The organism is Sphingomonas sinipercae (genome assembly GCF_011302055.1).
In the GTDB taxonomy this organism is placed as follows: Bacteria; Pseudomonadota; Alphaproteobacteria; order Sphingomonadales; family Sphingomonadaceae; genus Sphingomicrobium; species Sphingomicrobium sinipercae.
On sequence record NZ_CP049871.1, the window covers coordinates 1,930,485 to 1,985,450 of the forward strand.

Here is a 54,966-nt window from a genome sequence, read left to right on the forward strand (position 1 = left end):
GCACCTTGTCGAACAGGCCGGGAATCTTAGCGCCGCGAGCGTCGGTGATCAGCATCACCCCATGACCGCGCGCGCCCAGCTCAGCCGCGAGCGCATGGGCCGGCACCATGTGCCCCCCGGTCCCTCCCGCAGCCAGGACGAAATTCATTGCGTCAGCGACTCCCCGCTCCATTTCACGACGTAGGGCGAGCGCGTCAGATACGGATTGCGGCGGGTGAAGGCGAGCAGCAATCCCATGCCGATCGACAGCGCCAGCATCGAACTTCCGCCGTAGCTGATGAACGGCAGGGTCATGCCCTTCGACGGGGCGATCTGCACGTTCACGGCCATATTGATCAGCGCCTGCAGGCCGAATTCAACCGCGAGCCCCGCCGCCGCGAGGATCGCGAACGACGATTCCTCTTCCAGCAGCTTGACCAGCACCCGCGCGACGATGGTCAGATAAAGGAAGGCGATGGCCAGGCAGGCGATCAGCCCGAACTCTTCCCCGATGACCGAAAAGATATAGTCGGTGTGCGGCTCCGGCAGGTGAAACTTGCGGGTGCCGGCGCCCGGCCCCATCCCGAAGAGCCCGCCGGCGGTCAGCGTCCGCATCGCATTCTGCACCTGGAAATTGTCGCCTTCGCCGAACAGGAAGCCGTCGATGCGGGTCGTCGCCACCGGGTACAGGAAGTAAGCGAGGATGACGCCGACGACGCCGGCGACGGCAAGCCCGCCGAGGATCCGGAACGACACGCCGGCCAGCGCCAGCATCGCCAGCCAGACGCAGGCGAAGATGATGGTCGATCCGAAGTCCGGCTGCTTCATCAGCAGGAAGGCGATGGCGCCGGTGACGAGGGCGGATATGGCGAAGACGGGCAGCGACTTGTCGGTCTCGCGAAGGCTCAGCAACCAGGCCATGGCGACGACGAAGAACGGCTTGAGGAACTCGGACGGCTGCACCTGGCCGACTCCGAAACTGATCCATCGCCGAGCGCCGTTCACTTCGGGGCCAAGCACCGGCACGAAGATCAGCAGCACCAGGAAGAAGGCCGCGCCGAACAGCGAGAGCCGCCGCGCCCGTTCCCGGGTCAGCATCGAAATGCCGATCATCACCGGCATGCTGAGCGCGATCCAGGCAATCTGCCGATAGAAATAGTTGAGCTCCGAAACGCGCACCGACCCGCCCGAGTAGCGGTCGGCGGCTGCCGGCGACGCGGCGGCGACGGCGATCAGCCCGATCCCGATCAGCACTGCGACCAGCAGCAGCAGGACTCGGTCGATTTCCCAGAACCAGCGGCCCACCGCCGATCGGTCGGACCGGCCGTAGCGGTTCGCGTCGACCTGGATCGTCGCCTTGAGCTTGTCCGAAATCAGGCTGGTCATAGCGCCCCCACGTATGCCCGGAACTGGTCTCCCCGGTCCTCGAAGTCCCTGAACTGGTCGAAGCTCGCGCAGGCCGGGGACAACAGCACCGTATCGCCCTCTTGCGCATCTTGCGCGGCCAGACGCACCGCTTCGTCCAGTTTTCCACAATTTTTCACTGGCATATGCGGTGACAGCAGCCGCTCGAACAGCTCCGCCGCGTCGCCGATCGTGTAGGCGGAACGGACGTTGCAGAAATGCGGCGCGCATTCGTCGAGATTGTCGGTCTTCGCCTGCCCGCCAAGGATCCAGCGAATGCTGGGGAAGGCAGCCAGCGCCGGCGCCGTCGCGGTCGCGTTGGTCGCCTTGCTGTCGTTGACGAAGAGGACGCCGTGGTGGTCGCGCACCGGCTCCATCCGATGGGACAACCCAGTGAAGCTCTTCAGGCCTTCACGAACGTCGATTTCGTCGACGCCGAGCGCGTGGCAAACGGAAATCGCGGCCGAGGCGTTCACCGCGTTGTGCCAGCCTGCCAGTGCGCGTGAGAGGACGTACGTGTCCGCTCCCGCGCCGTGAAAAGTTTCACGTCGCGCAGGCAACGACGGCAGCCGATGATTCAGTTCGTCGATTACGTCATCGGATCCGGCGTTACCCTCGTTGAATAGGCCGACCTGATTGGAGGTCTGCATTTCGAACAAACGGGCCTTCGACGCCGTGTACGCTCCGAAGCTCTCGTAGCGGTCGAGATGGTCCGGCGTGATGTTGAGCAATACGGCAACGTCGCAATCGAGGCTCTGCGTCAGGTCGATCTGGTAGCTCGATAGCTCCAGCACGTAGACCCCGCCTTCGGGCAGCGGGTCTTGGGCGAGGATCGGCAGCCCGATGTTGCCGCCCATCGTCGTCGGCACGCCGGCGGTCTTGAGGATGTGGTGGACGAGCGCGGTGGTTGTCGACTTGCCGTTGGTGCCGGTGATGCCGACGACCTTGTGCGGCGGCAGCTCGGGCCGGGCGCGGGCGAACAGTTCGATATCGCCGATGATCTCGACGCCGGCTTCGCGGGCGCGCTGCGCGATGGGATGGCGGTTGAGCGGCAGGCCGGGCGTGACGACCAAGCTGTCGAACTGGCCGAGATCAACTTCGTCCAAGTTCGCGATCTCGACCCCGGCAGGCGCGTTCGCCTGCGCCTCCTCCTTGCCGTCCCACGCAGTTACCTTCGCACCGCTGGCAAGCAGCGCCTCGACCGTCGCGAGCCCCGACCGCGCAAGCCCGTACACGGCGTAATGCTTGCCCGCGAAGGCGCGCGCCGTGATCACCGCAGCTTGAGGGTGCTGAGCCCGGCCAGCGCCAGCACGAAGGCGACGATCCAGAAGCGGATCACCACCGTCGGTTCCGACCACCCCTTATGCTCGAAATGATGATGGATTGGCGCCATAAGGAACACGCGCTTGCCGGTGCGCTTGTAGACCGCGACCTGGATCACGACCGACATCGCTTCGACCACGAACAGGCCACCGATGATCGCCAGTACGAACTCGTGATGGGTCGCGACGGCTACGGCACCGAGTGCCCCGCCAAGCGCGAGGCTGCCCGTGTCGCCCATGAAGACCGCTGCCGGCGGCGCGTTGAACCACAGGAAGGCAAGGCACGCCCCGACGATGGCCAGCAGCAGCACCGTCAGGTCGCCGACGCCGCGCAGGTGCGGGATTCCGAGATATTCGGCGAAGCGGAAATTGCCGACGAGGTAAGCGATCAGCAGGAAGGCGAGGCAGGCGATCACCACCGGCATCGTCGCCAGCCCGTCGAGCCCATCGGTGAGGTTCACCGCATTGCCGAACGCGACGATCACGAACGCACCGAACAGAATGTAGAAATAGCCGAGGTCCGCCACCGGGTCCTTGATGAACGGCAGGTGCAGCTGGCTGTGCCCGACACTGATCATGATCCAGGTCGCGACCCCGGCAATGACGAACTCCAGCGCCAGCCGCACCTTGCCGGACAGGCCGGCATGGTGCCGCTTTCGCACCTTGTCGTAGTCGTCGAGGAAACCGATGAGGCCAAAGCCGCCGGTGACCAGCAGGCACGCCCAGACGTACGGATTCTTCAGGTCCATCCACAACAGGGTGGAGACGGACACCGAAATCAGGATCAGCAGGCCCCCATCGTCGGCGTTCCGCGCTTGGCGAGGTGGGTTTGCGGCCCGTCGGCGCGGATCGGCTGGCCCCGGCCCTGCCGGCGACGCAGGTAGGCGATGAACCACGGCCCAAGCAAAAGCCCGATGGCGAGCGCGGTCGCGGTCGCCGCGCCGGCCCGGAAGCTGATGTAGCGGATGAGATTGAGGACCCCGGGGAAGCCGAGCTGCTCGGCCAGCCAAAACAGCATCAGTCGAGCCCTTTCGTCAGCCGATCGACCACGCGCGAAAGCCCGATCGAGTTGGAGGCCTTGACCAGCACCGCGTCGCGCGGGCGGAGCATCGCCCGGACGCGCTCGGCGGCATCGTCGGCGCTTGAAGCACGCGTTACGTGCGAAGCGGAATTCAAGGCCCGCTCGAGCGGCATGGTTTCTTCGCCCACCAGCACGACCTCGCCGACCCCCGCCTCGACCAGGATCGGGGCCAGGTCGGCATGGAGCTGGTCGCTGGTCGGGCCGAGCTCGCGCATCGGGCCGAGGACTGCGATCCGGCGATCCACTTCCCGCTCGGCGCCAAGGCTCTTGATCGTCGCCGCCATCGACGCCGGGTTGGCGTTATAGCTTTCGTCGATCACCAGGGCTTCGCCGCCATCGACCTTGACGATATGCCGCTCGCCGCGGCCCTTGAGGCCGCCGAGGTCGGCAAGGCCGAGCGCGCCGACCGCCGGATCGGCGCCCAGCGCTTCGATGCAGGCCAGTACCAGCAGCGCGTTCGACACCCAATGTTCGCCCCGCTGCGATATGGTGAACGTGATTTCGCTGTTTAGCAGCGCCGCGGTGACCAGGCTCCCGCCCTGCTCGGCCCGACCCGCATGGACGGCATGGACGTCAGCGTCGCCGGTGCCGAAACTGACGATCTGCGCCGCAAAGCGCCGGGCGGCGCGCACCAGCCGGTCGCGGTGCGGCGTGTCGTTGGGGATGATCGCAATGCCGTCGGGCTCCAGACCTTCGAAGATTTCCGCCTTGGCGTCGGCGATGCCTTCCATCGAGCCGAGGTTTTCGATGTGCGCTGGGGCAATCGCCGTAATCGCGGCGAGGTGCGGCCGGACCATCGCCGTCAGCGCGCGAATCTCGCCAGCGTTGTTCATCCCCATTTCGAGGACCGCGAACCGAGAGTCACGCGGCATCCGCGCGAGGCTGAGCGGGACGCCGGTGTGGTTGTTATAACTTTTGACGGAGCGGTGGACCTGCTCAGGAGCGTTGCGGTCGAGCGCCGCGAACAACGCTTCTTTGGTGCTGGTCTTGCCCACCGACCCGGTGACCCCGATGATCGTTGCCGAGGTGCGCGCCCGCGCCGCGCGGCCTAAATCTTCCAGCGCTCGCGCCGTATCCTCGACCAGCACGTGCGGCCGATCCACCGGCTGGGAGACGATCGCGCCCGACGCGCCCGCGTCAAAGGCACCGTCGACGAAGCGGTGGCCGTCATATGCCGTTCCTGGCATAGCGACGAACAGGTCGCCGGGTTCGACTTCGCGGCTGTCGAAAGTGACCCCGGTCACCTCGAAGCTCGCGCTTGCGGTTCCGCCGGTCGCTTCGGCGATTTCATCGCTGGTCCAAAGCACGGTCATGCCGCGCACTCGCGCGCGACGAGCGCGTCGTCAAACGGAAGTATGCGCTGGTCCTTGCCGGCGCCGATGATTTGGCCCGTCTCGTGCCCCTTGCCGGCAAGCAGGATGATGTCGCCATTCTGAGCCATGGCGATGGCCCGCGCGATGGCTTCGCGCCGTCCGGCAACCTCGATCCCGCCCGGCGCTCCGGCCAGTATCGCCTTGCGGATGGCGGCGGCATCTTCGCCGCGCGGGTTGTCGTCGGTGACGACGACGACGTCCGACAGCCGCGAGGCCGCTTCGCCCATCGGCGCGCGCTTGCCCTGGTCGCGGTCGCCGCCGGCCCCGAACACGGTGATCAGCTTGCCCTCAACATGCGGACGCAGCGCCGCAATCGCCGCCTCGATCGCGTCTGGGGTGTGGGCATAATCGACATAGACCGGCGCGCCGTCGCGGCTGATCACCGCTCGTTCCAGCCGGCCGCGCACCGGGGCCAGCCGCGCCATGGCGGAGAAGACGGAATCCCATTCGGCCCCGGTGGCCAGCGCGAGCCCCGCCGCGACCAGCACGTTCGACGCCTGGTAAGCGCCGATTAGCGGCAGCGCGAGCCGGTGAGCCTTCCCGCCATGTTCGATCGCCAGCGCCTGGCCGAGCGGTGTCGGCGTCTGGTCAAGCAGGCGGATCGCGTCCCCGCCGCGCCCGACCGTCATCACCTTGAGCCCGCGTTTCGCGGCCCGCCTCGCCACCTCTGAAGACTTTGGGTCGTCGGCCCAGATCACTGCGGGCGTACCGGGCTGCGCGACGTCTCCGAACAGCCGCATCTTGGCCTCGAAATAGGCTTCCATCGTCCCGTGATAGTCGAGGTGGTCGCGACTGAAGTTGGTGAAGGCGACGGCGCTGAGCGGCACGCCTTCGGCGCGATACTGGTCGAGCCCGTGCGAGGACGCTTCGTAAGCCACATGGCTGATGCCCATGCGCCGCAGTCCGGCAACGTTGGACAGGAAGGTGACGATGTCGGGGGTCGTCAGCCCGGTTTTCACCTGGTCGTCCGACGTGGTTACGCCCAATGTCCCGATCGACGCCGACCGATGCCCGGCCATGCGCCATAGCTGGCGCGTCATTTCGACTGTCGACGTCTTGCCGTTGGTGCCGGTCACGGCGACCACCGTTTCGGGATAGGGCCCGAAGAATTTAGCCGCCATCCGCGCGAACAGGCGCCGCGGCTCGGGATCGGGGAGCAGCGCGGCTCCGGAAACTGTTGCGCCGGGGCTGGCGACTACCGCGACCGCGCCGTGCCGGACCGCCTCATCGATGAAGTCCTCGCCGTTGAACAGCGCGCCCTTGAAAGCGCCGAACACGTTGCCGCGAACGACCTTGCGGTGGTCGAGGGCAAAGCCCGTGACTTCGGAATCGCTGTCGATGTCCGCCAGGTCACGCAACCGCACGGCCGGATCAGTCCTTCTTGTGGACGAAGGGCAGAACCTCGCTCATGTCCGGTTCGCGCGTCTTGTCCGGGGTGACCCCAAGCATCGGCGCGATCCGGCTGACGGTGCGGCTGATGACCGGCGCAACGTTCCAGCCGGCGGTGTGGAAACCGAAGGTTGCGGCGGTGGCCTTGGGGTCGTCGAGCATGGCGACGATCACATAACGGGGATCATCCATCGGGAAAACGCCCGCGAAGGTCGTGACCACGGCGCTCGACGTGTAGCGGCCACCGGCCAGCTTTTCGGCGGTGCCGGTCTTGCCGCCGACCCGATAGCCCGGCGCATCGGCTTTCTTGCCGGTGCCTTGCGTGACGACCAGCCGAAGCAGCGCGCGCATCTTATAGCTGGTGTCGGCGCTAAAGACCCGATGCCCCTTCGCCAACGGATGGCGCGGATCGACCTTCAGCAGCGTCGCCGGGCGATAGATGCCGCCGTTGAACAGCGTCGCATAGCCGGTCGCCAGGTGGAGCGGGGTCACCGCAATGCCATGCCCGAAGCCGACCGTCATGGTCGCGACATCGCCCCAGTTCGATCCCGGGGTGAGCGTCCGGCCGCGCTCTTTCAGCTCGACCGCGACGGGGGCGAGGAAGCCCATTTTCTGAAGGAATGCCCGTTGCCGCGCGGCCCCGACCTCAGCCGCGATCTGCGCGGTGCCGATGTTGGAGCTCTCGCGCATGATGTCGGCGACGGTGCACGGACCGTTGAAGGGGTGCGTGTCGGTGATGGTGAACCGCCCGGCGCTCCAGCCCTTGGGGCAGTTGTAGGTCTTGCCCATGCTTTCGATGATGCCGCTGTCCATCGCCATGGCGACGGTGAACGGCTTGAACGTCGAACCCAGCTCGTAAACGCCGGAAGTCGCACGGTTAAACCGCGCCTCGTCCGAGCCTTGCCCGGCCGCGTTGGGGTTGAGCTGCGGCAGCGAGGTCATCGCCAGGATTTCGCTGGTGTTGACGTCCATGATGATGCCCGCCGCGCCGGCCGCGGAATAGGTCGTCATGGCGTCGAGCAATTCGTGCTCCAGCGCTTGCTGGATCCTGCTTGAGATCGACAGCTGGACCGGTTCGGCTCGAGTGACTGCATTCGACAATTTGTCATCGAACGCGCGCTCGATGCCGGCGACTCCATGCCCGTCGATGTCGGTATAGCCGATGACGTGCGCGCCAAGGCTGGTCTGCGGGTACAGCCGGTCGGGCTCGCGATCGAGCGAGAAGCCGGGCTCGCCAAGCGCGTTGACCGCTTCCACCAGCGCGGGCGCGGCCCGCCGCTTGAGGTAGATGAAGCTCTTCTTCGACCGCAGCAGTTGCAGCCACTGCACTTCGTCGCGCTCCGGCATCAGCAGCGCCAGCCGCCGTGCCAGCTCCAGCTTATCACCGATGATCTTGGCCGGATGGACGCCGATGGTCCACGCATCGATGGTTCGGGCGAGCGGCTGGCCGTCGCGATCGACGATGTCCCCGCGCTCGGGCGTCAGCGCGCTGACGCCCTGCTGCCGCCCGGCATGATCGCCAAACGCGGCGAGGTAGAGGATGCGCAACGCGATCAGTAGGACGACGCCGCCGTAAAGCAGCATCCCAAGCATCAGGCGCTGATGCATCATCGACAGGATCTGCCGACGTTGACCGACGAGCCGAAGCCTCTCGGGACGCGGTGCGACGAGGGCTGCGGTGGGCGCGTTCATCGAGCCTTGCCGCTGTCCTTGCCGGTTGCGGAGTTCGCGGGCTTCTTCTTCGGCGAAGGCGACTTGCCACTGGCGAGCGGCGCCAGCGGATCGGCCGCGGCGACCTTCACCGCCGCGGGCTTGGGCTTGGCCGCAACAGCCTTCGCTTTCGCGGCGACCGCTGTGGGCTTGTTCGTTTCGGGCTTCGCCTTTGCCGCCGCCTCGGCCTTCTTTTCAGCCTTCGGCGACGCCGGCTTCGGTGCGGCTTTCAGCGCCGCGATGATCTCGGCCGGCTTGACGACCGTCGTCTTTTCACGCTCGCGCCGGGGCCGCGACGGCCCGGTCTTCAGGCTCGCTTCGTGCATCAGCTGCGTGCGTTCCACAGCGGGCCGGTCTTCAGGCGTCGCCAGTGCGCCAGGAGCCGCTTCGGCCGGAGCGGAGGCGTAGACGACCGGCGCTTCCATCTCGACCTTGTGTTCCGGCGTGGTCAGCTTGGCGAGTGTGAAGCCGTCGGCGACGAACTGCTCCGCTGCCGGCGCCGACAGCGCCAGCACCTTCACGTTCCACCGCTCGAGCTGGGCCAGCCGGCCGCGAGTCCCGATTTCGGTTTGCAGCAGGCGAATGTCGCGCTGGGCGATCGCGATTTGCGTCTCGACATCTTCGACTGCCGCGCGCTCGGAAGCGACCCGCAGCGAAACGAGGTAGCAACTCAGCGCCGCGCTGGCGACGCCGCCAACCATGAACACTGAACGGAAGCTGCGAACGCTCATCGCGCCTCTCCCCAAAATGGTGCGGCCGTACGCATTGCACTTCGCAACCTGGCTGACCGCGCGCGCGGGTTGCGTGACATTTCGGACTCGGAAGGGCTGACCGGCTTGGCGACGCGTTCGAACGTCGGAGCACGATCGGACTTCACCTCGGGGAGGTGGCGCGAACCGCCCGGCGTGCTGCCGCTGCGCTCGCGGAAGAAACGCTTCACGATCCGGTCCTCAAGGCTGTGGAAGGTCACCACCGCCAGCCGGCCGCCGGGCCTCAGCGACCGCTCGGCGGCGGCAAGGCCGTCTTCCAGCTCGTCCAGCTCGCCGTTCACATGGATCCGAATCGCCTGGAACGTGCGCGTCGCCGGGTCGCTCTTCTGGCCCGGCCGAAAGCCAGCCGCCTTACGGACGACCGTGGCCAGCTGGCCGGTGCGTTCGATCGGCCGCGCGGCGACGATAGCGCGCGCGATCGATCGCGCCCGCGGCTCCTCACCATAATCCTTGAGCACCCGGGCGATCTCGGCTTCGTCGGCTTCGTTGACGAAGTCGGCCGCGGTCATGCCCGATTGCGCCATACGCATGTCGAGCGGCCCATCGTTCTGGAAGGAAAAGCCGCGCTCGGCCTGGTCGATCTGCATCGAACTGATGCCGATATCGAGCGCGATGGCATCGACCGGGGCGAGGCCCCGCTCCTCGAGCGCGCGGTCCATCTGGCTGAAGCGTTCCTCGACCAGGATCAGTCGCCCGTCTTCAATGGCGTCCGGGACGAGTGCCGGCCCGTTCGCGATCGCATCCGGATCGCGATCGAAACCGATCACTCGTCCCGCCCCCGCCGAGAGCATGGCGCGCGTGTAGCCGCCTGCCCCGAAAGTCCCGTCGACCACGGTCTCGCCCTGGGCAATGGCAAGAGCGTGGACGACGGCATCGACCAGCACCGGAACGTGGGAGGGAGCGGGGAAAGCGCTCATGCGCCAAGCCCCCTTTCCTCGAGCCGGAAGCGGGCGATATCCTTCATGTCTTCAGGAATGTCGGCGGCGGCCAGGAACAGGTGCGGGTTCCAGACCTGGAAGGTTTCGCCGGCGCCAAGGAATAAAGCGAGGTCTTCGATCCGCCCCTTGCTGCGCATCATAGGCGGCAGCAGGACGCGGCCGGAACTGTCGTACGGCACTTCTTCGGTAGCGGCGAAGGCCATCAGGTTGCGCTGCTGATATTCCAGCTGCGCCTGGGCGTTGGTTTCTTCCTTTTCCAGCAGCCGTTCGAGCTTAGCGTGCTTAAGCGCCGCGTAAGCGGGGTCGTAGGCGCTCAGCGCGGGAAAGGATTCGTGCTTGGCCAGCACGATGGTGCGCGCGTCGCCGCGGCGCTCGATCACGGAACGGAGGAATGCGGGAACGGACACGCGGCCCTTAGCGTCGACCGCGTTCAGTGCGCTGCCCTGAAACAGATGCTCTAGCGCCACGTCCACTCCCCGTTCGCAGCGCGCGGCTCTCCCGGTCACGGATGTGCGGCCGTCGCCGCCGACCCGCTTCAGTCGACCAAGGAAAGGGTGTTGCCCCGCGCTACAGCCGCTGTTGGTAACTCAACCGCGGGCGGGAAACAATGGGATTTGATGCCACACTGGGGGATTTTGTGCATAGTGGCGGGAATCTGCGGCTTTTCATTTGGGCAGCAGCGGGATGTTCTACTCCTGTTCTTGATGGCACCCCTGTGGATAAGGTTGTTGTTCATTACCCTTGCCCGACTCGTGGTGATCGGATTCGCTATTCTGTCTTGGCAGGCGTTGACAGTGTCGGCCCCACCGATACTCTCCGCGGTGCTCGGCCGAGTTTCTAGGGGTTTCATTCCAATGTCGTTTATTCGTACTGCCGCGATCCTCGCGGCCGGTGCCTGCGTGTGCGCGCGACCCGTTGCAGCTCAAACCACCGTCGCTTACGCTCCGGTTGGCGGAGGCACGTCGAAACCCGTCGGGCAGCACCCTGTCGATCCCGGCTACACGCCAGAAGACATTGCCAAGGATGCGAAGTTCGACCTTCGCGAGGGCCGCTTTTACAACAAGCCAGGTGCAACGCGAGCACAGTATAACACGGATTGGCAGGAGTGCCGACTGATCGCGCGAGGTTCTCGCACGCCAGCGGGCATGGTTCCTTACGTGTACAATCCAGCTGTCATCTCGCCGCTGGCGGCCGGCGCCGGCGGGTTTCTGGGCGGGATGATCGCATCGGCGATCATCGAGGGACAACAGCGGAGTGCCAACCGAAAGTCATGCCTGCTCATCAGGGGCTGGCGCATGGTCAAGGCTTCCAGGGGGCTCTCACAAGCCGCCATCGGAATGACCGACGCTCAAGCTGATGCCTATTTCAATAGCGTGCTTGGCGCGCAGCATGTTGACGGAGAAATCACCGAACGCACCACCTTTTCCATCGACCCGTCGCTGCTTGGCGACACCGCCGGGCCGCTATCCGGGCCGGAGGCTCTTTTCGCCGGCAAGAAGGTCGATCCGGCAACTCCAATCGACCTTTTGCCAGGCGAGGGCACGATCGTGTTAGCGACGCGCCGATCCCATCCTACTGGCGCTGGCAGGTCCGTCCGGCTTACGCTCGCGCGTTACGACCGCTCGGTCGGCGACCTCGTCTATCAACCGCGCGATTGGAAGAAAAAGGGCGATCGGACAACCTATACGCAAGAAATGGTGAGCGGCGATCGGCGCGCGGGCCTTGAGGTCCAGATGCTCAAGCTGACCGCGGGCGACTATGTATTGAACGGCTCCGAAATTGGCGGCGCCCAAGTCGTGTCAAGCAATTGCTTCGGGGCTCCGGTCTTCCACCTCGATCCGGGCGAAGTGCTTTACATTGGCGACTTCGTGCCGGTTGCGGCTGCTCGAGGCCCGGACGGAAAGAAGGTTACCGGCCTCGGCTACGTCTCTCGCTTGGAGGACAGCCGCCGAATTTTGGCGCGCGCGCAGCCGACGCTGGCGGCGGCGCTCAAGCCTGCGAAGCTTGAAAACCGCGCCACCTATGCGTGCTCGGCCGTGAACATGGATCGGTGGGACATTCCGGGTGCGGAAACGGCTTCGGCTCCAGTTCCCGCGGCCGGCGCTGTTGTGTCTGCAACCCCGTCAAGCTGAAGAGACCTGGAGGTTAGCCGGGCGCTCAAGTTCGGCTAACCATTCCAGAAGGAGTTTTCGAAGTCCGGCTCCATCCCCGGCGTCTCTGCCCCGCAACAGGTCCGCATCGGCGATGACGGTCGCCCGCCCCTTGCCGATGCTGCATCGGGCAATCAGGCCGCCATCGCTGATGCGGCAGCGACGATCGGCGGCAATCAAAGCTCCAGCTGATCGCACGTCCACCGGCGTCCCGCGGATCTTCACTTGCGGCTGGCTGGACGGATCGGCCCCTAACAACCGCAATCCCCAGTGCTGCAGCAGTCCCGTGTCAGCGAAGGTGGTCGGCGGCCTCAGCATATCGCCAAGCGGCCGCTCGCTTGGCCAGGCCAAGGCCGGATCGGCGAGCAGCAGCACGCTGCCGCCCTGGCGGACCCAGCGGTCGAGATCGACCAGCGCGCCCGCCGGCTGCGCCTGCGGCTGCGCCATCAGCAGCAGACGCGCCCCGCGCAAGTCGGCTGCGTCCGCGGTGCTGATCGGCTCCACGCGATAGCGCCGTTCCAGCGCGGCGAGGACCGGCGAGGCCGGAGCGTCCAAAGTCAATTGCTCCGGAAAGACGATTGGCAAGGTCGTCAGAAGCAACAGCTGCGGCCGCGCATTCCCAGCGCGCGGCGGCAACGTCGATCCACCCGACCTTGCCAGCACGAAAACGATTCCGGCGATCAGCAGCGCGAGTACCGCAAGGGCGAGCGCGCGTGGCGCCCGCTGGAACATCATGGCGCGTTGCTGCTCGTGTTGGCAGCGTCCTTGGCGGTCGATCCCGGCGCCACGCCAAGTTCGGCAAGCGGCTCACTGGGTTCGTTCAGCGCGGCGTTTTGCTGGGCGGTCAGCGGGTCGTCGTTGTGGCCGGAACGGCTGACAACGCTGCCCAGCACGACGCACAGGAAGGCGATCGCCAGGCCGGTCACGCCGATCCGAATACGCTGCGATGTGGTGCCATAACGGTGGGTCATGCAGCGCTGGAAGCTATGGGCCAGTGCGGGACAATGCAAGCAGCGCCCCTTGACGTCACCTCCACCGCCAGCCAAGCGCCGCGCCATGACTCGCACCCAACTGCTCCCGCTCGTTGCGGCAGCGGCACTCGCCGGCTGCAACCAAAATGGAAACACGATCGTCGCCGGCCCGCCGGAAGACAATCTGTCGGACCTGAACACCGCTAACGTCGAGCTGCCGCCCTCGATCGCGGCCAGCAAGAGCTACCGCTGCAAGGACGGCAGCGTCATTTACATCGACTGGCTCAGCAACGGCGCGGCGCGCGTCAAGCAGGACAAGGCTGATGCCCCGGCGACCGAATTGCCGGCCGGATCGGCCGACATCGCCGGCGACGCCAAGGCCGCATCGATCACTTACAAGGGGCAAAGCTGCAAATCCTAGCCTGCCCGGATGATAATCACTCATCGACCCCCGGCTTCGGCCGGGGGTTTTTTTGTGCCCGCCACGGGGCTATCGGCCCGCCATGATCACCCCTGAAATCGTCGCCGAGCACGGGCTTAACCCGGAAGAGTACGACCGCCTGCTCAAAGCCCTCGGCCGTGAGCCGAACCTGGTCGAGCTGGGCATCTTCTCGGTGATGTGGTCGGAGCATTGTTCCTACAAATCCTCGCGCGTGCACCTGAAGAAGCTGCCGACCGAGGCGCCGTGGGTAATCTGCGGCCCCGGCGAAAATGCCGGCGTCATCGACATCGGCGACGGCGACGCGGCCATCTTCAAGATGGAGAGCCACAACCACCCCTCCTACATCGAACCCTACCAGGGTGCGGCGACAGGCGTCGGAGGCATCCTTCGCGACGTTTTCACCATGGGCGCGCGGCCGATCGCGAACTTGAACGCGCTGCGCTTCGGCCGGCCCGAACATCCGAAGATGCGACACCTGATCAGCGGCGTCGTCCACGGCATCGGCGGCTACGGCAATTGCGTCGGCGTCCCGACCGTCGGGGGCGAGGTCAATTTCGACGAAGCCTATGACGGCAATATCCTGGTCAACGCCATGACGGTCGGCGTCGCCAGGACCGACAAGATTTTCTATTCGGCGGCGACCGGCATCGGCAATCCCATCGTTTACGTCGGCTCGAAGACCGGCCGCGACGGCATCCACGGCGCGACCATGGCCAGCGCCGACTTCGACGAGAATAGCGACGAGAAGCGGCCGACGGTGCAGGTCGGCGACCCGTTCACCGAAAAATTGCTGATCGAAGCCTGCCTGGAGCTGATGGCGACCGACGCGATCGTCGCCATCCAGGACATGGGCGCGGCCGGCCTCACCTCCTCGTCGGTCGAAATGGCGTCCAAGGGCGGCGCTGGAATCCGGCTCGACATGAACAAGGTGCCGTGCCGCGAAGACGGCATGACGCCCTATGAGATGATGCTGTCCGAAAGCCAGGAGCGGATGCTCATGGTCTTGAAGCCCGGCCGAGAGGCCGAGGCGGAAAAGATTTTCCGCAAATGGGAGCTCGACTTCGCGGTCATCGGCGAAGTCACCGACACCGGCCACATGGTGCTGGAATGGAACGGCGAGGTGGTCTGCGACATCCCGCTCGACCCGCTCGCCGACGAAGCGCCGCTCTACGAACGGCCGTACATGAGCACCGACGAATATAGGGCGTGGGCGCAGGTAAAGCCGCTAGAGGGTGTGCCCGAATGCGCGGATGTCGCCGCCGACCTGTTGAAGCTGATGGCTTCGCCCGCGCTCGCGTCACGCCGCTGGATCTGGGAGCAATATGACAGCCGCGTCGGCGCGGACACGGTGCAGCCGCCGGGCGGCGACGCGGCGGTGGTGCGCGTCCATGGCACGGCCAAGGCGCTGGCGATGACCACCGACTGCACCCCGCGTTACTGCTTCGCCGACCCCTATGAAGGCGGCAAGCAGGCCATCGCCGAAGCCTATCGCAACCTGAGCGCCGTCGGGGCCAGGCCGCTGGCCGTCACCAACTGCCTCAACTTCGGCAATCCGCAGCGGCCGGAAATCATGCACCAGTTCGTCGAGTGCCTGCGCGGCATGGGCGACGCCTGCCGCGCCCTCGACTTCCCGATCGTCAGCGGCAACGTCAGCCTCTACAACGAAAGCAAGGCGACCGGTGGTGGCAGCGCCATCCTTCCCACGCCGGCGATCGGCGGCGTCGGCCTTCTCGACGACTGGGCAAAAAGCGCGACCATCGGGTTCAAGGGCACCGGCGACGTGCTGGTCGTCATCGGGCTTCGCGGCGGCCACATCGGCCAGTCGCTGTGGCTGCGCGAAATCCATGGCCGCAAGGACGGCGCGCCGCCGCCGATCGATCTCGATTGGGAACGCCGCACCGGCGATTTCATCCGCGAACACGTCAAGGCCGGCGCGCTGACCGCTGTCCACGACGTCGCCGACGGCGGCCTTGCAGTTGCAATCGCGGAAATGGCGCTGGCCGGGAACATCGGCGCACTGGTCCAGCCATCGGGACCGGGCAATGCCGCCAAGCAGTTTTTCGCGGAAGACCAGGGGTTATACGTCGCCACCATCGACGATGGCCACCTGCTGAGCGTCCTGACCGGTGCGGACGCGGCTGGAATCCCGATCGAGCCGATCGGGCGAACCGCCGGGCAACGCCTGATCTTCGAATTGGCCGACAGCGATGCGTGCGTCACGCTCGCCGACCTCCGGGCCGCGCACGAAGGGTTCTTCCCCAAGCTCATGGGTGCCGACGCCGCCCTCGCCTAGCCAAGTCTTGCGAACGCCTCGCAATAGCGCTATCTGGCGAATCATGATCGTCTGTATCTGCAATGCCATTGCCGAAGACGAAGTGCGCGCCGCCGCCCGGGCCGGTGCGCCCTGCCCGAAGAGCGCCTATGCGCATCTCGGCTGCGAAGCCCAATGCGGCACCTGCCTCTGCTACGCGCAGGAGATCATCGACGAAGAACGGACACAGCTGTTGAGGGTCGACGCAGTCGCCGCTTAAGCTGTTTGCGAGTGCTTATCACTCGCAGGTTTTTCGCAGTTTTCCGCTATTCCCTTCGCCTCTCACCACGCCTACAGCAGCGGTGAAGAGGAGGCCGCGATGCAAGGCGACCAACGGGTTATCGAACTGCTCAACGAAGCGCTCAAGAACGAACTGACCGCGATCAACCAATATTGGCTGCACTATCGGATGCTCGACAATTGGGGCGTCAAGAAGCTCGCCGCATATGAGCGGGAAGAGTCGATCGACGAGATGAAGCACGCCGACCGGATCGCCGAACGAATCCTGTTCCTGGATGCGCTTCCCAATTTCCAGGCGCTCGGCCGCTTACGCATCGGGCAGAATGTCGAAGAAGTTCTCCGCGCCGACATGGAGGCGGAGATGGAGGGCGCGAAGCTTTACCGCGACCTGGTTGCCCATGCCGAAACGGTGCGCGATTACGTCACCCGCGATCTCGCCCGCGAAATCCTCGCCGATGAGGAAGGGCACATCGATTTCCTGGAAACCCAGTTCGAAATGATCGAGCGGATGGGCCTGCCCAATTATATCCAGCTTCAGTCGGAGCAGGCGAACGCGTAAGCCGCGGGCCGAAATGGGGGCCACATGACCGCGCGCGCGAACGATCGCATCGTCACCCTCGACGTCATCCGCGGAGTGGCGGTGATGGGCATCTTCTCGGTCAACGTCGTCGCCTTCGCGATGATCGAAGCTGCCTACTTCAACCCGCCGGTCTACGGCTTTGACGGGCTTGCCGACCGCATCATGTGGTTCGCCAATTTCGTGCTTGTCGACGGCAAGATGCGCAGCCTGTTCTCGATGCTGTTCGGAGCATCGCTGCTGCTGGTCGCCGAACGTGCCGACCGCTCCGGCCAGTCCGCGGCCTCGGTGCATTACCGGCGGATGGCGGTGCTGCTGCTGTTCGGCCTCGCCCATTTCTATTTTGTCTGGTTCGGCGACATCCTGACGACCTACGCGATCGTCGGCATGCTCGCCTTCGCCTTCTGGCGGGCTCCGGCGGCGAATCTCGCTCTCCTGGCGTTGATTACCTACGTCGCCGCCTTCGTCATCTCGGTCGGAGAGGCGACCGGATTCGCGGCGCATGTCGCTTCCGCGCAGGCATCGGGCGACCCAAGCGCGATCGGCTATTACGGCCCCACCGCGCAGGCCATCCAGAACGACCTTACGGTGCATTCCAGCTACGGCGCCTTCGTTGCCGATACGACCGGGCGCAGGCTGTGGAATCCGGTCGACATTGTCGAAACACTGTTCCCGGAAACGCTGGCGCTGATGCTGCTTGGAATGGCGGGCTATCGGTCCGGATTCCTGACCGGCGCCTGGTCGATGCGAACCTACAAGCGGATCGCCGCGATCGGCCTCACGCTCGGGATCATCGCCGGCATGGGCCTTGCCGCATGGGTATGGATCGGCGGCTTCAGGCTGCCTTGGACCGTCACCGCCCTGGAAACCTGGTCGATGCCGCTGCATCCGCTGATGGCGCTGAGCTATGCGGCGCTGATCGTGTGGCTCGCCAGCAACCGCGGCCGGGTCGCAATGCGTTTCGCGGCCGTGGGACGCGCCGCCTTCACCAATTACCTCGGCACCAGCTTGGTCGCCGCAGCAATCTTCAACGGGTGGGGCCTTGGCCTTTACGGACAGCTTTCGCGCGCCGAGGCCTGGTTGCTGGTGCCGATCTTCTGGGCAGCGATGCTGGCCTGGTCGAAGCCGTGGCTCGACCGCTTCAGTTACGGACCGTTCGAGTGGCTTTGGCGCAGCCTGTCGCGCGGACGGCCACAGCCGATGCGAAAGCCAGCCCTTGCCGTCTAGATCCGGCCGAAATCCTGGTTGCCGACTTTGCGCCCGAACCCGTTCGGCCGGACCCGCGATTGCAGCGGGTTGGTCGCCTTGTCGAACAGGTCGATGGTCTGTTCGAACAAGTGGCGGAGCTCGACCACGTCCTTCACCAATTCATCCGGGAAAGCGCGCGTTTCGATGCAGAAGCGGGCTGTGCTTTCGATCAGCTCGGCGATCTTGGCCAGCGGCTCGGCGCCAAGCTGGCGGGCTTCGCCTTTGAGCGTATGTGCGGGAAGGACGAGCGCGGCGGTGTTCTGCTCACGCATTGCGTCCTCGATCTGCGCGATCGACTTGACCCCGTCCTCGCGGAAATAGCCAAGGATCCGGATGAAGCCCGGTCCAAGCTCCGACCGGCTGCGTTCGAAATGCACCCAATCGACGATATCCTGCGCGCCGGTCACTAAGCTCTCCTCGTGGCCCGGGCGGATGCCCGGACGTGGTCCCACGGAATTTGCCTACGCCCCAAAGCGTAAACTTTGGCTTAGCGTCCGCTGCCGCGCCGCGCGTGATCCTGGTTGCGCTGGCCTTCGTAGGGGTTCTTCGACGCCCGCATCGTCAGCCGCAACGGGATCGGGCCGAGGTTAAGGTCGCGGCGCATCGAATTGAGCAGGTAACGGCGATAGCTTTCGGGCAGCATGTCGACCCGGGTGCCGAAGACCACGAACGCGGGTGGCCGGCTTTTGACCTGCGTGATGTAGCGCAGCTTGATCCTCTTGCCGCTTGGCGCGGGCGGGGGATTGTTCTCGACCGCGGCTTCGAACCAGCGATTGAGTTCGCCGGTACCGACGCGCCGCGACCATTGCTCGCGAAGCTCGAAGGCCGCGCCAAGCAACTGGTCGATGCCCTTGCCGGTCTTGGCGGAGACGGTCATCACCACGACGCCCTTGAGCTGGGACAGTCCCTCCTCAAGCGCCGCCTTGATTCCATTGAACAGGGACGATGCGTTTTCGGCCACGTCCCATTTATTGATGGCGATGATCAGCGAGCGGCCTTCCTCGATCACCAGCTCGGCAATCCGCAAATCCTGCGCTTCCAGGCCCCGCGTCGCATCCAGCAGCAATACGACCAGTTCGGCATGCTCCATCGCCCGCCGCGCATCGGCGCCGGACAGCCGCTCGAGCTTGTCGATGACCTTGGCGCGCTTGCGCAGTCCGGCGGTGTCGACCAGCCGAATCGCGTGCTTGGTGCCCTCCTGGTCCTGCCACTCCCAATCGAGGGAGATGGAATCGCGCGTGATTCCGGCTTCCGGACCGGTAATCATCCGTTCTTCGCCGACCATTCGGTTGACCAAGGTCGACTTGCCGGCGTTCGGGCGCCCCATGATCGCGATCTTGAGCGGCCCGCCCTCGTCGTCGCCGAAGCCCGGCTCCTCGTCCTCTACCTCGCGCTCGACGAACGGGCGCAGCGCTTCGAACAGATCGACGACGCCTTCGCCATGTTCGGCGCTGATCGCGACAGGCTCGCCGAAGCCGATCGAATAAGCCTCCATCAGGCCGGCTGAGGCGGCTCCGCTTTCGGCCTTGTTTCCGACCAGCACGACCGGCGTGTCTTCCGCGCGGAGCCAGCGGGCGATTTCCTCGTCCATCGGGGTAACGCCTTCGCGCGCATCGAACAGGAACATGGCGACGTCGGCGGCGCGGACCGCGGCTTCGGTTTGCTGGCGCATCCGGCCGGGTAGGCTGGCAACTTCCTCATCCTCGTACCCGGCGGTGTCGATGACCTTGAATTCCAGGCCCAGCAGCTTGGCATCGCCCTCGCGCCGGTCGCGAGTCACACCGGGGCGGTCGTCGACCAACGCGACGCGCTTGCCGACCAGGCGGTTGAACAGCGTCGATTTGCCGACATTGGGACGGCCGACGATGGCGACGGTGGGTTGCGGCATCGCGCCTCTCTAGGCCAACGCGCTGCCGCGTCCACCCTTAGCGGAGCGCGTGCAGACGCCCCGTGTCGTCGAGAATGTACAGCGTGCCGCCCGCAACGACCGGCGAAAGGCTGATCGACGACTTCAATGCGCTCTGGCCAAGCAAGGCGCCATTGGTCGGATCGAGGAAGATGATCCCGCCGGTCGATCCTGCCAGGATCAGGCGTCCGCCAGCCAGGATCGGGCCGACATAGCTGACCAGGCCGCGCTTCGATTTGGCCCGACGAAACTCCGGCAGCTGGGTGATCCAGCGAATCTTGCCGTTGTTGCGGGCGATCGCCATCACCCGCGCATCGTCGGTCACCACGAACACCCAGTCGCCCGCGACCCAGGGGGTCGAAAGACCGGCAAGGTTAAGCTCCCACATCCGCTGGCCGGTGGTGAATTCCAGCGCCACCATGCGCCCGCCCTGGCCGATGGCGATGACCTGGCCGCGGTCGATGACCGGGTCGGCGTCGACGTCGGACAAGGACGACACGCTTGTCCGGATGCTGGTCCGGGCGAGCGCGTCCTGCCAGACGACCCGGCCGTTCTCATACCGGTAAGCATTGAGCTCGCCCGACGAAAAGCCGCCGACGATCGTGCCCTGCGCGTAGGCCGGGGACGCGGTCCCGAACACGCCGGCAACTTCAAGTGAGGCAGCCGCGGACCAGTTGGTCGCGCCGTCTTCCACCTTGAGCGAATAGAGCTGGTTGTCCTGGCTCATCACATAAACGGAGCCGTTGGCGACCGTCGGCGATCCGCGCAGCGGTCCGCCGGGACGAACCTGCCAGGCGATGCGGCCACTGTTGGCGTCGAAGGCGGCGACGAAGCCGAGCCCGTTGGTCGCGTAAACCCGGCCATTGTCGAAAGCGATGCCGCCACCGAACAGCGACGTGCTGTTGCCCTTTTCCGTACCGAACTGGCCGCGCCAGACCAGTCCGCCCGTCTTTGCATCGAATGCACTGACGACCGCGGTCGTATCGATGGTGTACACGCGGCCAGCAGCGATGATCGGCGAAGCCGCGAGGCGGGCGGTCAGGCTGGTGCCGCGCCCGATCGAAACCGACCAGGCCTCGCTGAGTGCGGCGGGCAATGCGACATGACCCATCGCCTTGGCCGAATTGCCGCCCGACTGGGTCCATTCGGCGTTCGCCACCGGTTCCGGCAGCGCCATCGGCAATGCCGCGGTCGCCGGATCGACGCTGACGTCCAGTTCGGTCGCCAGGACCGCCACCCGCTGGCCGAGCACCGGCGTCGTCGGCGTCTTCTTCTTCAGCACGCTGCAGCCGCTTGCGGCGAGCGCGGCCGCGAGAATGACGGCAAGCTTCATCTGTTTCGAATACATCATCGTTCCTGCTTAATTGGCGGCTGCCAACGCCGCGCTGGCGTCGACGCCCAATGTGCCTGCGATTTGCGATGCCCGGCTGCGCGCGCTTGCCGGCGCCTGGCTGTCGCCGACGATCGCCGCGAACAGCTTGCCTGCCTGCGCCTTGCGCCCCTGCTTGAGGTAAGCGAGGGCAGTCATCTCGCCAGCGCTCGCGAACCACGGCTCGCCCGGCTTGCTCAAAGGCTCCAGCCGAGCGACCACCTCTTCGGGCTTAATGGTGTCGAATTCGATGGCCGTCGCGCGCACCAGGGCCAGGTCGCGATAGGGCTGGGGAACGTCGGCGTCGGTAACCGCGCGATATTTGGCCAGCGCCGTCGCTCGATCGTTGCCTTCGAGCGCGATGGCGGCCTCGGTCAGCAAGGTGAGTGCGCGGATGACGTCGCTGTGCGAATCTTCCAGCGCCTGCAACCGTGCCTTGGCCGGCACGGCCTTTCCGGCGCCGATGTCGGTGTAAATCGCCGCCAGTTCTTCGGACTGCGCTTCGGTCTGCTTTTGCTTATGCTCCTGCCAATACAGGTACCCGCCGGTCACGGCGAGGAGCAGCACGGCCGCGGCGATCAGCCACTTGCCGTAGCGCTGGGCAAAATCGCGGGCCTGGTCGCGGCGGAGATTTTCATCGACCTCGCGAAGGAATGCTTCGTTCGGTGCGTCGGGGGTTTGGACCAACTACGTGCCTCAAGGATCGGATAAATGCCGGTGCCGGTCGCCCCCTTTCCCCAAGCGCGGATGAACGGAAGCTGGCGGCAGAGCGTCTAGCCGCTCCGCACGGAAACGCCAACTACCCGGACTTGGGGCGATAGGTTTGGTCGGCGGTCGGGAAAGCGCGGGTGCGAACCTCCTCGGCATAGGTTGCCGCAGCCTCGCCGATCCGGGTCGCGAGGTCGTCGTAGCGCTTCACGAAACGGGGCGTCCGTTCGAACAGGCCGAGCATGTCTTCGGTCACCAGCACCTGGCCATCGCATTGCGCGGAGGCGCCGATGCCGATGACCGGCGGCTCGACGGATTTCGTGACCTTGGTCGCAATGTCTTCAAGCACGCCTTCGACCACGATGGTGAAGGCCCCTGCCCGAGCTACGGCGCTGGCGTCGCTGACGATCTTCGCGGCTTCCGCCTGGTTGCGGCCCCGAGCGCCATAGCCGCCGAGCAAGTTGACCGCCTGCGGGGTCAAGCCAACGTGGCCGATCACCGGGATTCCGCGCTCGGTAAGGAAGCGGACAGTCGGCGCCATCGCCTCGCCGCCTTCCAGCTTCACCGCCGCGCAGCCGGTTTCCTTCATCACCCGCGACGCGCTTTCGAACGCCTGCTCGGGCGACGCCTCATAGCTTCCGAACGGCATGTCGACGGCGACCAGCGCGTGCCAGCTGCCCCGCACCACCGCCGCGCCGTGCGCGCACATCATGTCGAGGGTCACCGGGATGGTGGACGGCAAGCCGTAAATCACCTGCCCCAGGCTGTCGCCGACCAGCAGCATGTCGCAATGCGGGTCGAGCAGTTGCGCTTGCCGCATGGTGTAAGCGGTGAGCATCACGATCGGTCGCTCGGTCTGCCCGTCGACCTTGCGGCCCCGGATTCCCGGCACGGTCATGCGCTTGCCGGGCACCGGCGACGGCGTTGCCCGGCTGGTGCTGGTATCGATCGTGAACGTGGACATGCCTGCGCTTTAGCGGCGCGGCGCGCTTCCCGCTAGCGAAGCCAGCCGCGCAGCCGCGAATGGCGCGCGAACCAGAAGATGGTCCAGGTGATTGCGAAGATCCCGATCGCCATGGCGATGTCGTTGGTGCTCGCCAGATCCCGCATCGCGGGCGTCACCGCGTAGGGCAGGAAGGTGAAAATCACCGCGATGACCGACACCAGCAGCAATGGCTCGGCCAGTTTTCGGCGCAGGAGCAGCATGATCGTTCCGGCCAGGCCCACCCACACGGCAATCGCATAGGCCGCAACAGCCCAGATCGGCATCGCGTCGACCATCGCTTTCTGGTCCAGCGGCAAAGTGGCCGGATCGGCCGTCACTTGCATCAGATAGCGGCGCACCCGACCGCCATGAACAGGACGGAAGCGATTGCCGCCGCCCAATACCAGCTGGCCAGCGGACGCGGCGAAAACGTGCCTTCGGTCATGTCGTGTCTCCCCCCAGAGCAATTTCGACATAGCGCGAACCCGCGCTTGGTGGAACCGACACCGACGAAAAAGACTTGAACCCTCGCGCTGCAAAACTACTGCTTTAGTCGGGGTGGGCTCGGCGACGCGAAATCGGCGCCATGGCTTGGGACTCGGACCAATTGTCGGATTTGAGCAGCATTTCGACTGAGCAGCGCTTGCAGCTGCTCGTCAACGCCGTCACCGATTATGCGATCTACCTGCTTGATGTCGACGGACATGTCGCGAGCTGGAACCCGGGCGCCGAGCGTTTCAAGGGTTATCGGGCCGAGGAGATCATCGGCCAGCACTTTTCACGATTTTACACCGAGGAAGACCGCGGCTGGGGCGAGCCGCGCATCGCGCTGGAAACGGCGCTGAACGAAGGCAAGTATGAGCGCGAGGCGCGGCGGGTCCGCAAGGACGGCACCTTGTTCTGGGCACATGTCGTTATCGACCCGATCTTCGATTCCACGGGCAAGCACATCGGCTTCGCCAAGATCACCCGGGACATCACCGAGCGCAAGGAAGCGCAGCAGCGGCTCGAAGAGACGCAGGCCGCGCTTGCGCAATCGCAAAAGCTGCAGGCGCTCGGCGAACTGACCGGCGGAATCGCCCATGACTTCAACAATCTGATGACGGTGATCAGCGGATCGTCGGATTTCCTGCTGCGCAAGCCCGACCTGCCCGTGCAAAAGCGCAAGCAATATCTCCAGGCGATCGCCGAAACCGCGGAACGCGCGAGCACGCTCACCAACCACCTGCTGGCATTCGGCCGCCGCCAGGCGCTGAAACCGCAGGTGATGGACCTTAATGCCCGGCTCGATGCGGTGGCGGAAATGCTGTCGCGCACGATCGGCTCGAAGTTCAAGCTGGTGCTCGAGCTGAACGCGGTGCCGGCCGTCATCGAAGTGGACCCGACGCAACTCGAAACCGCCATCCTCAACGCGGCGCTGAACGCCCGCGATGCGCTCGGCGAGGGCGGCACCGTCACCATCGGCACCGCGAATGTGGAGGAAAATGGCGCGCGCTTCGTCCGCCTGTCGATCAGCGACGAGGGCGAAGGCATGCCGCCGGAGGTCGTTTCGCGCGCCTTCGAGCCGTTCTTCACCACCAAGGACGTCGGCAAGGGGACCGGGCTTGGACTATCGCAAATCCATGGTTTCGCAGCGCAGGCCGGGGGACGTGCGGAGATCGCCTCTCAGCCGCAAACGGGTACCACCGTCTCACTGCTGATCCCGGCCAGCGAAAAGCCGCTCGACGCGCCCAACGAACAGGCCCCGCTTGCCTCGCTTCCCAAGGGGGTGCGGGTGCTTCTGGTCGAAGACAATGAGCGAGTGCGTGAATTTGCGCAGGGCCTGCTCGAGGACTTGGGTTGCAAGGTGTCCGCGGCCGCCAGCGCGACCGAGGCGTTGCGGCTGCTCGACACCGATGGTGCGGACGTCGTCCTGTCCGACGTGGTCATGCCGGGGATGACCGGCCTCGCCCTCGCCCGCAAGCTGCGCGAGACTCACCCCGACCTGCCCGTCCTTCTCGCCACCGGCTACAGCGACGAGATCCGCAAGACCGGGTCGGAGTTCGCGGTCCTCGCCAAGCCGTTCGCCGTCGCTGACCTGAGCGAGGCACTGGCGACCACTCTGGCGGGCAATCGCAACCGCGCCGCGTGACTTTCGCGCCCAGTTGAGCCAAGGCGCCGCGCGCGAGCAAAGCGTGGCCTACTCAGTCAAAGAAATCTTCAAGACGCTCCAGGGCGAAGGACGGCACGCGGGCCGCCCGGCGGTATTCTGCCGCTTTTCCGGCTGCAACCTGTGGTCTGGGCGCGAACAGGACCGGGCCAGCGCGGCCTGCACCTTTTGCGATACCGATTTCGTCGGCACCGATGGCGACAATGGCGGCAAATTCGCCGACGCGGCGGCCCTTGCGGATGCCGTTGCAAGGATCTGGGGGGAGGCACGCGACCGGCGCTTCGTGGTGCTGACCGGCGGGGAACCGCTGCTGCAGGTCAACCCCGCGCTGATCGATGCGTTGCACGTGCGCGGGTTTGAAATCGCGATGGAGAGCAACGGCACGCTCGGCGCGCTTCCCGGCATCGACTGGCTGTGCATCAGCCCCAAGGCCGGAGCGCCGCTGATGCAGCGCAGCGGCGACGAGCTCAAGCTGGTCTACCCCCAACCCGCACTTCCGCCCGAAAGCGTCGCCGATCTTCCTTTCCGCGAATATTGGCTGCAGCCGATGGACGGCCCCGATCGCGCCGCGAACACCGCCGCAGCGGTGGACTATTGCCTTGCCAATCCGCAATGGCGCCTGAGCCTGCAAACCCACAAACTAATCGGGATTCCGTGATGCACGAGCTGTGCAAAATCTTCCGCTTCGATGCGGCCCACACGCTTCGGCGGGAGGTCGATGCCGAGCCGAGCCGACGGATTCACGGCCATTCCTACCGCGCCGAGGTAGCGGTGCGCGGAACCCCGGATCCAGCGAGCGGGATGCTGATCGACCTTGGACTGCTCGACCGTGCCCTGGCGACGCTGCACGACCGGCTCGACCACCATTTCCTCGATGAGGTCGCCGACCTCGGCCCAGCGACGCTGGAAAATCTGGCGCGGTGGATTTGGGACCGGCTCGCCCCCGATTTCCCCGGCCTCGCCCGGGTGACCGTGCTGCGCGACAGCAGCGGCGACAGCTGCAGCTACTTCGGGGCCTAGCCCTCGATGATCACCTTGGTGCCGATCTTCGTCATTCCATAGAGCTGCTGCGCGAACTTCAGCGGCAGCCTGACGCAGCCGTGACTGGCGGGATATCCGGGCAGCTTGCCGGCGTGGAAGGCGAGCCCTTTTTCATCGTACATCTGCATGTAAGGCATCGGCGCATTGTCATATTTGCGGCTGAAGCCCTTCACCTTCTTGGTCCGCACCGCCCACAGGCCAAGCTGGGTTTCCTTGCCCTTCTTCCCGCTGGAGATGGTGGACACGCCGACCAGCCGATCCTGGCGATAAACGTAGAAGAGCTGGGAAAGCAGGTCGATGACGACCTTGGTCTCGCCGGTCTTGGGCAGGTCCGCCACCCATTTATATTCGCCCGGCTTGAGCGTGAGCGGGCCGAACTTGGCGGCCGCAGCCTTATAGGCTTCGGGCGCGCTACCCTGGCTCCAGCGGTACGGAGACTTCTCCGCGACCGGCGTCAGCGGCGCCTGGGGGACCTTGGGCGCTGGCGTCGTGGCGCAACTCGCCAACAGTGCCGCCGCAACCGCAATATTCGCTGATCTGATCGTCCGCCCCACTGCCCGCTCCCGCCGGTTCCGGCCACTGCTCAGCGCAGCCGGGCGCGACCGTCAATCCGGTAACGTCATGGTAAACAGCGGTTTAATTGGAAACGGGGGCGATCGCGCGCAACGCTTCAAAGCATTCGGGGTCGACTGCCTTGCCAACCTCGCCCTCAATGATGGCCAGCGCCTTGGCCACCGGCATTGCGCCTCGGTACGGACGTTCCGCGGTCAGCGCGTCGAAGAAATCGCAGGCGGTGATGATCCGCGTGTCGCGGGCGATCTGCACACCTTCCAGTCCCAGCGGGTAGCCGGTTCCGTCGAGACGCTCGTGGTGGGCGGCGGCGATGTCGGCGATGTCGGACAGCGCGCCGATGCGGCCGAGGATTTCACGCGTGTGCGAAGCATGTTCGCGCATCCGGTCCCACTCCGACCCAGTCAGCGCCGCCGGCTTGTCGAGGATGGCGTTGGACACGCCCAGCTTGCCGATGTCGTGCAGCAGGGCGGCCCGGCGAAGCGTCCGACGACGCTCGGCCGGAACGCCGGTCGCGGCGGCGATGCGATCGGCCAGATCGCCGACCCGCTGCGAATGTCCGGCGGTGAACGGGCTTTTGGCGTCGATCACCTGCCCAAAGGCTTCCGCGATGCGATCGAGGAAGTCGTCGTCGACCGGCCGCGCCTCCTCGTGGGGCGCGAAGGGAACGAGATAGACCTCGATCAGCGGCGACCGAAGGGTCGTCCAGAAGTCCGGACCGGCCGCCAGCCGTTCGACAGCGGTGACCAGTTCCGGGTCCAGCCACGACCCGGAACGGCGGCGAACCTCGTCAATGGCCGCCTGCGGGCCCGCATGCGAATGGAAGACGTCGATGACCTGCGCCAGCAACGCGATGCGCGCGAACAAGGGGACCGATTGTCCTTCCAGCCCGTGCGGCTTGCCCGACCCGTCCCAATGTTCGTCGAGCGAATAGATGCCGCCACAGGTGGCCTCCGAGAAGCCGAGCGAGGCGGCGATATCGGCGCCGCGGGTGCAGCGCGACAGGATCATCTCGCGCGCCAGCCGCGGCCCGTCGCGAAGGATCCGCCCGACCTTGGCCGTGCGCTCGCGCCAAGGCGCGTTCACCGCGGTGCGCGAAAGAACGAAGCGGATGCTCGCCGCAAGGCTCGTCCCAACCGTCTTGTAACCGCGCTTGAAGGCAAGGTCGTCGGCTTCATAAAGCTCGCAGATCCGTGCCGCGTTGCTGCTGCAGCCGAGGTCCTTGAGCAGCAGCGCGTAATAAAGGTCGGTGCGGTCGGCCGGCGAAAGGCCGAGCGCGCGGCCGACCTGGCTGCCGATCCAGCAGCAGCGGACGCTGTGCCCGGCCGGTTGGCCCTCGGTCAGGTCGAGCGCGTAGCTGAACGCAGCAACCAGCTCCGATAAGCGGACCTTTTCGACCGCGCCTTGCAGTGGCTGGTGGTACAACGGAACGGCCTTTGCTGATGGTGCGTCGCGCACTCAGCTTAATCCGGGTCCGGTTAGCTCAACGTTTCCGTTGCTGGTTAACGGGCAGGCGTCCGGCTCATTCCCATTCGATCGTGCCGGGCGGCTTTGACGTATAGTCGTACACCACGCGGTTGATGCCCTGCACTTCGTTGACGATGCGGGTGGCGACCCGGCTGAGGAAGGCGGCGTCGAACGGATAGACGTCGGCGGTCATGCCATCGACGCTGGTCACGGCCCGCAAGCCGCAGACGCTGTCGTAGGTGCGGTAATCGCCCATCACGCCAACCGTGCGCACCGGCAGAAGCACCGCGAACGCCTGCCAGATCGCGTCGTACAGCCCGGCAGCACGGATTTCCTTGAGGTAGATGGTGTCCGCCTTGCGCAGGATGTCGCAACGTTCCTTAGTCACTTCGCCGGGAATGCGGATGGCGAGGCCCGGCCCCGGGAACGGGTGCCGGCCAACGAACGCTTCGGGCAGGCCAAGCTCGCGGCCAAGCTCGCGCACCTCGTCCTTGAACAGTTCGCGCAGCGGCTCGACCAGCTTCATGTTCATCCGCTCGGGCAGGCCGCCGACGTTGTGGTGGCTTTTGATCGTCACGCTTGGCCCGCCTGTGAAGCTGACGCTTTCGATGACGTCGGGATACAGAGTGCCTTGCGCCAGGAAGTCGGCGCCGCCGACCTTGCGCGCTTCCTCCTCGAACACGTCGATGAAGGTCTTGCCGATGAACTTGCGCTTGGCCTCCGGGTCGGTGAGGCCTTCGAGGCCGGAGAGGAACATGTGCTCTGCGTCCACGTGGACGAGCGGGATGTTGTAGCTGTTGCGGAACAGCGAGACGACTTGTTCGGCCTCGTTCGCGCGCATCAGGCCGTGATCGACGAAGACGCAGGTCAGTTGCTCACCGATCGCTTCGTGGATCAGCACCGCGGCAACGGCGCTGTCGACGCCGCCCGAAAGCCCGCAGATCACCCTGCCGGATCCTACCTGCTGGCGGATTTCGGCGATCTTGGCGTCCCGGAACGCGCCCATCGTCCAGTCGCCTGAGCAGCCGCAAATGTGCCGCGCGAAATTGGCCAGCAGCTTGCCGCCGTCCGGCGTGTGCACCACCTCCGGGTGGAACATCATCGAATAGCGTTTCTGGCCCTCGTTGGTGGCGATCGCATAGGGTGCGCCTTCCGAACTCGCGACCACCTCGAAGCCAGGGGCAAGCGTCTCGACGCGGTCGCCGTGGCTCATCCACACCTGATGCTTTTCGCCAACTTGCCACAGCCCGTCGAACAGGGCCGACGGGGCGACGATATCAATGAAGGCGCGCCCGAACTCGCGCTGGTCGGAGCTGACCACGCTCCCGCCAAGCTGCTGGTGCAAGGTTTGTTGCCCGTAACAGATGCCCAGGAGCGGCAGGCCGCTGTCGAAGATTGCCTGCGGCGCGCGCGGGCTGTCCTTCGACATCACCGAGGAAGGGCCGCCGGAAAAGATCACGCCCCTGGGCCGAATCCTTTCGAACGCTTCCTCCGAAGCGTTGAACGGGGCGATCTCGCAATAGACGCCGGCCTCCCGGACGCGCCGGGCGATCAGCTGGGTCACCTGGCTGCCGAAGTCGACGATGAGGATGGAGTCTGCAGGCTGGATCGTCATGCGAGGCGGATAGCCCAATGTCGTTGCGTGTAAAGGTGAGTTGGATAGCTCCCCAGCGCGCACGATTGGCGCTCACTGTGTCCCAGCCGCATCAGTGGCGACTAAAAGTCATGGAGACAGTTGTTAAGACCGGTCGAAGCTTGAATAATACGGCACCTGCTATCTGGGGGTTTTACATGTACAAGTATCTGCTTGCGGCCACTGCGCTCGCACTCGTGTCTTCGCCGGCCGCGGCCCGCGATGGCATGCCCTATTTCGGTATCGAAGGCGGCGCGATCTTCGGCGGTAACATCAAGTCCGATCTCGTCGCCGACGTCGAAGGCCAGACCTTCACGCTCAACGACGCCTTCACCATCGATCTCGATCCGGCCTATGACGTCGACGTCATCGCCGGCATGGATTTCGGCATGGTTCGCGGCGAAGTTGAACTGAGCCACAAGAAATTGAAGGTTCAGGACGTCTCGTTCAGCGACGCGTTCTTCGAAATCGACCCTGAAGATGCCGAGGACCTCGACCTTGAAGGTGCTCAGCTCGAGCTTCAGGAGGCCAATGGCCGAGTCAATTCGATCATGGTCAACGGCCTGATCGACGCCCTCAACCGCGGCGGCAACAGCCTGTTCGTCGGCGGCGGCGTTGGCTACTCGAACGTCAAGTTCGGCGGCGAAAAGGACAATGCCTTCTCGTGGCAGCTGCTCGCGGGCATGCGTGCCGCGGTCAGCAGCAATCTTGACGTTGGCGTTAAGTATCGCTTCTTCAACGCCGAGGACCTGCGCTTCGGCGACGTCGATGAAGACGGCCTGGCGGTTAACAGCAACCTGCGCAGCCACAGCATCCTGCTGAGCTTCATCTACAACTTCGGCGCAGCTCCGCTGCCCGTCGTCCCGGTTGCTCCGGTGGTCGTCGATACGACTCCGCCGCCGCCCGCCACGCAGACCTGCCCGGACGGCAGCGTCATCCTGGCGACCGCGATGTGCCCGCCTCCGCCGCCGGCGGTTGTTCCGGGCGAGCGCGGCTAAGCCTCGCATCGCTAGAGAAATTGAGACGGGGGCGTTCGCGCTCCCGTCTTTTTTTGTGCCCGGCTAACGCCGCGCCAGCGCCGAGTTCACTGCCGCCAGCGGCCTGGCCAGCGCATCGCGCGCCACCGCTCCAAGCGAGAGGGCGACACAGGCGGCGCCCAATGCGATTGTTGCGAACTGCATCGCACGGCCGCGATGCCCGCTCGACTCCGCCGCGAATGAGCTTCGCGAGGCTCGCCGGCGTTCACGCGGAAGCACGTGGGCCGGCGCGGACTCAGCCGGCAGCGCGCTTCGATCCGGCTCGTTGATAAGCGAATAGATCGGGATCGTGCCCTGAGTCCGGACCCCGAAGCGCCGATCGCTGCGCCATACGACTTGACCGATCACCACATGCACGCCGCGACAGATTTCGACATAGTCGCCCCGTTGCGGCGGCCGAGCGGCCTGCAAGCCCAGCCCGCGCGAAGCGACGTTGACGATACACGCGTCGTGCCACGCGCCGCCGACGCGCATGCGCGCCCGGACCAGCACCCTGCGGCGTTCTTCCCGCGGCTTGAGCAAACCGCTTCCTCCCCCAGTGCAGCGACGCTTCGGGAAGGATGACAAGGTTCAGCTAGCCGGGACTTACCTGCCGGTCCGATTCGGATCGTTTCTCCGTGGGCGGCAAGAACCTTGGATGCCCCAACGAAAAGCGCCGGAGCTCTCGCCCCGGCGCTTCCCTTTTCGTTTCGGCCGTCGCTTAGCGGCGGTTGATGTCGATGTCGCGAACGTAGCCGCGATAATCGATGTCGCATTTGAACGACAGGTCGGCCTGAGCCTGGGCGCCCTGATACGGATTGTACCCATAGCCCTGGTTGTAGCCGTAACCCATGTTCATGCCGCTGCTGGCAAGGCCGCGGACTCGGGTCGTCGTGTTCGAACGGCGCTCAACCCGGGTGATGCCGACGATGCGGGCATTGCCATAGGCGTTGTTGTAGCCGTTATAGCCGTACTGATTGTACCCGTAGCCGTTGCCGTAACTGGCATTGTAACGCTGGCCCAGCTGCTGCTGGACCGCCGCGGTGCAACGCTGCACCAGGGCCTGCGAGTTGTTGCCATAACCGTACTGCTGCCCGCCGTAAGGGTTGAGCACCTGCTGCAGCACCTGGCCAAGCACGTTGCCGCCACCATAGGGGCTTGGGTAATATTGCGCAGAGGCTGGCGCCGCTGCGACCGTCATCGCGGCAACAGCAGCCGCACCGGTCAAAAGTTTCGTCACAGCCTTCATGGCATGTCTCCTTCCAACTGACTCCAATTGTTCGATAAAACGAACGGAGCGTGCGGAAGGTTTAGACGATTCGCAGTGCATTCGTGCTGAACGGGTCAGTTTGCCCCCGTTCAGCAACGATTGGCCGCACGCTCAGCGCGGTCCCTGCGATTTCAGACGCCGGAAACGGCGAAGTTAGGCGGCTTCGAACTCGTCTTCAGCAACCACCGGGCCGCTGTCCTGCCCCTTGGCGGAAACGTCGCGATCGACGAACTCGATGATCGCGATCGGCGCCGCGTCGGAGGCGCGGATGCCGGCCTTGATGATGCGGATGTAGCCGCCGTCGCGCACCGCGTAACGCGGGGCGATGACGTCGAACAGCTTCTTCAACTGCGTGTCGTCCATCAGGCGCGACTGGGCGAGCCGGCGATTCGACAGGCCGCCGCGCTTCGCCAGGGTCACCAGCTTCTCGACGTAGGGGCGAAGTTCCTTCGCCTTGGCGGTCGTGGTGGTGATCTGCTCGTGCTTGATCAGCGCCGCCGCCATGTTGCGGAACAGGGCTGCACGGTGGCTGGAAGTGCGCTGAAGCTTACGATGGCCAACACGATGGCGCATGATCATTCTCCGTTCGTCGGGGAGCCGTTTGAGGTACTCCCGGCCACGCGGCACTTGAGGGCGGCCGCGCGATGCCCCTAAACAAAACAGCGGACCCAAAGGCCCGCCGGACGGCTGCCCCTGAAGCGGAGAAGCGCCGGAAAGTCAAGGCAAGCTTCCTCAACACGTGGGCAGGAACCATTGTCGCGCCTTGCGGATTCGTACCTCCGAAAGGAGCTATGCGATGCCGCGTGAACTGATCGATACCGGAAACGACAAGCGTTACGTCCGCCGCGACGAAGAGGGCCAGTTCAAGCAATCCGACGACGTCGGCCTTAGCCATGCCGCCGACCAGCGCCACGACGCCAAGAACAAGGCCAAGAAGGGCGAAGGCGACCGCGGCGACCGCTAGGTCGGCGAATGCCTTAAGGCGCTTCGACCGCGACGACGCGTGCCGGGCCTGAATTGCCTGGCAACGCCACCTCGTCGTCAACCTCGGCGCCGATCAGCGCTCTGGCGAGGGGCGAGGCGAAGCCGATCAGCCCTGCCGCCGGTTCCGCTTCGTCGTGGCCGACGATCGTCAGCGTGCGCACCGCGCCGTGCTGCTCAATGCTCACCCGCGCCCCAAAGGCCACTGTGTCACCGGTCGGGGCATGGGCGACCTGCGCGCTGGCGAGACGCTTGCGCCAGTACCGAAGCTCACGCTGAAGCGCCCCGCGCGTTTCCTCTCCCGCCGCCGCGACCGCAGCCTCCAGCTCCTGGGTCTTGGCGGCGAGCAAGTCGTAGCCCCGCTGGGTCACCAGGTTCGGTCCCGGCGGCACCGGCAACTCGAACTTGGGCTCCAGATGCTCCTCGTCGCTGTCGCGGCGAAAGGCGACGCTCATCGCTTGATTTTCCTCATCGGCGGCGGCTTTAGCACAAACGGGCGCGACCGGCTTGCGCACCTTGGCCGCCGCGTCCACGAATCCGTTAATGCGCATCGCCCTGTATCAGCCGGAGATTGCCGGGAACGTCGGTGCTGTCCTGCGGCTCGGCGCATGTCTTGGCACGGCGGTCGACCTGATCGAACCGCTCGGTTTCGCGTGGGACGACCGGCGCGTGCGGCGTACCGCAATGGACTATATCGATCACGTCAGCGTCGCCCGCCATCCCGACTTCACGGCCTTTCGCACAGCCGTCGGATCGAGCCGCCTGGTCCTGTTCACGACCAAGAGCCGCGATTCAGCGTACGATTTCAGCTTCCGCCCCGACGACGTCCTGCTGTTCGGCAAGGAAAGCGCCGGCGTCCCAGCGATGGTCGCCGAGGCCTGCGACGCCCGCCTGTGCCTACCGCTGCGCCCTGAGGTACGCTCGATGAACCTGGCGACCGCGGCGGCCATCGCAGTAAGCGAAGCGCTTCGGCAGACCGGAGGGTTACCTGTCGACCGGGCTACGTCCGGAACGGTGCGGCCTTAGCCTCAAGGCCGCCAGGACACCGACTTGAACAGCCGGTCCGCAGACCACCTTTTGTCGTTTTCAAAGTGGCGGACGGAGACCGACAGCCATTTGTTGCCGCCGAACATGTCGCGCGACCGTTCGATCTGCGAACCGTCCGAGCCGAACGTGCTGATCCGCCGGGTCGTTTCAATGCCGCGCATCCCCGCGATCGGCATTTCCGATGGCTTTAGTGGCCGTCTGCCGATCAATTCGAACGATGCGGCCGCGTCCGAATTATCGGCACTGAGCTCCTTCATCTTGGCGTCGATATCGTACGGCTGGTCGGCGATCACCGCCTGGACGAAGTAATAGGCTTTGAACGTCGGCCAGTTGTCGCCCGGCACCTGTTCGCGAACGGTGGAGGTGAGCTGGATCACGCGCCCCTTGGCGATGTCCGTCCACTTGTCGAACCGTTCGATCTCGCCCGGCAGCTCCGCCGCCAGGTTGGTCGGCGCGGTGTAACGCTCATAGCGCGCCTGTGCCGAGGCCACCGACGCGACTAGCGCCAGACCACCGATGAAAAACGCAGCTTTCATGATCCCCCATCGCCGAACCTCGCCAGGGCTAACGCAGCTTTCGGGATAAGCAAGGGTCGGGCGCGGACCGGGAGCGTTCGCCGGGACTAGCGAAATGCTCGTGCGGCAGCGTCCTGAACATTGCCGGACGCCCACCATCACTCACCTTCTACTGGTTGAGAGTGGAATGGCTGGTTGCGACGGCGACATCGTTTCCGTCGGGGTCGCGAAGATGGAATATATAGTGGCCGAATAGGCTCCGCGGTGGGATTGGCGTCGGATCCAGCCCGACACCGATCGCGGCATCCCTGCAGGCTTCCAGCTCGTCACGCGTGCGTCCTGAGATCATCAGGTCGATTGTCTGTGTGGCGGACTTTGGGGCTGCCGTGCGGCCTTTCGCGCCCACCTTCCGCCGCATCAGCAACAGGTGCGTCCCTCCACGAAGTTCCAGGATCGCCAACTCCGCGCTCGTCTGGCAGGGATGGAGGCCGAGTTTGCTGTAAAAGCGAGCGCTTTCCTCGACGTCTCGAACGGCGAGAACAACGTGGCCGATCGCAATGTCCAGCTTGTTGGCCGGCGGCTCCATGGCCCAATTGTAGCATGGATCGACGGCCCGCGCTCTCGCCCCGTTGCCCTAACCGGCTTGCACCGGATCCCGAATGACTGGGAAAGGCGACAAGCCTGGCCGCTCTCCAGCGATGCAAAAAGGGCCGCCCCGTTTCCGGAGCGACCCTTTGTTTTTGCAGCTGTCACGAGAGCGAAGTCCCGTAGCGGCGATCGGTTCGGCTTAGCCGAGCATTTCCTGCTCGAGCTTCTTCGCCATCTCTTCGATGTTCTCGGGCGGCCATCCGGGGATATCCATGCCGAGGCGAAGGCCCATGCTGGCGAGCACTTCCTTGATCTCGTTCAACGACTTGCGGCCGAAGTTCGGGGTGCGGAGCATTTCCGCTTCCGTCTTCTGCACCAGGTCGCCGATGTAGATGATGTTGTCGTTCTTCAGGCAGTTGGCGCTGCGCACCGACAGTTCCAGCTCGTCGACCTTCTTGAGGAGGTAGCGGTTGAGCTGGTTGGTGTCGGTCGGCGTGTCCGCGGCCATCGGCACTGCGGTGCCGATCATCGACGGCGCAGCGGTGCGAACCTGGCTGTCGTCGAAGTGGACGAACAGCTGCAGCTGGTCCTGGAGGATCCGCGCGGCGTAGCCGAGCGCGTCTTCCGGGCTCACCGTGCCGTCGGTCTCGATGGTCAGTGTCAGCTTGTCATAGTCCAGTTCCTGGCCGACGCGGGTGTTTTCCACCTTGTAGGCGACCTGGCGGACCGGGCTGTACAGCGCGTCGACCGGGATCAGGCCGATCGGCGCGTCGGCCGGGCGGTTGGCGGCGGCGGCGACATAGCCCTTACCGATGTCGGCGGTCAGCTCCATGTTGAGCGTCGCGCCCTCGTCGAGGTGGCAGATGACGAGGTCGGGGTTGGTGACTTCGATGTCGCCGCTGGTCGAGATCATGCCGGCGGTGACTTCGGTCGGGCCGGTCGCCGAAAGCTGCAGCCGCTTGGGGCCTTCGCCTTCCATGCGCAGCGCGATCTGCTTCACGTTCAGGACGATGTCGGTGACGTCCTCACGAACGCCGGTGAGGGACGAGAATTCGTGGAGCACGCCTTCGATCTTGATCGAGGTGACGGCGGCGCCCTGGAGCGAGCTCAACAGCACGCGGCGCAGCGAGTTGCCGAGCGTCATGCCAAAGCCGCGCTCGAGCGGTTCGGCGACGAACACGCCGCGGCGGCGGGCATCGCCGCCGGCCTGCTTGCGCTCCAGCGCGTTCGGCTTCTTGAGTTCCTGCCAGTTCTTCGCGTTGACGGCCATTTTTCTTCCTTGGCAGCGGCTTTGGCGGCGTCCCGCTCAAAACCTTGATGAAACTTAATTCCTCATCCCCGCGGGCGGGGACCGGTACCGCTTAGACCCGGCGACGCTTCGACGGGCGAACGCCGTTGTGCGGGATCGGCGTGACGTCGCGGATCGAAGTGATGGTGAACCCCACGGCCTGCAACGCGCGGAGCGCGCTTTCGCGGCCCGAGCCAGGGCCCTTCACTTCGACTTCCAGCGTGCGGACGCCATGTTCGGCGGCCTTCTTGCCTGCGTCCTCGGCGGCGACCTGCGCCGCGTAAGGAGTCGACTTGCGGCTGCCTTTAAAGCCCATCGTCCCGGCGCTCGACCAGGCAATCGCATTGCCCTGCGCATCGGTGATGGTGATCATCGTGTTGTTGAAGCTGGCGTTCACGTGGGCGACGCCGGCGGTGATGTTCTTGCGCTCGCGGCGGCGAAGGCGCTGGGCTGGTTGAGCCATTTGAAATTCCTACGATCTAAGCTGCTGAAATGCGTGCGAAGAGAAGAAGCGGTCGAGCGCTTACTTCTTTTTGCCCGCGATCGGCTTTGCCTTGCCCTTGCGAGTGCGCGCATTGGTGTGCGTGCGCTGCCCGCGGACCGGCAAGCCGCGACGGTGACGAAGCCCGCGATAGCAGGCCAGGTCCATCAGCCGCTTGATGTTCATCGCCGTTTCGCGGCGAAGGTCGCCTTCCACCGTGTGGTTGGCGTCGATCGCTTCGCGCAAGTGCAGAACTTCCTGATCGGTCAGGTCCTGGACCCGCCGTTCGGGAGCGATCTTCAGCTTGTCGGCAATCTGCTTGGCGGTCGTCCGCCCGATGCCGTGGATGTAGGTCAGCGCGATTTCGACGCGCTTGTTCGACGGGATATTGACGCCGGCGATACGTGCCATTCTCGATCCTTCTGTAGCTCCACGGGCGTGGATTCGCCCATCTCTTCGCTAGGGACCCGCTTCAAACGAAAAACCGACGCGCGCACGAATGCGCCGCCGGAAACCGGTTGATCGGGATAGGGTTCAGATAGGTGCGTGGACGGGCCGAGTCAAGCTGACTAGAGCGCGTGGCGCATGCAGCGGCTGACCTCTTCCCAACCGATACCACAAGCCCTTCGCGGAAGCATCCTCGCGCTCGGCAATTTCGACGGCTTTCACCTCGGCCACCAAGCGGTGGTCAACCGCGCGATCGCCCGCGGCTTCCACGAGCGGCGGCCGGTCGTTGTCGCAACTTTCGACCCCCACCCCGTCCGCTTCTTCAAGCCGGACGTCCCACCCTTTCGACTGACGACGCTGGACCAGCGCGAGCGCCTGTTCGGCCACGCCGGGGCCGACGCGATGCTGGTGTTCGACTTCGACGCCGCCCTTGCCGCCACCAGCGCGGAAGACTTTATCGCCGAAATCCTGGCCGATCGGTTCGGCGCCGCCGGCGTCGTCACCGGCACCGATTTCACCTTCGGGCGCGGGCGCGGCGGCAATGCGCAGGTGCTGCGCGACGTCGGCGCCAGCCACGGCATCCTCGCCGAGGCCGTCGCGCCGGTGCTGCTCAACGGCGAGCCCGTTTCATCGAGCCGGATCCGCGACGCGCTTGCGAATGCCGACATGGCCACCGCCACGCACTTGCTGACCCGCCCGTTCGCCATCGAGGGCGTGGTCGAACATGGCGACTCGCGCGGCCGCCAACTCGGCTATCCGACCGCCAATATGTCGCTCGGCCCCTACCAGCGCCCGGCCTACGGCATCTACGCGGTGCGCGCGCGGCTCGACGACGGCAGCGAACATGCGGGCGTCGCCAGCCTGGGTGTCCGCCCGACCTTCGCGCCGCCGACGGAACTACTCGAAACCTTCATCTTCGACTGGAGCGGCAACCTGTACGGCCGGACGGTCGAGATCGACCTAATTGCGTTCATCCGTCCGGAAGCTAAGTTCGAAAGCGCCGAATCCTTGGTCGAGCAAATGCGTGACGATGAAGCGCAGGCGCGAGCAATCCTGGGGGAATAAAGCGTGTTGCGTTGGCTGAAACTTGCAGCGTTCGCGCTGGCGATCCTCTTGCTCGTGCTCACCTTCATCAACGCCAGCTGGCTGGCGAGCGCGCAGCGCGGCCAGGTGCGCCTCATAGCCCACCGCGGAGTCGCCCAGCTTTACGATCATAAGGGCGTCGGCCGCGACTCGTGCACCGCCACCCGGATCGAACAGCCAGTCCACGACTACCTCGAGAACACGACTCGTTCGTTGGCGGCTGCGCCCAATCTTGGCGCGGACATGGTCGAGATCGACATTGCGCCGACCGCTGACGGCAAGATCGCCGTCTTCCACGACTGGACTCTCGATTGCCGGACCAACGGCAAGGGCAATATCCGCGACGCGACGATGGCGCAGCTTCAAGCGCTCGACCCCGGCCATGGCTACACCGCCGACGGCGGCAAGACCTTCCCGTTCCGCGGCCAGCAGAAGGACCGCATCCCGACACTGGAACAGGCGCTGGCAGCGGCCCCCAAGACGCCCATCATGTTCAATTTCAAGAGCAAGGATGCTGGTGAGGCCGACCTGCTGGCGGCGGCGCTGCGTGCCAATGGCCGCGCGGTCGAAGCGATCGGCGATGGCTTCTACGGGGCGCCCGGCCCGGTCGAGCGGATCAAGCACCATTTCCCGAAGGCCTGGGCGTGGAGCAAGGAAAGCGCCGGGGCCTGCACCAAGCAATATCTGGTCCAGGGCTGGCTCACCATCGTTCCGGAAAGCTGCCGCAACGGCACGCTGATCGTGCCGCTCAATTACCAGTGGGCGTTCGCCGGCTGGCCCGACCGGACGCTCGCGCGGATGAAGGACGTCGGCGCCCACGTGCTTCTGGTTGGGCCCCGCGGCAAGGACCGTCCGATGGGCCTGACCCTTCCTGAACAGCTCGGCGACATTCCCAACAGCTTCAAAGGCCATGTCTGGGTCGAGGACATCTGGACCGTCGGCCCGGCGCTCAAGCCCAAGTGGGATTTCCGCTCCAACCCGCAGCGCGACGCGGCCGAGGCTGGGCTTGAACGGCGGCGGAAGCACACTTCCGACTGACGCGCCGATCGCGATTGCGGCCCGCCGGCGCCAATGGCACAAGCCGCTGCAGGCGGTTTCAGGAGGCAGGTCGATGGATGAGCAGCAGGATGGCGTGTCCGCCGACCTTCCCTACGAGCTTCAGTCCAAGATGTTCGACCAGCTGGCGGGCATGAGCATCGCCGCCGCCGGCCTCACGGTGACCCTGATTTCAAGCATCCTCCAGCGCGCACCCGGAATCATCTGGATGGCCGTCGTCGAGTTCGGGCTGGCCGCCTTCATCGCGCTGAGTGGCAACATCACGATGATTGAGGCGATCTTCACCAAGCGTCCGTCGCTCAAGCGGAGCAAGGTCATCACCATGGTCGTGCTGCTGCTGATGGGCATGGGCACCGGGACGCTGGCGATGAGCGTATATCTGGAAAGCCGCAACGACCGTTTGGTCGCCCCAAGCGCGGCCAAGGCCGCGGCCTCGACGCCCGCCGCAGGTTTGCATTCGGACCGCTGACCGCTAGAGGCCGCGCCAATGGCCGACAGCCCCAAAGACCTTGGCGTAAAACCCGACTACCGCCCAACAGTCTTCCTGCCCAAGACCGACTTTCCGATGAAGGCCGGCCTGCCGCAGAAGGAGCCGGCGATCCTTGCCCGATGGCAGGAAGCGGATCTGTACCGCCAAGTGCGCGAGAGCCGTCGCGGCCGCGAGAAGTTCATCCTCCACGACGGCCCGCCTTACGCCAACGGCGACATCCATATCGGCCACGCGCTCAACCACATCCTCAAGGACATGGTGGTGCGCACCCAGACCCTGCTGGGCAAGGACGCGCCATACGTGCCCGGCTGGGACTGCCACGGCCTGCCGATCGAGTGGAAGGTCGAGGAGCAGTACCGCAAGAAGAAGCTCAACAAGGATGAGGTGCCGGTCACCGAATTCCGCGCCGAATGCCGCGCCTATGCCCAACATTGGGTGGACGTTCAGCGCGAGCAGCTGAAGCGCCTCGGCATCGGCGGCGACTGGGACCATCCCTACCTGACGATGAACTTCGACGCGGAAGCGACCATCGTTTCCGAGCTGATGAAGTTCGCGGAGTCAGGCCAGCTCTATCGCGGCGCCAAGCCGGTGATGTGGAGCCCGGTCGAGAAGACCGCGCTGGCCGAAGCCGAGATTGAGTATGAGGACATCGTCTCCACGCAGATCGATGTCGCGTTTGAGATCGTCGAGAGCCCCATTCCCGAGCTGGTCGGCGCCCATGCGGTGGTGTGGACGACCACGCCGTGGACGATCCCGGTCAACCAGGCGATCGCTTACGGGCCGGAGGTCGAGTACGTATTGGTGACGACCCTCGTTGAAGCGGAAGGTGCGCCCGAAGAGTGGACGCCTCCCGCCGGTAGCGAAAGCCACTATTCAACTAAAACATCGAAAGAAGCGGTTGGGCGTGCCGAACAATTAATGGACGCCATGTATGGCGAGACCCGCTATCTGATCGCAAAGGCACTCGTGCCTGCAGTCGAGGGACGGCTGACTGCAGCTCTCTCGAGTATCGATGTCTCGGATATGGGCGCGACGAGGCTAAAGATGCAGCTTCCGGCGCTTGCTGAATTCAAAGGCTCGGACCTCGCCGGTACCATCGCCCGTCACCCGATGCGCCAGCTCGGCGGCTTCTTCACCAAGCCGCGCCCGTTCCTTCCTGGCGACTTCGTCACCACCGACACCGGCACCGGCCTCGTCCACATGGCGCCCGACCATGGCGAGGACGATTTCGACCTGTGCAAGGCAAACGGTATCGACCCCGTCTTCGCGGTCGAAGGTGACGGCAAGTTTCGCGAGGATTGGGCTTGGCTCGGCGGCCAGGGCTCGGTCATCAACAACAAGTTCAACGCGCCCGACGGGCCGATCTGCTCGGACCTGCGTGAGGCCGGCGCCTTGCTTGCGGCCAGCGAGTTCAAGCACAGCTACCCCCACTCGTGGCGGTCGAAGGCCAAGGTCATCTACCGCTGCACGCCGCAATGGTTCATCGCCATGGATCGCCCGTTGCCGGCCGAGCATTGCGAGACGTTCGCTGAAAAGCGCTGGGACAATGAAGGCGGCGCGCTCGGCCACGGCCCGACGCTGCGCCAACTGGCGACGCGCGCCATCGCCGACACCCGCTGGGTGCCCGAGAAGGGCCGCAACCGCATTTCGTCGATGGTCGAGGGCCGTCCTGACTGGGTGATCAGCCGCCAGCGCGCCTGGGGCGTGCCCATTGCCTTGTTCGTCGAGCGGCAGAGCGGCCAGCCCTTGGTCGACGTCGACGTCAACCACCGCATCGTCGAGGCGATCAGGCGTGACGGCGTCGATGCCTGGTCGGACGACAATGCCGCCCACTTCCTCGGCCCCAACCGCGACCCCGAAGATTTCGAGCGGGTCGGCGACATCCTCGACGTCTGGTTCGACAGCGGCTGCACTCACGTGTTCACGCTCGAAAGCGGCCGCTGGCCCGACCTTCGTTGGCCCGCCGACCTCTACCTCGAAGGCTCCGACCAGCACCGCGGCTGGTTCCAGTCGTCGCTCTTGGAAAGCTGCGGCACCCGCGGCCGCGCGCCCTACGGCACGGTGCTGACCCACGGCTTCACGATGGATTCCAAGGGCATGAAAATGTCCAAGAGCCTGGGCAACACGATCAGCCCGCTCGACCTTATCCGCGATAGCGGCGCCGACATCTTGCGGCTTTGGGCGCTCTCGGTCGACTTCACCGAGGACCATCGCATCGGCAAGGAAATCCTCGCCGGCGTCGCCGACCAGTATCGCAAGCTGCGCAATACCTTCCGCTATCTCTTGGGCGCGCTTGAAGGCTTCAGCGATGAGGAGCGGCTGGACGATGCCGCGAAGTGGCCGGAACTGGAGCGCTACATGCTCGACAAGCTTTTCCGGCTGGACGTCACCCTGCACACAGCCATCAAAGACTATGATTTCAATGAGTACGTTCGCTCGCTGACCGACTTCTGCAGCGAAGACCTCAGCGCTTTCTACTTCGATATCCGCAAGGACAGCCTGTACTGCGATGCGTCCTCGAGTTGGAAGCGGCGTGCTTACCGAACGATGCTGGACATCTTCTTCGAACGCCTGATTCGCTACGCAGCGCCAGTCCTCGTTTTCACGGCGGAGGAAGTTTGGAAGACTCGCTTCCCCGAGGCTGACAGCGTCCATCTATTGGAGTTGGACGAAGCACCGAACACATGGATGGACCCGGAACTCGCTACTCGGATTGATCTTCTGCGGCTTCTTCGAGCTGACGTCACCGAAGCCATCGAGCCGTTCCGGCGCGACAAGGTGGTCGGCTCCAGCCTCGAAGCGGAAGTGACCGTGCCGAGCGCGGAAGATCCCGCCTTCTTGCAGGAGTTGTTCATCACATCGACAGTGCACGAAGGTGAATGGAGCGTCGTGAAGACGAAGAACCACAAGTGCGGCCGCTGCTGGCGCCACCTTCCGGAAGTGTCCGAGGATGGCGACCTGTGCGGGCGCTGCGAGGAGGTCGTGAATGCGTAACGCCAGGGCCGGCCTGATCGTCGCCGCCTTCGTCTTCATCGCCGACCAGCTGACCAAGTGGCTGGTGCTGGGCCCGCTCAACCTGCGCGAAGTGCAGCAGGTCTACCTGCTGCCTTTCTTCAACCTGACCTACACCGAGAACAACGGCATCTCGCTCGGCCTGTTCAACGCGACGACCGAGACTGGCCGCTGGATGCTGGTGGCGATGACCGCCGCCATCGCGATTGGTGTCGCGGTGTGGATGGCGAAGGAGAAGGTCCGGGCCGACCAGGCGGCTCTCGGCATGATCCTGGGCGGTGCGCTCGGCAACATCCTCGACCGGGCCCGCCACGGGTATGTCGTCGACTTCGCCGACCTGCACTTCGGGGCCTTCCGCCCGTTTTTGGTCTTCAATGTCAGCGACGCTGCCATTACCATCGGCGTCGTGATATTGCTGCTCCGCGCATTTCTGGTGCGGGACGAAAAAGTGAGTTCAAAGGAGTCCGTTGAGAATGCGTAAGAGCCTGATTCTGGTGCTGATGCCCGCAATTGCGCTTGGCGGTTGCGCGCTTGGCCGAAAGGCCGCGACTCCGGACGAATTCGCCGTCGCACGCAATGCGCCGCTGGTCATCCCGCCCGATTATTCGCTGACCCCGCCGATCGCCGGCACCGTCACCGCTTCGCCGCAGGATGCGCAGCGCCAGGCGATCGAAGCGCTCTTTGGCGGTCCGGCACCGCGCAGCCGGTCCGAAACCAGCCTTCTCGAACAGGCTGGCCGCGACCGTGCCGCGCTCGGCGTCCGCTCGACCGTCGGCGACCCCGACACCAACGTCATCGATTTCGGGGCCGTGACCCAGCAGCTACTCGTGGCGCCGGACAGCAACACGCAGATCGCATCCGCTCAGATACCTTGAATTTGAATCGGGGGCCGAACACCGATGGCTGAAGAAAGCCTGACCACTCGCCTGGTCGAGATCGAGGCGATGCTCGACCGCTCTCGCCGCCGCTTCGAAGAAGGCTCGCGCCTGGTCGAGGAGGCCCACCGGGCGCTCGGCGAACTTCAGCAGCAGCTGATCGGGAGCCCCGACAGCGGCGATCCCGAAGACAGCGACCAGACGGCTTCGCGGCTGCTGGCCTCGATCAAGCAGCAGGGCGGCGACATGCCGGAATCGCTGTGCGGCGGCCGCCTGGCGGTCGACCAGGTCCAACGGCTGATCCGGATCGACAGCCATCCGATCGGGATCACCGAAATGGAATATCGCGTGCTCGAGCTGCTGGCTTACGCGCGCAACAATGTCGTCACCCGCGCGATGCTGTTGAAGCATCTCTATCGCCGCGCCGACGACCAGCCGCAGCCCAAGATTATCGACGTCTTCATTTCCAAGCTGCGCAAGAAATTGCGGAGCGCCTCGGGCGGCGCCGAATTCATCGAAACGATCCCCCAGCGCGGCTGGATCCTGCGCGACATCGGACCGGACTCGGGCGCTTAGGATTCATCATTTCTTAGCCATCGTGGGCCGACAAGCGCACGATGCTGAACCTGCTTCCCGACACCGCCTTCCAGCCGTCCCCCGAGCCGGCACCCGAACCGGTGCTTCGGCTCGCCAGCCTGCACAACGCCCTGCGCGCGGTCGATGACTTCGGCGGCGGTCCGGCGTCCGACTTCGATGTCGATGCGGGTGCCCAAGGCTGGCAGCGGGCAAGCGCACCGGCAAGGCGCTGCTTCGACCGGCGTTCGGCGACGCTCGTTGGCGTCGCCTCGGCGGGGTTGGAAGCGATTTCGGCCCACCGGGAAAGCAGCGGCGCGATTAACCCGGCGGCAATCGATGCCCTTGCCGAGGAACTCCGCGCCGGGCTTGAGGGCCTCGAAGCGCTGCTCGTCCGCTAGGCCGGGCCGAGCACCTTGGGGGTTGCCGGGTCGGCGCCCCATTCGCCCCAGCTGCCGTCGTACAGCCGCGCCGAATCGTTGCCGAGCATATGCGCCGCGAAAATCAGCGAATTGGCGGTAACCCCTGATCCGCACGTGGCCACGAACGGCTGCTTGGGATCGACGCCCACTTCGTCGAACAACCGCCGAAGGTCTTCGAGCGAGCGGAACGTGCCGTCCTCGTTGTAGACCGCGGCGTAAGGCAGGTTGCGCGCGCCCGGCATGTGTCCAGCGGCAACGCCCGGGCGAGGGTCGGCCTCGCTGCCTTCAAACCGCGCCTTGCCCCTGGCATCGAGGATCGCGCCGGCGCCCAGCACCGCGTCCTTGGCAACGACATCGCCGCCGGTGGCCTTGGCGTCGAACAGCGCGTGGCGCGGAGTAGGCTCGCCGCTTTTCACCGGCCGCCTCTCCGCCAGCCACTTCTGCAACCCGCCGTCCAGGATCGCGACCCGGCGAGCGCCGAAATGCCGAAGCATGAACCAGCCCCGCGCCGCCGTGCGAAGCGGCGAGGCATCGTAGACGACAATGCGGTCATCGCGGCCAACGCCGAGCCGTTCCATCGCGCGGCCAAAGCTGGCGGCGTCGGGCAACATGTGCGGCGCAGGCTTCGACTGGTCCGACAGCGCATCGATATCCAGGAAGCGCGCGCCCGGTATGTGGGCCTGCCGATATTCGTCACTGCCGCTGCGGCCGCTCGCCGGCATGTGCCAACTGGCGTCGACCACCGCCAGGTCGGGATCGCCAAGGTGATCCGCCAGCCAATCGGTCGTCACGAGCGAGTCCATCGTGGCAGGATAGGCTTGGCGCCGCGGTCCTGCTAGTGGCGCGCGCCATGGACACCCGGCATCTTGGCCAGACCAGCACCCTTCCCGCTTCACCCGAAGCGGCGGCTCTCGACTACGTTCCCAATCCGCGCCCCGGCTCGCTTTACCTCGTGCGGTTCGCGGCGCCGGAATTCACCTCGCTATGCCCGGTCACCGGCCAGCCGGATTTCGCGCACATCGTCATCGATTATGCGCCCGGCGACACGATCGTCGAGAGCAAGAGCCTGAAGCTGTTCCTGGGCAGCTTCCGCAACCATTGCGGCTTTCACGAGGACGTCACCGTCGGCATCGGCCAGCGGTTGGTCGACGAAATGAAGCCGCAGTGGCTACGCATCGGCGGCTATTGGTACCCGCGCGGCGGAATCCCGATCGACGTATTCTGGCAAAGCGGCCCACCGCCGGCCGGGCTATGGCTGCCCGACCAGGGTGTCGCGCCCTACCGGGGCCGGGGCTAGCGGAAGTTGGCTTCCGGCGGCAGCATTGGCTCCGCCTCTGCCGACAGCGGTTCGGCCGCTTGCTTGCAGGTGCGCCAGTAAAGCACCGCCACGATTGCGGCGAACAGCAGGATGCCGACCGGGCGTTGCCAGCCCACGGCTTCCGTCACCGCCAGAGCGTCGGGGTTGTCGGCACCGGCGACGATGGCTGCGTAAGCGACGTTGAACAGGCTGTCGCCGACGATCAGTCCGGTCGCGCCGAGCACGCCCATCCGGCTGGCAAAGCCGGGATCGGCCTGCCGCTTCGCCCATCGCTCGTACATATGGCCGATGATGGCGCCGACGACGATCAGCCCGGTGACTCCGACCGGAAGATAGATGCCCATGCCCACGGCAAGCGGCGGCAACGAGGCCTTGCTGGTCCGGCGAAGACCCTCGTCGGCAACCACGGCGGCAACGCCAATCACGGCGCCGAGCCCGATCAGGTTCCAGTCCAATGTCCCGCCGAGCACGCCCTGCGCGATCGCCGAGATCAGCGCGGCCTGCGGTGCCGCCAGCGCGTCTGGACCGGCGCCGGGCGTTCCGACGAAGCCGAAGGTCGAGTTCAGCAGGCTCAACACCGGCGGGATCACCGCGGCGCCGAAGAGCACGCCGAGCACCAGCGACAGTTGCTGCCGCCAGGGCGTCGCCCCGACCAGTTGGCCGGTCTTCAGGTCTTGCAGGTTGTCGTTCGAAATCGTGGCCACGCCGAACACGATCGCGGTCACGAACAGCGCGAAGGCGACCAAGGCCTTGGTCGCATCGGCATCGGCACTCGGGAACAGCAGCGCTAGCAGCAATGAAATGCCGAGGACCGACAGGATGCCGACGCCGGAAATCGGGCTGTTCGACGCGCCGATCAGGCCGGCCATGTAGCCGCACACCGCCGCGATCACGATGCCCGCGATGAGCACGTAGATGATGCTGACGATGAGCGTCGCCGCGGGGTTGGCCGCGATCGGATCGGTGCTTGCGAACGCGGCGAGCAGCAGGCCGATCGGCAGCATCGACAGCAGGATTACTGACCCGACGATGGTGATCGGAATGTCGCGCTCCGTCAGCGGCAGCGATTCGTTGCCGCCGCTGCGCCGAGTTCGGTTGGCGGCGAGCGCGCCGACGATCCCGCGGGCGATCGGCCCAATCACTTTCAGCAGCGTCCAGATGGCTGCAACGCCGATTGCTCCGGCGCCGACGAAGCGGACGTTCTGGGTGAAAGCGGTGCCGACGAAATCGGCCAGCTCGACCCCGGCCGGCGGTCCGCCGGCGGTGTAGATCGGCAGCAGGATGATGAAGCCGATGATGATTCCGACCAGCATCGCCAGCCCGACGGCCAGGCCGACGAGATGACCAACGCCGATGTAAGCCAGCGATAACCCGGTCGAGAGCGTGGTCGCGCCGGTGCCCAGCTTGAACGTGGCGGTCGCTTCCTCGGCGACCAGCTTCATCTTCGCCAATAGCGGATAGCCCGCGCCGACGACCGACCCGAAAATCATCGCCGACAGGCCGCGCTTATTCTCCTCGGCACCGCCGACCCCCGCGCCGACCTTAAGCACTTCCGCAGCGGCGACGCCTTCCGGGTACGGAAGGTCGGATTCGGTAACCAGCGCCCGGCGCAGCGGCACCGAATACATCACGCCCAGGATACCGCCGATGGCGATCACCGCGACCGACAACCAATACGGGAAGCCGGTCCACCAGCCGACCATGACCAGCCCGGGCAAGACGAAGACGATCGCCGCCAGCGTGCCTGCGGAAGAGGCGATGGTCTGGACGATATTGTTTTCCTGGATCGTCGGATCGCGGAAGAATTTGAGGACCGCCATCGAGATCACCGCCGCCGGGATAGACGTCGCGAAGGTCAGCCCGGCGCGAAGCCCAAGATAGACGTTGGCCGCGGTGAACAGCACGGTGATGATCGCGCCCAGGATGACGCCGCGGATCGTCAGTTCCTTCACGCCGCGCCCCTGCGGAATCGTCGCCGTTTCGCTTGCAGTCGCCATCACCGTTCCCCCGATTTATGTCAGTCGGCCGCCTTGTTCTCGCTGCTTGGCAGCGGGCTCGAATGGCGGCGTACCACTTGCCACCTCCCATCCGCACAGACCCACACGTCCGTCAGCAGCACGCAATCGCGGATCGGCTTGCCCAGATATTTGACGCACCAGTCTGCTTCGACCGTGCCGACCATCGTATCGCCGAATTTCACCGCCTCCTTGACGGTAAGGTCGATCCCGACCAGCTCGCGCTTCTGGACTGCGTCCAGCCATTCGTCGCGGCCCATGGTGAAGGCGCCGGTGGCGCGCGAACCGATCAGCGTGAATTCGGGATGCATCAGCGAGCGAAGGCGCCGGATATCTTTCGCGCACAACGCGTCGCGCCATTCGCGCTCAAGCGCTTCGACCAGCTTGCGCTGTTCAGCGGGCACGCGGACCGCGGTGGCTTAGGTTTTGGTGCATCCGGCGCGCACCCTCGCCAATCGCAATCGGCGACGCAAGCACAAGATGACCGGGTTCAGCGCTAGCTGGGAATTTCGATCCCGACGAACGCCTCAGGCAAGCTGCCGCGCTTGACCAGTAGCAGGACGCTGCCACGTCCCGACTGCCGGGCCGCGGCGACCGCGGTTGCCACTTGCGCCGGCTGAGTCACTGCCTGTCGATTGATCGAAACGATCACGTCGCCGCGCTGCAAGCCCTTATCGGCGGCATCGCTCGCCGGATCGACCGCGGTGATGACGACACCGCGCGCATCGCTCGGAAGGTTCAGCGCCCGCGCGATCTCCGCGCTCAGCGGTGCCAGCGACAGACCCAGGCTTCGGCTCGGCGCTGCTCCCGGCGTGCCGGGCGTGGCTTGAGGGCCGGTTGCACCCGTCGCGTCCGCGCTCGTCTCCGGCGGCCTTGAGCCAACCGTCACGGTCAGCCGCATCGGCTTGCCATCGCGGATGATGTCGATCGGCACGCGCGATCCGACCGGTGTGTTGGCGATTATGAAAGTGACTGTGTCGTCCGGGTTCACGTCGCGCCCGTTGATGCGCACGATGACATCGCCTTGCTGGATTCCAGCAGCCGCGGCGGCGCGGCCAGGCTGGACCGATCGGACGATTTCGCCGCGGTCCTTGGGAATGCCAAGCGATGGCGCCAAGTCTTCATCCACCGGCTGCAGGCCAACGCCGAGATAGCCCCGTTGCGGTCGTTCGCCGCGACGCAAGGCTTCGATCACCGGCCGCGCCAGTTCGGCGGGAATAGCAAGGCCAATGCCAAGGTTGGTCCCGGTTGGCGAAATCAGGGCCGAATTGATGCCGATGACGTTGCCGGCAAGGTCGAACAAGGGACCGCCCGAATTGCCGACGTTGATGGCCGCATCGGTCTGGATGTAGCGGTCGTAAGCAGGCGACGCGTCGATTGCGCCGGTCACGCGATGCACTGCCGAAATGATGCCGGCCGTCACCGAGCCGCCGAAGCCGTAAGGGTTACCGATCGCAAGTACCCAGTCGCCGACCCGGGCATGCGTGCTGTCGCCCCAGTTGACGAACGGCAGGTTGCCCGCGTCGATCTTGAGCAATGCCAGGTCCGCAAGTTGGTCGCGGCCGATAATCCGAGCGGAGTATTCTTTGCGGTTGGTCAGCGTGACCGTGACGGCGACCGCCGAATCGGCGCCGGCGGCGCCGCGGATCAAATGGTCGTTGGTGACGATGTAGCCGTCGGAGGAGATGATGAAGCCGGAACCGACCGATCCGGTCTCCCGGGTGCGCGGCGTGCCCTGTTGCGGCTGCTGCGGGATTGGCGCTCCAAACTGGCGGAACAGTTCTTCCAGCGGGTCCGCCTGCTGCTGGCGGACGGCGACGCGCTGTTTGGTCGCGATGTTGACCACCGCCGGCTGCAACCGCGCTGCCAATTGCGCGAACGACATGGGCGCGCCCGCGGGCGGCATGACCACCGGGGTATTCTGCGCGACCTGCGCTCCAACCGGGCCGCCAGCGAGCGAAAAAGCGGTCCCGCCAAGAAGCAAAGCTGCCGCGACACCATAGGCATAACGCACTGTTCCGGACTCCTTCGACTTCATCGACACCTCTTCATGGGGATCGCGGAAGATTATCCGCGAACCTTGAACGCCTCACGATCGACCGAAGTGCCCATGCTCAACGACTCCGGCCAGTAAATTCCCGCAAATAGTCGTTTTGAGGCGACAAAATGATGTTCGTTTCGGCCGGCTTGTTGTTTTCGTCGCCGACGAACGTCGCCTCGTAGGACTGCATCGCGCGATAGAAATCGTAGAATTGCGGGTCGCGGCCGAAGCTTGCGGCATAGGTCTTGGCTGCATCGGCGTCGGCTTGCGCGCGAATGATCTGCGCCTGCTTGCCGCCTTCTGCCCGGATCGAACGCGCTTCCTGTTCGCGCGCGCTGCGCATCTGCTCATAGGCGGAACGCAAGGGCGTGCCGTCGGGCAGGTCCGCCTTCTTGATCCGGACGTCGATGACCTGCGCGCCATATTGCTGGGCGACGATGTCGAGCCGCTTGCGCACATTTTCCATGATGCCCTGCCGCTCGGGCGACAGGAGCGCCGCGAACGGCACCTTGCCAAGCTCGTTGCGAACTTCGGAGCCAAGGATCGGGCGAAGCGCCGCCGCGAGGTTCGATTCGCTTCGGGCCGTGATGTACATCCGCAGCGGATTGACGATCCGGTAGCGGGCAAAGGCATCGACCTCGAGCCGGCGCTGATCGGTCGACAGGACCGGCTGGCGCTCCATGTCCACGTCGAGCACACGCTTGTCGATCCAGACGATGTTTTCCACGAATGGAATCCGCCAGGAAATGCCGGCCCCGGCCGAACCGATCGGCTGGTTGGGCCGCCACTGGTTGAGGATTCGCTCCGGCTTGCCGAACCGCACCACGACCGCCTGCTTCGTCTCGGGCACGATCGGGAAGGCGGTCGCCAGCACGCCGAGCAGGAGCAAGGCGAGGACGGCGCTCATCAGCGGGCGGCGCTTGACCAGCTCGATCATTGTGCGGCTCCCGGATTGGGCGCGGGCTGGGCCTTGACCGCCGGCAGCGGCAGGTACGGCACGACCCCGGTCTGCGACTCCACGATCGTTTTCGGGACCTTGCTCAGCACGCGCTCCATGGTCTCGTAGTACATTCGGCGGCGCGTGACTTCGGGCGACAGTTTGTACTGCTCGTACACCTTGTCGAACGCCGTCGCCTCGCCCTGGGCCTTGGCGGTGAGCTGCTGCGCATAAGCGTTGGCCGCGTTGCGATAGCGTTGTGCATCCTGCTGCGCCGCCGACACGTCCTTGAACGCGTCATTGACCGCCTGCGGGGGATCGGCCTGCTTGATCGCGATGCCGCGAATGGTCACGCCGGCATGATATTGGTTGAGGATCTGCTGCATCACCTGCGCGACCTGCCCCTCGATGTCGCTGCGCTTGTCGCCGATCGCCTCGTCCAGGGTCACCCGGCTGACGACCGCGCGCATCGCGCTTTCCGCCACCTGCCGAATGGTCTCCTGCGGCCGGGCCAGTTCGAACAGGTAGAGCTCCGGCTGGCTGATGCTCCAGCGCACGGAATAAGCGATATCGATGATGTTCTGGTCGCCGGTCAGCATCAGGTCTTCCGAATTGGCGGACCCCAGGTCCACGATCCGGATGTTCTCGACGTCCACTTTCTGCACGTCGTGGATCGGCCACGGCAGTGTCAGCCCGACGCCGGGTCCGAGCGTATAAGCATAGCGACCGAATTGCGTGACGACGCCGCGTTCCGAAGGCGCGATCACGTGCATGCTGGACAGGACCAGCCAAAGCGCCGCCACGGCGGCAAGACCCCAGCCGATCAGCGATCCGTCCGGCCTGCCGGGAAGGCCGCCGCCGCCAAACCGAGCGCGGCCGCGGCGAAGGAAATCGTCAAGCGAGGAGCGATTGGGGTCGCCAGGAACAGGGCGTGGGCCCTTGGCGGACTGTCCCCATGGGCTGCGCGGCGGCTCCTCGCCGGAATCGCCGGGTTCGGCCGATCCCCATGGACCCTTGTTGTCGTTAAACAGGCCGCGGATCGATCCGCCCCACCCCGAAATCATGCTCATGGACATGACTATAGGAAGCGGGCGGCGTGAAAAACAGTGGCAAGCGCAGTGCGACCCCCTATCTGCCGGCCAGCAATGGACGAAGCCCTCAAGCCGCTGGACCAAAGTCTGCATGGGCCGCGCATCCGCTCGCGCAAGCGGGTTGGCGGAACGTTGACGATCGTCGCCGACGCCACCGGCCTCCCGCCCGCTGACCGGTCCACGATGGAAGCCGAGTTGCGAGCGCTTGGCGGCAGCTTGCCCGGCATCACCGAAGTTCGAATTGCGCTGACCGCCTCCCAGCCGCAGCGCAAGCTGATCGCAATCGCCAGTGGCAAAGGCGGGGTCGGCAAGTCGACTCTGACGACCAACCTGGCGGTCGCGCTTGCACGCATGGGCAAGAAGGTCGGTGTGATCGACGCCGACGTTTACGGCCCGTCGCAGACGCAATTGCTCGGGACTCAGGAAAAGCCGACCGCGGACGACAAGAAGCTGAATCCCGTCGCTGCGCACGGGGTGAAGTTCTTGTCGCTTGGCCAGCTGGTTTCGCCCGGCCACGCGCTTGCCTGGCGCGGCCCGATGGCGGCGGGCGCCCTCGCCCAGCTCGTCGAAGGCAATTGGGAAGATACCGAACTGCTGCTCGTCGATTTGCCGCCCGGCACTGGCGACGTGCAGTTGTCGCTGATCCAGAAATCGCGCCCCGACGGCGCGGTCATCGTTTCAACGCCGCAGGCGCTGGCCCTGATCGACGCGACCCGGGCGATCGACCTGTTCGGGAAGACCTCCGTCCCGGTGCTTGGGATGGTCGAGAACATGGCTGGCTACGTCTGCCCGCACTGCGGCGAGGAATCGCATCCCTTCGGTAGCGGCGGTGCGGAGGCGGCGGCGGCGGAACTCGGCATAGATTTCCTCGGCCGGCTGCCGCTGATGCCGTCGGTTCGCGAAGCCTCCGACGCAGGGACGCCGTTGGCCGGCGCCGACGGCCCGGAGGGCCGCGCCTTCGCCGACCTTGCGCACAAGTTACTCGACCGGCTGGAAACCGCGCCGGCGTAAGAGTGTTCGGTCATCACAGGAGCCAAGCCGATGCCGCTGACCACCGATGCCGAAATCGCCGAGCTGCTGGGCAGCGCCCGTACCATTGCGCTGGTCGGCGCGTCCGATCGCCCCGACCGCCCTTCCTTCGGCGTGATGAAGTTCCTGCAGGACCACGGCTATCGCGTGATCCCGGTCAACCCGCAGATCACCGGCGAGCATGTCCACGGCGAGTTCGTCTGGCGCGAGCTGACGCAGATCGGGGTGCCGATCGACATCGTCGACATCTTCCGCCGGCCGCAAGCCGCGGGCGAAGCGGTCGACCAGGCAATCGCCATCGGCGCCAAGGCGGTGTGGATGCAGATCGGCGTGATCAACGAAGAAGCCGCCGCCCGAGCCGAGGCGGCGGGATTGAAGGTGGTGATGGACCGTTGCCCGAAAATCGACATCCCGCGACTGCGGCTGCCGCGAATCGAGCAGGACGCCTAGGCCGCCGCCACCATCATTTGCGGCACCAGGACGGTCGGCGCATCGACGCCGCGACGGAATTCCAGGTCCGACCCAGGCTCCAGCGTCGCGAACATCTCGATCAGGTTTGCAGCGATGGTGATTTCCTGCACCGCCGGCCCGATTTCCCCGCCGCTAACGATAAATCCCGCCGCGCCACGGCTGTAATCGCCGGTGACGCCGTTGACCCCCATGCCGATCAGCTCGGTCACCAGCAGCGCGTGCGGGAACGCGGCAAGCAGCTGCTCGCGGCTGCGCTTGCCGGCCGCCATGTAGAAATTGCTCGGACTGGCACTCGGGCTGCCGCCGACGCCGCGCGCCGCATGCCCCGTCGGCGCGATCCCCAATTGCCGCGCCGCCGCGCTGTCGGCAAGCCAGGTCTGGAGCACGCCGTCGGCAATGATCTCCTGCCGCGCGACGCCGACGCCTTCGCCGTCGAACGGGCGGGAGCGGAGGCCTCGGCGACGCAACGGATCGTCGACGATCGACACCCCCGGCGCGAAGACCAGGCTCCCCAGCTTGTCCTGGAGAAAACTCGATTTGCGCGCGATCGACGCGCCGTTGATCGCTCCCGCGAGGTGGCCAAGCAGGCTCGACGCGACCCGGGGATCGAACAGCACCGGCATAGGCCCGGACTCGATCCGCCCCGGATTGAGACGCGCAACCGCGCGCTCGCCCGCCTTGCGCCCAAGGTCGTCCGGCGCTTCGAGATCGTCGAGGTGGCGGGCGCTGTGCCAGGCGCTGTCCCGCTGCATCCCGCCGCCTTCACCGGCGACGACCCCGGCCGAGCAACTGAACCCGCTGGTTCGGTATCCGCCGACGAACCCGCCCGATGTTGCAAGCGCGATGCCGGAGCTCGAAGCGGAAGCAGATGCCCCTGTGGAATTGGTCACGCCCGCAACCCCAAGCGCCGCTTCCTCGGCCGCCAGCGCCCGCGCTCGCAGGTCCGACGGTTCCGGCTCGACCGCGTCAAAGGCTTCGAGATCGGCGAATGGTCCGCGCGCCAGCAACGCCTCCAGCGCCAGGCCCGCGAACGGGTCTTCCGGCGCTTCCGCGGCCATTGCGAGGGCCCGCCGGACCAGTTCATCGAGGCTTTCGCGCGACAGTTCGGACGAGGACACGGTGGCCGATTTCTGCCCGATGAAGACGCGCAAGCCGACTTCCTGGTCCTCCGAACGGCTGACTCCCTC

Annotated in this window: 59 protein-coding genes and 1 pseudogene (2 of these 60 running past the window's edge); 23 read left to right on the forward strand and 37 right to left on the reverse strand. The window is 65.5% G+C overall.

Going from position 1 to position 54,966, the window contains the following annotated elements; all coding sequences use genetic code 11:
* From murG to G7078_RS10040, 10 genes and pseudogenes are all read right to left on the reverse strand, one after another.
* A protein-coding gene (gene murG, locus G7078_RS09995) for an undecaprenyldiphospho-muramoylpentapeptide beta-N-acetylglucosaminyltransferase (protein WP_246166360.1) crosses the window boundary here: on the reverse strand, positions 1-148 show its beginning. Its footprint begins 1,010 nt before the window's first position; only the first 148 of its 1,158 coding nucleotides appear in the window; the start codon lies at positions 146-148; the stop codon falls past the left edge of the window.
* Positions 145-1,365 carry an FtsW/RodA/SpoVE family cell cycle protein gene (locus tag G7078_RS10000; RefSeq protein ID WP_166095625.1) on the reverse strand — a complete coding sequence of 407 codons (1,221 nt, stop codon included), beginning with the start codon at positions 1,363-1,365 and terminating at the stop codon, positions 145-147. The genes murG and G7078_RS10000 overlap by 4 nt, the downstream gene beginning before the upstream one ends.
* Positions 1,362-2,657 carry a UDP-N-acetylmuramoyl-L-alanine--D-glutamate ligase gene (murD, locus tag G7078_RS10005; RefSeq protein ID WP_166095628.1) on the reverse strand — a complete coding sequence of 432 codons (1,296 nt, stop codon included), beginning with the start codon at positions 2,655-2,657 and terminating at the stop codon, positions 1,362-1,364. Before murD ends, G7078_RS10000 begins: the two co-directional genes overlap by 4 nt.
* Positions 2,654-3,723, reverse strand: a pseudogene (gene mraY / locus G7078_RS10010) (phospho-N-acetylmuramoyl-pentapeptide-transferase). Before mraY ends, murD begins: the two are co-directional and overlap by 4 nt.
* Positions 3,723-5,099, reverse strand: a complete 1,377-nt coding sequence (locus tag G7078_RS10015) for a UDP-N-acetylmuramoyl-tripeptide--D-alanyl-D-alanine ligase (RefSeq protein ID WP_166095630.1) — start codon at positions 5,097-5,099, stop codon at positions 3,723-3,725. The pseudogene mraY and the gene G7078_RS10015 overlap by 1 nt, the downstream one beginning before the upstream one ends.
* Complete coding sequence (locus G7078_RS10020; protein WP_166095633.1) at positions 5,096-6,523, reverse strand: UDP-N-acetylmuramoyl-L-alanyl-D-glutamate--2,6-diaminopimelate ligase; 1,428 nt, start codon at positions 6,521-6,523, stop codon at positions 5,096-5,098. Before G7078_RS10020 ends, G7078_RS10015 begins: the two co-directional genes overlap by 4 nt.
* A 7-nt stretch (positions 6,524-6,530) precedes the next feature.
* Positions 6,531-8,240 (reverse strand): peptidoglycan D,D-transpeptidase FtsI family protein, encoded by a 1,710-nt coding sequence (locus G7078_RS10025; RefSeq protein WP_166095635.1) that lies wholly within the window; start codon positions 8,238-8,240, stop codon positions 6,531-6,533.
* Positions 8,237-8,989 (reverse strand): hypothetical protein, encoded by a 753-nt coding sequence (locus tag G7078_RS10030; RefSeq protein ID WP_166095637.1) that lies wholly within the window; start codon positions 8,987-8,989, stop codon positions 8,237-8,239. The genes G7078_RS10025 and G7078_RS10030 overlap by 4 nt, the downstream gene beginning before the upstream one ends.
* Entirely contained in the window at positions 8,986-9,945 is a 960-nt protein-coding gene (gene rsmH, locus G7078_RS10035; protein WP_166095639.1) for a 16S rRNA (cytosine(1402)-N(4))-methyltransferase RsmH, read from the reverse strand. The genes G7078_RS10030 and rsmH overlap by 4 nt, the downstream gene beginning before the upstream one ends.
* Positions 9,942-10,433, reverse strand: coding sequence for a division/cell wall cluster transcriptional repressor MraZ (locus tag G7078_RS10040; protein ID WP_166095641.1), 492 nt, complete (start codon positions 10,431-10,433; stop codon positions 9,942-9,944). The genes rsmH and G7078_RS10040 overlap by 4 nt, the downstream gene beginning before the upstream one ends.
* 261 nt (positions 10,434-10,694) lie before the next feature.
* On the opposite strand from G7078_RS10040, the gene G7078_RS10045 reads away from it, so the two are divergent.
* On the forward strand, positions 10,695-12,098 hold the full coding sequence (locus G7078_RS10045) for a hypothetical protein (protein ID WP_246166361.1): 1,404 nt from the start codon (positions 10,695-10,697) through the stop codon (positions 12,096-12,098).
* On the opposite strand, the gene G7078_RS10050 is transcribed toward G7078_RS10045, so the two are convergent.
* A complete protein-coding gene (locus tag G7078_RS10050) occupies positions 12,090-12,851 on the reverse strand; it encodes a DUF4350 domain-containing protein (protein ID WP_166095643.1) in 762 nt (253 codons plus the stop codon). The two genes, G7078_RS10045 and G7078_RS10050, sit on opposite strands and share 9 nt — an antisense overlap.
* Positions 12,848-13,087 carry a hypothetical protein gene (locus G7078_RS10055; RefSeq protein ID WP_166095645.1) on the reverse strand — a complete coding sequence of 80 codons (240 nt, stop codon included), beginning with the start codon at positions 13,085-13,087 and terminating at the stop codon, positions 12,848-12,850. The genes G7078_RS10050 and G7078_RS10055 overlap by 4 nt, the downstream gene beginning before the upstream one ends.
* A gap of 85 nt (positions 13,088-13,172) precedes the next feature.
* Between G7078_RS10055 and G7078_RS10060 the strand changes: the two genes are divergently transcribed.
* The 5 genes from G7078_RS10060 to G7078_RS10080 all read left to right on the forward strand — a co-directional run bounded on the left by G7078_RS10060 (position 13,173) and on the right by G7078_RS10080 (position 17,884).
* Positions 13,173-13,508: a hypothetical protein gene (locus tag G7078_RS10060; protein WP_166095647.1), complete on the forward strand. Its 336-nt coding sequence runs from the start codon at positions 13,173-13,175 to the stop codon at positions 13,506-13,508.
* Between the two features lie 82 nt (positions 13,509-13,590).
* Positions 13,591-15,822: a phosphoribosylformylglycinamidine synthase subunit PurL gene (gene purL / locus G7078_RS10065; RefSeq protein ID WP_166095649.1), complete on the forward strand. Its 2,232-nt coding sequence runs from the start codon at positions 13,591-13,593 to the stop codon at positions 15,820-15,822.
* Between the two features lie 43 nt (positions 15,823-15,865).
* Positions 15,866-16,060, forward strand: a complete 195-nt coding sequence (locus G7078_RS10070) for a (2Fe-2S)-binding protein (protein WP_166095651.1) — start codon at positions 15,866-15,868, stop codon at positions 16,058-16,060.
* Between the two features lie 99 nt (positions 16,061-16,159).
* Positions 16,160-16,639 carry a bacterioferritin gene (gene bfr, locus G7078_RS10075; protein WP_166095654.1) on the forward strand — a complete coding sequence of 160 codons (480 nt, stop codon included), beginning with the start codon at positions 16,160-16,162 and terminating at the stop codon, positions 16,637-16,639.
* Between the two features lie 24 nt (positions 16,640-16,663).
* On the forward strand, positions 16,664-17,884 hold the full coding sequence (locus G7078_RS10080; protein WP_166095655.1) for a DUF418 domain-containing protein: 1,221 nt from the start codon (positions 16,664-16,666) through the stop codon (positions 17,882-17,884).
* On the opposite strand, the gene G7078_RS10085 is transcribed toward G7078_RS10080, so the two are convergent.
* The 6 genes from G7078_RS10085 to G7078_RS10110 all read right to left on the reverse strand — a co-directional run bounded on the left by G7078_RS10085 (position 17,881) and on the right by G7078_RS10110 (position 23,211).
* Positions 17,881-18,312, reverse strand: a complete 432-nt coding sequence (locus G7078_RS10085) for an Hpt domain-containing protein (protein WP_246166363.1) — start codon at positions 18,310-18,312, stop codon at positions 17,881-17,883. The genes G7078_RS10080 and G7078_RS10085 overlap by 4 nt on opposite strands.
* An 80-nt stretch (positions 18,313-18,392) precedes the next feature.
* The gene (gene der / locus G7078_RS10090; RefSeq protein WP_166095657.1) at positions 18,393-19,793 is read right to left on the reverse strand and encodes a ribosome biogenesis GTPase Der; all 1,401 of its coding nucleotides are present in this window, start codon (positions 19,791-19,793) and stop codon (positions 18,393-18,395) included.
* Positions 19,794-19,830: 37 nt separating this feature from the next.
* Complete coding sequence (locus tag G7078_RS10095; protein WP_246166364.1) at positions 19,831-21,162, reverse strand: outer membrane protein assembly factor BamB family protein; 1,332 nt, start codon at positions 21,160-21,162, stop codon at positions 19,831-19,833.
* 9 nt (positions 21,163-21,171) lie between these two features.
* The gene (locus tag G7078_RS10100; protein WP_166095659.1) at positions 21,172-21,867 is read right to left on the reverse strand and encodes a tetratricopeptide repeat protein; all 696 of its coding nucleotides are present in this window, start codon (positions 21,865-21,867) and stop codon (positions 21,172-21,174) included.
* A 112-nt stretch (positions 21,868-21,979) separates the two neighbouring features.
* Positions 21,980-22,852 (reverse strand): 3-methyl-2-oxobutanoate hydroxymethyltransferase, encoded by an 873-nt coding sequence (panB, locus tag G7078_RS10105; RefSeq protein ID WP_166095661.1) that lies wholly within the window; start codon positions 22,850-22,852, stop codon positions 21,980-21,982.
* 32 nt (positions 22,853-22,884) lie between these two features.
* Positions 22,885-23,211 carry a hypothetical protein gene (locus G7078_RS10110; protein WP_166095664.1) on the reverse strand — a complete coding sequence of 109 codons (327 nt, stop codon included), beginning with the start codon at positions 23,209-23,211 and terminating at the stop codon, positions 22,885-22,887.
* Positions 23,212-23,459: 248 nt separating this feature from the next.
* Between G7078_RS10110 and G7078_RS10115 the strand changes: the two genes are divergently transcribed.
* The 3 genes from G7078_RS10115 to G7078_RS10125 are packed head-to-tail and all read left to right on the forward strand — an operon-like array spanning position 23,460 to position 26,042.
* Positions 23,460-25,004: a PAS domain-containing sensor histidine kinase gene (locus tag G7078_RS10115; RefSeq protein WP_166095666.1), complete on the forward strand. Its 1,545-nt coding sequence runs from the start codon at positions 23,460-23,462 to the stop codon at positions 25,002-25,004.
* Between the two features lie 43 nt (positions 25,005-25,047).
* Positions 25,048-25,680, forward strand: coding sequence for a 7-carboxy-7-deazaguanine synthase (gene queE, locus G7078_RS10120; RefSeq protein ID WP_166095669.1), 633 nt, complete (start codon positions 25,048-25,050; stop codon positions 25,678-25,680).
* Positions 25,680-26,042 (forward strand): 6-pyruvoyl trahydropterin synthase family protein, encoded by a 363-nt coding sequence (locus G7078_RS10125; RefSeq protein WP_166095672.1) that lies wholly within the window; start codon positions 25,680-25,682, stop codon positions 26,040-26,042. The genes queE and G7078_RS10125 overlap by 1 nt, the downstream gene beginning before the upstream one ends.
* Here the strand turns inward: G7078_RS10125 and G7078_RS10130 are convergent.
* The 3 genes from G7078_RS10130 to guaA all read right to left on the reverse strand — a co-directional run bounded on the left by G7078_RS10130 (position 26,039) and on the right by guaA (position 29,715).
* Positions 26,039-26,569, reverse strand: coding sequence for a L,D-transpeptidase family protein (locus tag G7078_RS10130; protein ID WP_166095674.1), 531 nt, complete (start codon positions 26,567-26,569; stop codon positions 26,039-26,041). The two genes, G7078_RS10125 and G7078_RS10130, sit on opposite strands and share 4 nt — an antisense overlap.
* A 130-nt stretch (positions 26,570-26,699) precedes the next feature.
* Entirely contained in the window at positions 26,700-28,058 is a 1,359-nt protein-coding gene (locus G7078_RS10135; protein WP_166095676.1) for an HD-GYP domain-containing protein, read from the reverse strand.
* A 97-nt stretch (positions 28,059-28,155) separates the two neighbouring features.
* The gene (gene guaA, locus G7078_RS10140) at positions 28,156-29,715 is read right to left on the reverse strand and encodes a glutamine-hydrolyzing GMP synthase (protein ID WP_166095680.1); all 1,560 of its coding nucleotides are present in this window, start codon (positions 29,713-29,715) and stop codon (positions 28,156-28,158) included.
* Positions 29,716-29,891: 176 nt separating this feature from the next.
* Between guaA and G7078_RS10145 the strand changes: the two genes are divergently transcribed.
* The gene (locus G7078_RS10145) at positions 29,892-30,731 is read left to right on the forward strand and encodes an outer membrane protein (protein WP_166095683.1); all 840 of its coding nucleotides are present in this window, start codon (positions 29,892-29,894) and stop codon (positions 30,729-30,731) included.
* 63 nt (positions 30,732-30,794) lie between these two features.
* On the opposite strand, the gene G7078_RS10150 is transcribed toward G7078_RS10145, so the two are convergent.
* The 3 genes from G7078_RS10150 to rplQ all read right to left on the reverse strand — a co-directional run bounded on the left by G7078_RS10150 (position 30,795) and on the right by rplQ (position 32,592).
* A complete protein-coding gene (locus tag G7078_RS10150) occupies positions 30,795-31,292 on the reverse strand; it encodes a hypothetical protein (protein ID WP_166095687.1) in 498 nt (165 codons plus the stop codon).
* Positions 31,293-31,470: 178 nt separating this feature from the next.
* Positions 31,471-31,998 carry a hypothetical protein gene (locus G7078_RS10155; RefSeq protein WP_166095689.1) on the reverse strand — a complete coding sequence of 176 codons (528 nt, stop codon included), beginning with the start codon at positions 31,996-31,998 and terminating at the stop codon, positions 31,471-31,473.
* 174 nt (positions 31,999-32,172) lie between these two features.
* A complete protein-coding gene (rplQ, locus tag G7078_RS10160; RefSeq protein WP_166095691.1) occupies positions 32,173-32,592 on the reverse strand; it encodes a 50S ribosomal protein L17 in 420 nt (139 codons plus the stop codon).
* A gap of 223 nt (positions 32,593-32,815) precedes the next feature.
* Between rplQ and G7078_RS10165 the strand changes: the two genes are divergently transcribed.
* Positions 32,816-32,983 (forward strand): hypothetical protein, encoded by a 168-nt coding sequence (locus G7078_RS10165; protein WP_166095694.1) that lies wholly within the window; start codon positions 32,816-32,818, stop codon positions 32,981-32,983.
* 13 nt (positions 32,984-32,996) lie between these two features.
* Here the strand turns inward: G7078_RS10165 and G7078_RS10170 are convergent, their stop codons facing one another.
* Positions 32,997-33,551 (reverse strand): GreA/GreB family elongation factor, encoded by a 555-nt coding sequence (locus G7078_RS10170; protein WP_343037792.1) that lies wholly within the window; start codon positions 33,549-33,551, stop codon positions 32,997-32,999.
* Here G7078_RS10170 and G7078_RS10175 point away from each other — a divergent pair.
* On the forward strand, positions 33,544-34,026 hold the full coding sequence (locus tag G7078_RS10175; RefSeq protein ID WP_166095696.1) for a tRNA (cytidine(34)-2'-O)-methyltransferase: 483 nt from the start codon (positions 33,544-33,546) through the stop codon (positions 34,024-34,026). The genes G7078_RS10170 and G7078_RS10175 overlap by 8 nt on opposite strands.
* A gap of 2 nt (positions 34,027-34,028) precedes the next feature.
* On the opposite strand, the gene G7078_RS10180 is transcribed toward G7078_RS10175, so the two are convergent.
* From G7078_RS10180 to rpsM, 5 genes are all read right to left on the reverse strand, one after another.
* On the reverse strand, positions 34,029-34,583 hold the full coding sequence (locus tag G7078_RS10180; protein WP_166095698.1) for a hypothetical protein: 555 nt from the start codon (positions 34,581-34,583) through the stop codon (positions 34,029-34,031).
* 148 nt (positions 34,584-34,731) lie between these two features.
* Complete coding sequence (locus tag G7078_RS10185) at positions 34,732-35,148, reverse strand: VOC family protein (RefSeq protein WP_166095701.1); 417 nt, start codon at positions 35,146-35,148, stop codon at positions 34,732-34,734.
* A gap of 201 nt (positions 35,149-35,349) precedes the next feature.
* Positions 35,350-36,420 carry a DNA-directed RNA polymerase subunit alpha gene (locus tag G7078_RS10190; RefSeq protein WP_166095703.1) on the reverse strand — a complete coding sequence of 357 codons (1,071 nt, stop codon included), beginning with the start codon at positions 36,418-36,420 and terminating at the stop codon, positions 35,350-35,352.
* Positions 36,421-36,511: 91 nt separating this feature from the next.
* Complete coding sequence (rpsK, locus tag G7078_RS10195) at positions 36,512-36,901, reverse strand: 30S ribosomal protein S11 (protein WP_166095705.1); 390 nt, start codon at positions 36,899-36,901, stop codon at positions 36,512-36,514.
* 60 nt (positions 36,902-36,961) lie between these two features.
* The gene (rpsM, locus tag G7078_RS10200) at positions 36,962-37,330 is read right to left on the reverse strand and encodes a 30S ribosomal protein S13 (protein ID WP_166095707.1); all 369 of its coding nucleotides are present in this window, start codon (positions 37,328-37,330) and stop codon (positions 36,962-36,964) included.
* Positions 37,331-37,504: 174 nt separating this feature from the next.
* Here rpsM and G7078_RS10205 point away from each other — a divergent pair, with 174 nt between their 5' ends.
* From G7078_RS10205 to G7078_RS10240, 8 genes are all read left to right on the forward strand, one after another.
* Positions 37,505-38,431: a bifunctional riboflavin kinase/FAD synthetase gene (locus G7078_RS10205; RefSeq protein ID WP_166095709.1), complete on the forward strand. Its 927-nt coding sequence runs from the start codon at positions 37,505-37,507 to the stop codon at positions 38,429-38,431.
* A 3-nt stretch (positions 38,432-38,434) separates the two neighbouring features.
* A complete protein-coding gene (locus G7078_RS10210; protein ID WP_166095712.1) occupies positions 38,435-39,487 on the forward strand; it encodes a glycerophosphodiester phosphodiesterase family protein in 1,053 nt (350 codons plus the stop codon).
* Between the two features lie 73 nt (positions 39,488-39,560).
* On the forward strand, positions 39,561-39,974 hold the full coding sequence (locus tag G7078_RS10215; RefSeq protein ID WP_166095714.1) for a hypothetical protein: 414 nt from the start codon (positions 39,561-39,563) through the stop codon (positions 39,972-39,974).
* Between the two features lie 18 nt (positions 39,975-39,992).
* Complete coding sequence (locus G7078_RS10220; RefSeq protein WP_166095716.1) at positions 39,993-42,989, forward strand: isoleucine--tRNA ligase; 2,997 nt, start codon at positions 39,993-39,995, stop codon at positions 42,987-42,989.
* Positions 42,982-43,488 carry a signal peptidase II gene (gene lspA, locus G7078_RS10225; protein WP_166095719.1) on the forward strand — a complete coding sequence of 169 codons (507 nt, stop codon included), beginning with the start codon at positions 42,982-42,984 and terminating at the stop codon, positions 43,486-43,488. The genes G7078_RS10220 and lspA overlap by 8 nt, the downstream gene beginning before the upstream one ends.
* Positions 43,481-43,882: a DUF3035 domain-containing protein gene (locus tag G7078_RS10230; protein ID WP_166095721.1), complete on the forward strand. Its 402-nt coding sequence runs from the start codon at positions 43,481-43,483 to the stop codon at positions 43,880-43,882. The genes lspA and G7078_RS10230 overlap by 8 nt, the downstream gene beginning before the upstream one ends.
* Before the next feature lie 24 nt (positions 43,883-43,906).
* Entirely contained in the window at positions 43,907-44,458 is a 552-nt protein-coding gene (locus G7078_RS10235; RefSeq protein WP_166095723.1) for a winged helix-turn-helix domain-containing protein, read from the forward strand.
* Positions 44,459-44,499: 41 nt separating this feature from the next.
* Positions 44,500-44,856, forward strand: coding sequence for a hypothetical protein (locus G7078_RS10240; protein WP_166095727.1), 357 nt, complete (start codon positions 44,500-44,502; stop codon positions 44,854-44,856).
* Here G7078_RS10240 and sseA read toward each other — a convergent pair.
* Complete coding sequence (sseA, locus tag G7078_RS10245; RefSeq protein WP_166095730.1) at positions 44,853-45,680, reverse strand: 3-mercaptopyruvate sulfurtransferase; 828 nt, start codon at positions 45,678-45,680, stop codon at positions 44,853-44,855. The genes G7078_RS10240 and sseA overlap by 4 nt on opposite strands.
* Positions 45,681-45,727: 47 nt before the next feature.
* Between sseA and queF the strand changes: the two genes are divergently transcribed.
* Complete coding sequence (gene queF, locus G7078_RS10250; protein WP_166095733.1) at positions 45,728-46,174, forward strand: preQ(1) synthase; 447 nt, start codon at positions 45,728-45,730, stop codon at positions 46,172-46,174.
* Here the strand turns inward: queF and G7078_RS10255 are convergent.
* The 5 genes from G7078_RS10255 to hflK all read right to left on the reverse strand — a co-directional run bounded on the left by G7078_RS10255 (position 46,171) and on the right by hflK (position 52,258).
* Positions 46,171-48,192, reverse strand: a complete 2,022-nt coding sequence (locus G7078_RS10255; protein ID WP_166095736.1) for an OPT family oligopeptide transporter — start codon at positions 48,190-48,192, stop codon at positions 46,171-46,173. The genes queF and G7078_RS10255 overlap by 4 nt on opposite strands.
* A gap of 20 nt (positions 48,193-48,212) precedes the next feature.
* Positions 48,213-48,614 (reverse strand): nuclear transport factor 2 family protein, encoded by a 402-nt coding sequence (locus G7078_RS10260; protein WP_166095738.1) that lies wholly within the window; start codon positions 48,612-48,614, stop codon positions 48,213-48,215.
* A 92-nt stretch (positions 48,615-48,706) separates the two neighbouring features.
* Complete coding sequence (locus G7078_RS10265) at positions 48,707-50,248, reverse strand: Do family serine endopeptidase (RefSeq protein WP_246166366.1); 1,542 nt, start codon at positions 50,246-50,248, stop codon at positions 48,707-48,709.
* Between the two features lie 76 nt (positions 50,249-50,324).
* Positions 50,325-51,188, reverse strand: a complete 864-nt coding sequence (gene hflC, locus G7078_RS10270; protein WP_166095740.1) for a protease modulator HflC — start codon at positions 51,186-51,188, stop codon at positions 50,325-50,327.
* Positions 51,185-52,258, reverse strand: coding sequence for an FtsH protease activity modulator HflK (hflK, locus tag G7078_RS10275; RefSeq protein ID WP_166095743.1), 1,074 nt, complete (start codon positions 52,256-52,258; stop codon positions 51,185-51,187). Before hflK ends, hflC begins: the two co-directional genes overlap by 4 nt.
* A gap of 75 nt (positions 52,259-52,333) precedes the next feature.
* On the opposite strand from hflK, the gene G7078_RS10280 reads away from it, so the two are divergent.
* Entirely contained in the window at positions 52,334-53,290 is a 957-nt protein-coding gene (locus G7078_RS10280; protein ID WP_166095745.1) for an Mrp/NBP35 family ATP-binding protein, read from the forward strand.
* A 30-nt stretch (positions 53,291-53,320) separates the two neighbouring features.
* Positions 53,321-53,758, forward strand: a complete 438-nt coding sequence (locus G7078_RS10285) for a CoA-binding protein (protein ID WP_166095747.1) — start codon at positions 53,321-53,323, stop codon at positions 53,756-53,758.
* Here the strand turns inward: G7078_RS10285 and G7078_RS10290 are convergent.
* On the reverse strand, positions 53,755-54,966 hold the 3' portion of the coding sequence (locus G7078_RS10290) for a TldD/PmbA family protein (protein WP_166095749.1). It continues 135 nt past the right edge of the window; the window shows 1,212 of its 1,347 coding nt (coding positions 136-1,347); its start codon lies beyond the right edge, outside the window; its stop codon occupies positions 53,755-53,757. The two genes, G7078_RS10285 and G7078_RS10290, sit on opposite strands and share 4 nt — an antisense overlap.

What these genes read in the sequence shown, in the direction of transcription:
- G7078_RS10070 (WP_166095651.1), top strand. Translation starts at nt 15,866, where the DNA reads ATGATCGTCTGTATCTGCAATGCCATTGCCGAAGACGAAGTGCGCGCC.
- G7078_RS10015 (WP_166095630.1), bottom strand. Translation starts at nt 5,099, where the DNA reads ATGACCGTGCTTTGGACCAGCGATGAAATCGCCGAAGCGACCGGCGGA.
- G7078_RS10220 (WP_166095716.1), top strand. Translation starts at nt 39,993, where the DNA reads ATGGCCGACAGCCCCAAAGACCTTGGCGTAAAACCCGACTACCGCCCA.
- der (WP_166095657.1), bottom strand. Translation starts at nt 19,793, where the DNA reads ATGCCGCAACCCACCGTCGCCATCGTCGGCCGTCCCAATGTCGGCAAA.
- hflK (WP_166095743.1), bottom strand. Translation starts at nt 52,258, where the DNA reads ATGAGCATGATTTCGGGGTGGGGCGGATCGATCCGCGGCCTGTTTAAC.
- G7078_RS10180 (WP_166095698.1), bottom strand. Translation starts at nt 34,583, where the DNA reads ATGAAAGCTGCGTTTTTCATCGGTGGTCTGGCGCTAGTCGCGTCGGTG.
- G7078_RS10230 (WP_166095721.1), top strand. Translation starts at nt 43,481, where the DNA reads ATGCGTAAGAGCCTGATTCTGGTGCTGATGCCCGCAATTGCGCTTGGC.
- G7078_RS10025 (WP_166095635.1), bottom strand. Translation starts at nt 8,240, where the DNA reads ATGAACGCGCCCACCGCAGCCCTCGTCGCACCGCGTCCCGAGAGGCTT.
- rpsK (WP_166095705.1), bottom strand. Translation starts at nt 36,901, where the DNA reads ATGGCTCAACCAGCCCAGCGCCTTCGCCGCCGCGAGCGCAAGAACATC.
- G7078_RS10055 (WP_166095645.1), bottom strand. Translation starts at nt 13,087, where the DNA reads ATGACCCACCGTTATGGCACCACATCGCAGCGTATTCGGATCGGCGTG.
- G7078_RS10000 (WP_166095625.1), bottom strand. Translation starts at nt 1,365, where the DNA reads ATGACCAGCCTGATTTCGGACAAGCTCAAGGCGACGATCCAGGTCGAC.
- G7078_RS10190 (WP_166095703.1), bottom strand. Translation starts at nt 36,420, where the DNA reads ATGGCCGTCAACGCGAAGAACTGGCAGGAACTCAAGAAGCCGAACGCG.
- purL (WP_166095649.1), top strand. Translation starts at nt 13,591, where the DNA reads ATGATCACCCCTGAAATCGTCGCCGAGCACGGGCTTAACCCGGAAGAG.
- bfr (WP_166095654.1), top strand. Translation starts at nt 16,160, where the DNA reads ATGCAAGGCGACCAACGGGTTATCGAACTGCTCAACGAAGCGCTCAAG.
- G7078_RS10255 (WP_166095736.1), bottom strand. Translation starts at nt 48,192, where the DNA reads ATGGCGACTGCAAGCGAAACGGCGACGATTCCGCAGGGGCGCGGCGTG.
- G7078_RS10285 (WP_166095747.1), top strand. Translation starts at nt 53,321, where the DNA reads ATGCCGCTGACCACCGATGCCGAAATCGCCGAGCTGCTGGGCAGCGCC.
- G7078_RS10080 (WP_166095655.1), top strand. Translation starts at nt 16,664, where the DNA reads ATGACCGCGCGCGCGAACGATCGCATCGTCACCCTCGACGTCATCCGC.
- G7078_RS10155 (WP_166095689.1), bottom strand. Translation starts at nt 31,998, where the DNA reads ATGAAGGCTGTGACGAAACTTTTGACCGGTGCGGCTGCTGTTGCCGCG.
- G7078_RS10265 (WP_246166366.1), bottom strand. Translation starts at nt 50,248, where the DNA reads ATGAAGTCGAAGGAGTCCGGAACAGTGCGTTATGCCTATGGTGTCGCG.
- rpsM (WP_166095707.1), bottom strand. Translation starts at nt 37,330, where the DNA reads ATGGCACGTATCGCCGGCGTCAATATCCCGTCGAACAAGCGCGTCGAA.
- panB (WP_166095661.1), bottom strand. Translation starts at nt 22,852, where the DNA reads ATGTCCACGTTCACGATCGATACCAGCACCAGCCGGGCAACGCCGTCG.
- G7078_RS10235 (WP_166095723.1), top strand. Translation starts at nt 43,907, where the DNA reads ATGGCTGAAGAAAGCCTGACCACTCGCCTGGTCGAGATCGAGGCGATG.
- lspA (WP_166095719.1), top strand. Translation starts at nt 42,982, where the DNA reads ATGCGTAACGCCAGGGCCGGCCTGATCGTCGCCGCCTTCGTCTTCATC.
- G7078_RS10175 (WP_166095696.1), top strand. Translation starts at nt 33,544, where the DNA reads ATGCGCATCGCCCTGTATCAGCCGGAGATTGCCGGGAACGTCGGTGCT.
- G7078_RS10280 (WP_166095745.1), top strand. Translation starts at nt 52,334, where the DNA reads ATGGACGAAGCCCTCAAGCCGCTGGACCAAAGTCTGCATGGGCCGCGC.
- G7078_RS10215 (WP_166095714.1), top strand. Translation starts at nt 39,561, where the DNA reads ATGGATGAGCAGCAGGATGGCGTGTCCGCCGACCTTCCCTACGAGCTT.
- G7078_RS10165 (WP_166095694.1), top strand. Translation starts at nt 32,816, where the DNA reads ATGCCGCGTGAACTGATCGATACCGGAAACGACAAGCGTTACGTCCGC.
- hflC (WP_166095740.1), bottom strand. Translation starts at nt 51,188, where the DNA reads ATGATCGAGCTGGTCAAGCGCCGCCCGCTGATGAGCGCCGTCCTCGCC.
- G7078_RS10030 (WP_166095637.1), bottom strand. Translation starts at nt 8,989, where the DNA reads ATGAGCGTTCGCAGCTTCCGTTCAGTGTTCATGGTTGGCGGCGTCGCC.
- G7078_RS10115 (WP_166095666.1), top strand. Translation starts at nt 23,460, where the DNA reads ATGGCTTGGGACTCGGACCAATTGTCGGATTTGAGCAGCATTTCGACT.
- queF (WP_166095733.1), top strand. Translation starts at nt 45,728, where the DNA reads ATGGACACCCGGCATCTTGGCCAGACCAGCACCCTTCCCGCTTCACCC.
- G7078_RS10145 (WP_166095683.1), top strand. Translation starts at nt 29,892, where the DNA reads ATGTACAAGTATCTGCTTGCGGCCACTGCGCTCGCACTCGTGTCTTCG.
- G7078_RS10125 (WP_166095672.1), top strand. Translation starts at nt 25,680, where the DNA reads ATGCACGAGCTGTGCAAAATCTTCCGCTTCGATGCGGCCCACACGCTT.
- G7078_RS10240 (WP_166095727.1), top strand. Translation starts at nt 44,500, where the DNA reads ATGCTGAACCTGCTTCCCGACACCGCCTTCCAGCCGTCCCCCGAGCCG.
- G7078_RS10205 (WP_166095709.1), top strand. Translation starts at nt 37,505, where the DNA reads ATGCAGCGGCTGACCTCTTCCCAACCGATACCACAAGCCCTTCGCGGA.
- guaA (WP_166095680.1), bottom strand. Translation starts at nt 29,715, where the DNA reads ATGACGATCCAGCCTGCAGACTCCATCCTCATCGTCGACTTCGGCAGC.
- G7078_RS10095 (WP_246166364.1), bottom strand. Translation starts at nt 21,162, where the DNA reads ATGATGTATTCGAAACAGATGAAGCTTGCCGTCATTCTCGCGGCCGCG.
- G7078_RS10185 (WP_166095701.1), bottom strand. Translation starts at nt 35,148, where the DNA reads ATGGAGCCGCCGGCCAACAAGCTGGACATTGCGATCGGCCACGTTGTT.
- rplQ (WP_166095691.1), bottom strand. Translation starts at nt 32,592, where the DNA reads ATGCGCCATCGTGTTGGCCATCGTAAGCTTCAGCGCACTTCCAGCCAC.
- G7078_RS10170 (WP_343037792.1), bottom strand. Translation starts at nt 33,551, where the DNA reads ATGCGCATTAACGGATTCGTGGACGCGGCGGCCAAGGTGCGCAAGCCG.
- G7078_RS10060 (WP_166095647.1), top strand. Translation starts at nt 13,173, where the DNA reads ATGACTCGCACCCAACTGCTCCCGCTCGTTGCGGCAGCGGCACTCGCC.
- G7078_RS10050 (WP_166095643.1), bottom strand. Translation starts at nt 12,851, where the DNA reads ATGATGTTCCAGCGGGCGCCACGCGCGCTCGCCCTTGCGGTACTCGCG.
- sseA (WP_166095730.1), bottom strand. Translation starts at nt 45,680, where the DNA reads ATGGACTCGCTCGTGACGACCGATTGGCTGGCGGATCACCTTGGCGAT.
- rsmH (WP_166095639.1), bottom strand. Translation starts at nt 9,945, where the DNA reads ATGAGCGCTTTCCCCGCTCCCTCCCACGTTCCGGTGCTGGTCGATGCC.